At 71.0% G+C, this 42969-nt stretch carries 40 protein-coding genes and 1 pseudogene; 17 read left to right on the forward strand and 24 right to left on the reverse strand.

Annotated features, from left to right (window positions below; translation table 11 throughout):
- The 5 genes and pseudogenes from LHJ74_RS32870 to LHJ74_RS32890 form a co-directional block, all read left to right on the forward strand.
- Positions 1 to 178: pseudogene (locus LHJ74_RS32870) on the forward strand (flavodoxin-dependent (E)-4-hydroxy-3-methylbut-2-enyl-diphosphate synthase); the annotation flags it as partial.
- Positions 179 to 254: 76 nt separating this feature from the next.
- Positions 255 to 1211, forward strand: a complete 957-nt coding sequence (locus LHJ74_RS32875; protein ID WP_260221986.1) for an alpha/beta hydrolase — start codon at positions 255 to 257, stop codon at positions 1209 to 1211.
- Between the two features lie 17 nt (positions 1212 to 1228).
- Positions 1229 to 2638 (forward strand): NAD(P)/FAD-dependent oxidoreductase, encoded by a 1410-nt coding sequence (locus tag LHJ74_RS32880; protein WP_260221987.1) that lies wholly within the window; start codon positions 1229 to 1231, stop codon positions 2636 to 2638.
- A complete protein-coding gene (locus tag LHJ74_RS32885; protein WP_260221988.1) occupies positions 2635 to 3297 on the forward strand; it encodes a class I SAM-dependent methyltransferase in 663 nt (220 codons plus the stop codon). The genes LHJ74_RS32880 and LHJ74_RS32885 overlap by 4 nt, the downstream gene beginning before the upstream one ends.
- 1154 nt (positions 3298 to 4451) lie before the next feature.
- Entirely contained in the window at positions 4452 to 7046 is a 2595-nt protein-coding gene (locus LHJ74_RS32890) for a helix-turn-helix transcriptional regulator (protein WP_260221989.1), read from the forward strand.
- A gap of 104 nt (positions 7047 to 7150) precedes the next feature.
- Here the strand turns inward: LHJ74_RS32890 and LHJ74_RS32895 are convergent, their stop codons facing one another.
- The 8 genes from LHJ74_RS32895 to LHJ74_RS32930 form a co-directional block, all read right to left on the reverse strand.
- Positions 7151 to 8674, reverse strand: a complete 1524-nt coding sequence (locus tag LHJ74_RS32895) for an aldehyde dehydrogenase (NADP(+)) (protein WP_260221990.1) — start codon at positions 8672 to 8674, stop codon at positions 7151 to 7153.
- Between the two features lie 116 nt (positions 8675 to 8790).
- The gene (locus tag LHJ74_RS32900) at positions 8791 to 10239 is read right to left on the reverse strand and encodes an alanine/glycine:cation symporter family protein (protein WP_260221991.1); all 1449 of its coding nucleotides are present in this window, start codon (positions 10237 to 10239) and stop codon (positions 8791 to 8793) included.
- Positions 10240 to 10498: 259 nt separating this feature from the next.
- On the reverse strand, positions 10499 to 11518 hold the full coding sequence (locus LHJ74_RS32905; protein WP_260221992.1) for a proline racemase family protein: 1020 nt from the start codon (positions 11516 to 11518) through the stop codon (positions 10499 to 10501).
- Position 11519: 1 nt separating this feature from the next.
- Positions 11520 to 12443, reverse strand: a complete 924-nt coding sequence (locus tag LHJ74_RS32910; protein WP_260221993.1) for a dihydrodipicolinate synthase family protein — start codon at positions 12441 to 12443, stop codon at positions 11520 to 11522.
- The gene (locus LHJ74_RS32915; RefSeq protein WP_260221994.1) at positions 12440 to 13888 is read right to left on the reverse strand and encodes an NAD(P)/FAD-dependent oxidoreductase; all 1449 of its coding nucleotides are present in this window, start codon (positions 13886 to 13888) and stop codon (positions 12440 to 12442) included. Before LHJ74_RS32915 ends, LHJ74_RS32910 begins: the two co-directional genes overlap by 4 nt.
- Positions 13885 to 14142: a (2Fe-2S)-binding protein gene (locus tag LHJ74_RS32920; protein ID WP_260221995.1), complete on the reverse strand. Its 258-nt coding sequence runs from the start codon at positions 14140 to 14142 to the stop codon at positions 13885 to 13887. Before LHJ74_RS32920 ends, LHJ74_RS32915 begins: the two co-directional genes overlap by 4 nt.
- Positions 14143 to 14219: 77 nt before the next feature.
- On the reverse strand, positions 14220 to 15413 hold the full coding sequence (locus LHJ74_RS32925; RefSeq protein ID WP_260222024.1) for an NAD(P)/FAD-dependent oxidoreductase: 1194 nt from the start codon (positions 15411 to 15413) through the stop codon (positions 14220 to 14222).
- Between the two features lie 111 nt (positions 15414 to 15524).
- A complete protein-coding gene (locus tag LHJ74_RS32930; RefSeq protein ID WP_260221997.1) occupies positions 15525 to 16172 on the reverse strand; it encodes a helix-turn-helix domain-containing protein in 648 nt (215 codons plus the stop codon).
- A gap of 141 nt (positions 16173 to 16313) precedes the next feature.
- On the opposite strand from LHJ74_RS32930, the gene LHJ74_RS32935 reads away from it, so the two are divergent.
- A complete protein-coding gene (locus tag LHJ74_RS32935) occupies positions 16314 to 17117 on the forward strand; it encodes a cobalt-precorrin-6A reductase (RefSeq protein WP_260222025.1) in 804 nt (267 codons plus the stop codon).
- On the opposite strand, the gene cobF is transcribed toward LHJ74_RS32935, so the two are convergent.
- Positions 17038 to 17847: a precorrin-6A synthase (deacetylating) gene (gene cobF, locus LHJ74_RS32940; protein ID WP_260221998.1), complete on the reverse strand. Its 810-nt coding sequence runs from the start codon at positions 17845 to 17847 to the stop codon at positions 17038 to 17040. The genes LHJ74_RS32935 and cobF overlap by 80 nt on opposite strands.
- 207 nt (positions 17848 to 18054) lie before the next feature.
- On the opposite strand from cobF, the gene LHJ74_RS32945 reads away from it, so the two are divergent.
- Positions 18055 to 18477 (forward strand): ATP-binding protein, encoded by a 423-nt coding sequence (locus tag LHJ74_RS32945; protein WP_260221999.1) that lies wholly within the window; start codon positions 18055 to 18057, stop codon positions 18475 to 18477.
- Between the two features lie 105 nt (positions 18478 to 18582).
- Here LHJ74_RS32945 and LHJ74_RS32950 read toward each other — a convergent pair whose 3' ends face one another.
- Together LHJ74_RS32950 and LHJ74_RS32955 are read right to left on the reverse strand one after the other, a co-directional pair.
- Positions 18583 to 19095, reverse strand: a complete 513-nt coding sequence (locus tag LHJ74_RS32950) for an Asp23/Gls24 family envelope stress response protein (RefSeq protein ID WP_260222000.1) — start codon at positions 19093 to 19095, stop codon at positions 18583 to 18585.
- A gap of 205 nt (positions 19096 to 19300) precedes the next feature.
- Entirely contained in the window at positions 19301 to 21409 is a 2109-nt protein-coding gene (locus LHJ74_RS32955) for a PhoX family protein (protein ID WP_260222001.1), read from the reverse strand.
- Positions 21410 to 21650: 241 nt separating this feature from the next.
- On the opposite strand from LHJ74_RS32955, the gene LHJ74_RS32960 reads away from it, so the two are divergent.
- Positions 21651 to 22706 (forward strand): phosphotransferase, encoded by a 1056-nt coding sequence (locus tag LHJ74_RS32960; protein WP_260222002.1) that lies wholly within the window; start codon positions 21651 to 21653, stop codon positions 22704 to 22706.
- Between the two features lie 73 nt (positions 22707 to 22779).
- Here LHJ74_RS32960 and LHJ74_RS32965 read toward each other — a convergent pair whose 3' ends face one another.
- Complete coding sequence (locus LHJ74_RS32965) at positions 22780 to 23502, reverse strand: hypothetical protein (protein WP_260222003.1); 723 nt, start codon at positions 23500 to 23502, stop codon at positions 22780 to 22782.
- 162 nt (positions 23503 to 23664) lie between these two features.
- Positions 23665 to 24582, reverse strand: a complete 918-nt coding sequence (locus LHJ74_RS32970; protein WP_260222004.1) for an aminoglycoside phosphotransferase family protein — start codon at positions 24580 to 24582, stop codon at positions 23665 to 23667.
- Between the two features lie 103 nt (positions 24583 to 24685).
- On the opposite strand from LHJ74_RS32970, the gene LHJ74_RS32975 reads away from it, so the two are divergent.
- Entirely contained in the window at positions 24686 to 25255 is a 570-nt protein-coding gene (locus tag LHJ74_RS32975; RefSeq protein WP_260222005.1) for a GrpB family protein, read from the forward strand.
- Positions 25256 to 25304: 49 nt separating this feature from the next.
- On the opposite strand, the gene LHJ74_RS32980 is transcribed toward LHJ74_RS32975, so the two are convergent.
- The 3 genes from LHJ74_RS32980 to LHJ74_RS32990 all read right to left on the reverse strand — a co-directional run bounded on the left by LHJ74_RS32980 (position 25305) and on the right by LHJ74_RS32990 (position 27043).
- Positions 25305 to 25718: a PIN-like domain-containing protein gene (locus tag LHJ74_RS32980; RefSeq protein WP_311203377.1), complete on the reverse strand. Its 414-nt coding sequence runs from the start codon at positions 25716 to 25718 to the stop codon at positions 25305 to 25307.
- On the reverse strand, positions 25681 to 26337 hold the full coding sequence (locus LHJ74_RS32985; RefSeq protein ID WP_260222007.1) for a DUF433 domain-containing protein: 657 nt from the start codon (positions 26335 to 26337) through the stop codon (positions 25681 to 25683). Before LHJ74_RS32985 ends, LHJ74_RS32980 begins: the two co-directional genes overlap by 38 nt.
- A gap of 412 nt (positions 26338 to 26749) precedes the next feature.
- Positions 26750 to 27043: a hypothetical protein gene (locus tag LHJ74_RS32990; protein ID WP_260222008.1), complete on the reverse strand. Its 294-nt coding sequence runs from the start codon at positions 27041 to 27043 to the stop codon at positions 26750 to 26752.
- A 119-nt stretch (positions 27044 to 27162) separates the two neighbouring features.
- Between LHJ74_RS32990 and LHJ74_RS32995 the strand changes: the two genes are divergently transcribed.
- The gene (locus tag LHJ74_RS32995) at positions 27163 to 28017 is read left to right on the forward strand and encodes a helix-turn-helix domain-containing protein (RefSeq protein WP_260222009.1); all 855 of its coding nucleotides are present in this window, start codon (positions 27163 to 27165) and stop codon (positions 28015 to 28017) included.
- A complete protein-coding gene (locus LHJ74_RS33000; RefSeq protein ID WP_260222010.1) occupies positions 27990 to 28208 on the forward strand; it encodes a DUF397 domain-containing protein in 219 nt (72 codons plus the stop codon). Before LHJ74_RS32995 ends, LHJ74_RS33000 begins: the two co-directional genes overlap by 28 nt.
- 47 nt (positions 28209 to 28255) lie before the next feature.
- Here LHJ74_RS33000 and LHJ74_RS33005 read toward each other — a convergent pair whose 3' ends face one another.
- Positions 28256 to 28630: a MerR family transcriptional regulator gene (locus LHJ74_RS33005; RefSeq protein ID WP_260222011.1), complete on the reverse strand. Its 375-nt coding sequence runs from the start codon at positions 28628 to 28630 to the stop codon at positions 28256 to 28258.
- A 67-nt stretch (positions 28631 to 28697) separates the two neighbouring features.
- On the opposite strand from LHJ74_RS33005, the gene LHJ74_RS33010 reads away from it, so the two are divergent.
- The 3 genes from LHJ74_RS33010 (at position 28698) to LHJ74_RS33020 (ending at position 31430) form a co-directional block, all read left to right on the forward strand.
- On the forward strand, positions 28698 to 30005 hold the full coding sequence (locus LHJ74_RS33010) for an MFS transporter (RefSeq protein ID WP_260222012.1): 1308 nt from the start codon (positions 28698 to 28700) through the stop codon (positions 30003 to 30005).
- A gap of 53 nt (positions 30006 to 30058) precedes the next feature.
- On the forward strand, positions 30059 to 30871 hold the full coding sequence (locus tag LHJ74_RS33015; RefSeq protein ID WP_260222013.1) for an alpha/beta fold hydrolase: 813 nt from the start codon (positions 30059 to 30061) through the stop codon (positions 30869 to 30871).
- A gap of 85 nt (positions 30872 to 30956) precedes the next feature.
- The gene (locus tag LHJ74_RS33020; protein WP_260222014.1) at positions 30957 to 31430 is read left to right on the forward strand and encodes a YybH family protein; all 474 of its coding nucleotides are present in this window, start codon (positions 30957 to 30959) and stop codon (positions 31428 to 31430) included.
- On the opposite strand, the gene LHJ74_RS33025 is transcribed toward LHJ74_RS33020, so the two are convergent.
- Entirely contained in the window at positions 31399 to 32406 is a 1008-nt protein-coding gene (locus LHJ74_RS33025) for a LacI family DNA-binding transcriptional regulator (protein ID WP_375546890.1), read from the reverse strand. The two genes, LHJ74_RS33020 and LHJ74_RS33025, sit on opposite strands and share 32 nt — an antisense overlap.
- Before the next feature lie 156 nt (positions 32407 to 32562).
- The gene (locus LHJ74_RS33030; protein WP_260222016.1) at positions 32563 to 32985 is read right to left on the reverse strand and encodes a MerR family transcriptional regulator; all 423 of its coding nucleotides are present in this window, start codon (positions 32983 to 32985) and stop codon (positions 32563 to 32565) included.
- Between LHJ74_RS33030 and LHJ74_RS33035 the strand changes: the two genes are divergently transcribed.
- From LHJ74_RS33035 to LHJ74_RS33045, 3 genes are all read left to right on the forward strand, one after another.
- On the forward strand, positions 32984 to 33883 hold the full coding sequence (locus LHJ74_RS33035; RefSeq protein WP_260222017.1) for an NAD(P)H-binding protein: 900 nt from the start codon (positions 32984 to 32986) through the stop codon (positions 33881 to 33883). The two genes, LHJ74_RS33030 and LHJ74_RS33035, sit on opposite strands and share 2 nt — an antisense overlap.
- 53 nt (positions 33884 to 33936) lie before the next feature.
- On the forward strand, positions 33937 to 35163 hold the full coding sequence (locus LHJ74_RS33040) for an ROK family protein (RefSeq protein ID WP_260222018.1): 1227 nt from the start codon (positions 33937 to 33939) through the stop codon (positions 35161 to 35163).
- Positions 35164 to 35464: 301 nt separating this feature from the next.
- Positions 35465 to 36562 carry a MerR family transcriptional regulator gene (locus tag LHJ74_RS33045; RefSeq protein WP_260222027.1) on the forward strand — a complete coding sequence of 366 codons (1098 nt, stop codon included), beginning with the start codon at positions 35465 to 35467 and terminating at the stop codon, positions 36560 to 36562.
- A gap of 150 nt (positions 36563 to 36712) precedes the next feature.
- Here the strand turns inward: LHJ74_RS33045 and LHJ74_RS33050 are convergent, their stop codons facing one another.
- From LHJ74_RS33050 to xylA, 5 genes are all read right to left on the reverse strand, one after another.
- A complete protein-coding gene (locus LHJ74_RS33050; RefSeq protein WP_260222019.1) occupies positions 36713 to 38092 on the reverse strand; it encodes a GH1 family beta-glucosidase in 1380 nt (459 codons plus the stop codon).
- 8 nt (positions 38093 to 38100) lie between these two features.
- Positions 38101 to 38958 carry a carbohydrate ABC transporter permease gene (locus LHJ74_RS33055; RefSeq protein WP_260222020.1) on the reverse strand — a complete coding sequence of 286 codons (858 nt, stop codon included), beginning with the start codon at positions 38956 to 38958 and terminating at the stop codon, positions 38101 to 38103.
- Between the two features lie 5 nt (positions 38959 to 38963).
- Positions 38964 to 39941, reverse strand: a complete 978-nt coding sequence (locus LHJ74_RS33060; RefSeq protein ID WP_260222021.1) for a carbohydrate ABC transporter permease — start codon at positions 39939 to 39941, stop codon at positions 38964 to 38966.
- Positions 39942 to 39951: 10 nt separating this feature from the next.
- Positions 39952 to 41157 carry a sugar ABC transporter substrate-binding protein gene (locus tag LHJ74_RS33065; protein ID WP_260222028.1) on the reverse strand — a complete coding sequence of 402 codons (1206 nt, stop codon included), beginning with the start codon at positions 41155 to 41157 and terminating at the stop codon, positions 39952 to 39954.
- A 203-nt stretch (positions 41158 to 41360) separates the two neighbouring features.
- A complete protein-coding gene (gene xylA / locus LHJ74_RS33070; RefSeq protein WP_260222022.1) occupies positions 41361 to 42530 on the reverse strand; it encodes a xylose isomerase in 1170 nt (389 codons plus the stop codon).
- Between the last annotated feature and the right edge of the window lie 439 nt (positions 42531 to 42969).

Genomic DNA, 42969 nt, shown 5'->3' on the forward strand with positions numbered 1-42969 from the left:
TCTGGGTGTGGCCTCGGGTAATGGCAAGGGTCAGATCTTCGTGAAGGGTGAGGTGATCAAGACGGTGCCGGAGTCGAAGATCGTGGAGACCCTGATCGAGGAGGCCATGAAGATCGCCGAACAGATGACGGCCGACGGGGTCGAGTCGGGCGAACCGCAGGTGTCCACGGTCTCCTGACCGCCCCCTGGCAGGCCGCTGACCGCGCGCGCCAGCCGTATCGGCGCCAGCCGTATCGGAGGAAGTACTCATCGCCATGACCGCCGTAAGCCTGGAAGTCACCCCGCCCCATGCCCCCGGGACCATCTGGCGTCTCTCCGCCGATCTGTACCTCCCGCCGGGGGAACCGCCCCGCACCGTGCAGCTCCTGCTGCCCGGCCTCACCTACGACCGGCGCTACTGGACCGCCCCCGGTACGGCCGGCTACGTCCGCCACGCGGTCGCGGAAGGTTACGCGGTGCTGGCCCTGGACCGTCCCGGCACCGGGGCGAGCGAGCACCCCCCGGCCGACGAGTGCTCCGTGGAGGCGAACGTCGAAGCGGTGCACCAGGTGATCCGTACGCTGCGCACCGGCACCGCCGAGATCCCCGCCTTCTCGTACGTGGTGGCCGTCGGGCACTCGCTCGGCTCGGGCATAGCCCTCCTCGACGCCGCCCGCCACCACGACCTGGACGCGCTCGTCCTCACCTCGCTGGTGCACGCCTTCGGCCCGCTCTATCCGGAGGCGGCACCGGCGCTGCACCCGGCGTCCGGCGATCCGGTGCTCGGCCCCACGGCCTTCCCGGAGAACTACCTGACCACCAAACCCGGGCTGCGCAGCCGCCTCTACGAGCACGAGGGCGGTGTCGACCCCGAACTGTCCGCGTACCACGAGGAGACCAAGTCGACTGTGCCGCTGGGCGAGGGCCTCACCATGGACGCCATCTACCAGCCGGGCCCGGCCGCCGAGGTGGACGTGCCCGTCTTACTGGTGGCGGGCCAGTACGACCGCCTCTTCGGCGGGGGTGACCTCTCCACCGAACAGGCCGGGGAAGTCGTCGCCTACGAGGGCAAGTTCTACACCGCGGTGCCCGGCCTTGAGGCATACGTGCTGCCGGACGCCGCGCACTCGCTCAACGTGCACCGCACCGCCCCCCGTTGGTATGCGGCGGCGCACGAGTGGCTCGCCCGACGGCTGCCGCAGGCCGCTCCCCGTCGCGCCGTCGGCAACTGAGAGAAAGAGACCGGACGATGAGCCACGCCGTGGTACTCGGAGGCAGTCTCGCCGGACTCTGCGCGACCGCCGCGCTGGCCCCGCACTTCGACCGCGTGACGCTGGTGGAGCGGGACGGCTACCCGGACGAGCCCCTCTGGCGGCGCGGCGTGCCGCAGTCGCGGCACACCCACAACCTGATGGCAGCCGGGCATCGTGCCCTGGACCGGCTGTTCCCCGGTGTACTGCGGGAGTTGCGGGCGCTCGGCATGGTGCAGGTGCGGATGCCCCAGGACATGCGGCTGCTGATGGCCGGCGGCTGGGTCGACCGCTTCCCGGGCAACCATGTGGTGCTCTCCGGCTCGCGCGACGTCCTCGACTGGGCGGTGCGGCGCGAGTTGCTCAAGCTGCCCGGCGTCGAGGTCCGCCAGCAGACGGAGGCGGTCGGCCTCCTGGAGTCGCGCGGCGGTACGGCCGTAGGGGGCGTGCTGCTGAAGGACCGCGACGGCTCGGCCTGGGCAGGGTGGGGCGAACCGTACGAGTGGGAGGCGGACTTCGTCGTCGATGCCACCGGTCGCGGCTCCCAGGCGCCCGACTGGCTGCGCAGCCTGGGCCGCGACGCACCGGCGGAGTCCGTTGTCGACGCCCGTTGCGCCTATGCCACCTGCGTGCTCGCCCCGCCTCCCGGCCACACGGCCGACTGGAAGTGCCTCCTGATCCAGGCCACACCCGAGGTGCCGCGCTCCGGGATCATCAACCCGATCGAGAACGGGCGCTGGATGGTCTCCGTCTCCGGCATGGGCGGTGAACGCCCGGCGCTGACCCACCGTGCCTTCCTCGACTTCGCCAAGGGCCTGCGCAGCACCGAGCTGTACGAGGCCGTGCGGGACGCCGAACCGCTCGGGGAGGTGTACGGATCGGGGCGTACCGAGAACCGGCGCCGCCACTTTGAGCGTGTCAAGGACTGGCCCGACGGGTTCCTGGTCATCGGTGACGCCGCGGGCGCGTTCAACCCCGCCTACGGACAGGGCATCTCGGTCGCGGCGCTCGGCGCGCTCGAACTGCGCCAGGCGCTCGGCCGAGCGCGCGTACGGGACACCGGACGGCTGCCCGAGGGCTTCGCCCAAGCCATGCGCAAGCGGATCGCCCACTGGGTGAACGCCGCCTGGATGCTCTCCGGCAACGCGGACATGGCGTACGAGGGTGCCACCGAGGGACCGCTGCCGCTGCCCGCCCGGCTCGGGATGCGCTACACGAGCCGGCTGCTGGACGTGGCCACCCACGACCCGTTGGTGGCCAACGCGCTGTTCGACATGACCCATCTGATGGCGCCGCCACAGGCCGTGCTGCGGCCCAGGGTGCTCAACGCCGTGCTGCGCGGCCCCCGGCAGCCCGCCTCCGGCACCTCCTCCCACGGCAACTCCTCCCACGGAAGGGAGTACGCATGACCACGCCCGAGTCCCGGCGGATGGTGGAGGTGTACCGCAAACGCGCAAAGCGCTACGACCTCACCTCGAACCGGCTCTACCTCATCGGCCAGCGGACGATGGCGTACAAGCACCTGGCACTCGGACAGCTCGCGCTGCGCCCGGGCGACACCGTCGTCGACGCCGGGTGCGGCACCGGGCACAACCTGCCGCTGCTGGCCGAGGCGGTCGGACCTGCCGGGCGGGTGATCGGCGTGGACCTCACCGACTCCATGCTGGAGCGTGCCGAGGAGCGGGTCGGCCGCGCCGGGCTCCGGCAGGTGTCCCTGGTGCAGGCGGACCTGACCTCCTATGAGTATCCGGCCGAGGTCAACGGCATCATCGCCTGCTTCTCCCTCACCCTCATCAGCGACTACGCCCGCATCATCGAGCGCGGCTACCGTGCGCTCGGGCCGAAGGGGCGCTGGGTGGTGCTGGACTACCGGCTTCCGGGCTGGTGGCCGGAGCGTCTGATCCCGGCGCTGGCACCGGTGATCGCTCCGTTCGGCGGCGATCTGAGCATGGTCCACCGGCGCCCGTGGGAGGCCGTCGAGCGAGGGGCCGCACGCCACCGGGTGCTGACCCGATACGGCGGCTGGGTCTATGTCTCCACGGGTGAGGCGGCCGGAGACAGGCCCTGAAACGCGCAGCGGGAGATCGGTGGGGCGGTTTTTCCTGACTTGTAGCTTTCCGATGCCCGCCTCACCGGCGTCAGCATCTCGACGGCGGCACATTCCCCCCGTGAAACCGCCAGGACAACCGGAATCCAACCTACCGGTTCTTTACCTTTACTTGACATGCGACGCATCGGCGAGCATACAATCACTTCACACAATGAATGAGCGACAGTTGACGCACATGGCGGATTCACTGAGCTGAGCTAGAGTCTTGTTCTTCGCAAAATCGGGGGAATATCGGCATTTCACTGCCTGAGGGGTTTGACGGACTTTACCGCCCTTCTCAGGCACTGATATCGCTGCATGCTGCAAATCCCCCGCTCGGCGTGGAACGCGAACGGGGGCGCTTTGACGAGCACGGGGGAGCAGGCCACCAGCTGGGACTGGGAGGCACCGCCACGACTGGGGGTGCGGGCGCGGTACGGCCCTGTGCGGCACGCCCGCCCTGCGCAGCACGGCCCCGCGGCGACCTGGGGGCCACCCGGAGACCGCCTGTTACGCGCCGGAAAGACCCCCGCCCCAACACCTGCGCAAGACCGGGCGTACGCAGCCCGAAGACCAGGGTGCCGGGAAACCAAGAACCGGGAAACGCTCCGCCATTCATTACCGGATTTCCACCGCGGCGCATCGGAGCCACTCTCCCGCCGGGTTCGCTTAATTCTGCTCGAGAAGCGGTGCACTTCACGAACGGGAAGTGAAATGCCGGGCAAGCGGGTCCGGCAAAAGAACCCTCCGATGATTGAACAAGAAACCAAAATCGTCGCCCGGTGAGAGACGCATGACCCAGCCGCCGCCGTATCCGACGGTCCTTCTGTACCTACCTGGTAACAAATCCGGTCTCGCGGACCGTGCCCGACCGCCCTCCGCATATACGTGACGGACACAAACGGAATCATGTGTTCCGGGAACCGCTCCGGCCGTTCGGGCAGTCCTCCAGCTCGCCCCGGCTCTCACCCGGTGCAGGTGCTCCACGTCCGCTCAAGTCCGACGTCTCCCCTTGTCCATGCTTGTCTGTCCTTGTCAGTCTCTATCAGCCTTCCTGCCGACCCTTGTCAACTTCGACGTGCCGCGGCCACCCCTCAGCCGCGGACCTCCATAGCCACGAGATAGGTACGCGAATGTTCCAGAGCCCGCCTGAGCTGAGACATATAGGTACTGACGACGGTCACTGCGCCGGGACGCTGCGGCGCTACACACTCACGCCGCTGATCGGCCGCGACACCGAACTGGCGGAGCTGAAGACCACCCTGCTGTCCGGCGAGTCCCGCCTCCTCACGCTCACCGGCCATCTGGGCGTGGGCAAGAGCCGGCTGGCCGCCGCGCTCTTCGACGAGGTCGTCCCGCACCTCGCCGACGGCGGACACTACGTGGAGCTCGAAACGCTCACCGAGCACGCCCAGCACGCCGGTGACAACCCCGCAGCCGACCTCCGCGACACCCTCCGCGCCGCGCTCGACATCGACACCGACCTGATCACCGCGCTGCACGACCTCGAATTCCTGCTCGTCCTCGACTGCGGCAGCCTGCCGCCCCACGGCTACCGCACGCTGATCGGCCGCCTGGCCGACGCGGCGCCCCGGCTGCGTATCCTCACCGTGGCCACCCAGGTCCTGGGCGTCTACGGAGAGCGCCGGGTCCAGCTCGCCCCGCTCGCCGTGCCGGAACCCTCCGACACCCTGGAGCTTGCCCAGCTCGCCGAAGTCCCCGCCGTCGCACTCCTCGTGCATCGCTCCCGCGCCGTACGGCCCGGCTTCCGTCTCACCGAGGAGAACCGCGCCGCCGTCACCGAGCTGTGCGTACGGCTCGACGGGCTGCCGCTCGCCATCGAGCTGGCGGCTCCCCGGCTCAAGGCGTCCTCGCCCGCTGCCCTCCTGGAGGAGATCGACCGCGCCCCCGAGGTGCTGCGCGGCTCGACGGCCGACACCATGTCGCGGCATGTGAGCATGAGCGACGCGCTGGAGCACGGCTGGTCCCTGCTCGCCCCCGAACGCCGCCGCCTGCTGATCCGGCTTGCCGCCTTCTCCTCGGCCTTCGACGACGCCGAGGTCAGCGGCGTGTGCGGACTCTCGCCCCAGGAAGCGCGAGGCGCGCTCGAGGAGCTTGTCGACCACAGCCTGCTGCTCACCCGCGAGCAGGAGGACGGCAGCGTCCGCTTCCACATGCTGCGCCGCGCCCGCGCGCACGCCCTGGCACAGCTCACCCGCGAAGGCGGACTCACCCCTGCCCAGGCGGCGCACGCCGCCTACTTCCTGCGCCGGGCGAAGGAGACCCTGCCGCTCCTCCAGGGCCCGGAGCAGACCTGTGCCGTGCGTTTACTGGACCGCTGGCACCCGGAGATCCTCACCGCACTGGACGTCCTCGTCCAGGCCGGGGAGGGCGAGGAGGCAGCCGGCCTCGCGTCCGACGCGCTGCCGTACTGGCTCGTCCGCGGCGAGGTCCGGGAGGCCGTGCAGCGGCTCACCGCGGCCGAGGCCGCCGGGGAGTGCACCCCGAAGACGCGCGCGGTGACCGAGGCGGCACTCGGCACGGCACATCTGCTGGCCGGCGACCTCCGCGAGGCTGAGGAGCGGCTGCAGAGCGCACTGGCGATGTTCGAATCAATGGAGGACCGTCCCCGGGCCGCGCTGGTCATGACCGCGATGGCCCGGCTGGAGCGGGCGCGAGGCGACCTCGGGCGGGCCCGGATCCTGCTGGAGCGCGCCAGGGAAGAACTCCGCACCCTGGACGACGGGCACACCTGCGCACTGGCAGCCGGACTGCTGGCCGAGGTGTGCCGGGACGACACGGACGGCATCGGTCCCGCCGACACGTCCGGCAAGGCCCGGGACAGGAGCGAGGCCGCGGACGGGAGCACCGGCGAGAGCCAGGCCGACGGCACGGCCCACAGCAGGAGCGACGGCGACAGCGAAGGCAAGAGCGGCAGCGGCAGCGGCAGCAAGGGCGACGGCAAGGCCGGTCGGAGCGGCACCAAGGCCGGCAGCGGGACGCAGCAGGCGATACGGCTGGCCGAGGAGTCCGTGCGGCTCTACGAGGAGACGGGCGACGCCCGCGAGGCGGCGCTCTCCACCCTCACCCTGGCGGGCCTGCTGGCGGCCGACGGCGACACCGACCGCGCCGAGGAGCTCTCCTGCCAGGCGCTCCAGGTGCTGCACGACATCGGCGACCTGCCCGCACTCGTCTCCGCCCTGCGGGTGACCACGGCCGTCTTCGTACGCAGGAACCGGCGCGCGCAGGAGGCGTGGGAGCGGGCGGCCCGGCTGCTGGCCACGGCGGACTCCATCGAGAAGCGGACCGGCTGTGCACCGCCGCGCCAGTCGGCGGCGGAGCACCACGCCCTTGCCGCCCGCGCCCGCGAACGGCTCGGCAAGGCAGCGTTCGAGGAGCAGCAGGCGGCGGGCCGCGCCCTGTCCGTGGGTGAGGCCGTCACCCAGAGCGTGACGCCCTTCGCCCAGCCTCCGGTCAGTCCCCTGCCGCCCGGCACGGCGGACGTACTGACCCGGCGGGAGACGGAGGTGGCCAACCTGGTCGCGGAGGGGCTGAGCAACCGGCTGGTCGCCAGCAGGCTCGGCATCGCCGAGTGGACGGCGGTGAACACGCTGCGCAAGGTGATGCGGAAGCTCGACTGCACCTCGCGCGTCGAGGTCGCCAACCACGTGCTGCGCACCAGGGCGCAGACCGCCCAACGGGACAAGAACCGCTCCGTCGCCGTCTGACGCGCACCGACCGCCCGTCCGGGTCCACCCGGCCCCCCCACCGGACCCGGACGGGCTCTGGGGCGTGTTGCAGAAGTCCCGCCTGTCTCGCGGGGCGACCGGCGCTACTTCTCGAACACGCCCTGGAGCACCAGGCGGCCGTCGATCCGGCGGGGCAGCCGTGTCTTGTCCCACAGCTCGTACGGGAGCACCGACTGCGGGGCGTTCTGCCAGGTCACCGGGCGCAGGAAGCGGCGGAGCGCGGTCGCCCCCACCGAGGTGTGCAGGCTGTTGGTGGACGGCCACGGGCCCCCGTGCGTCTGCGCCCAGGAGACCAGCACGCCGGTGGGGAAGCCGTTGTGCACCACCCGGCCCGCCTTGGCGCGCAGCGACTCGAAGAGCTCCCGGGTGACCTGCTCCTCATCCGCCTCCGAATGCACCGTGCCGGTGAGCGAGGCGGGCAGCGCGTCGAGGGCTCGCCGCAGTTCGGCGTCGTCGCGGTAGCGGGCGAGGACGGTCAGCGGCCCGAAGCACTCCTCGGTCACCTCCGGGGTGATCTCCGCGGCGCGCACCGACAGCAGCCGGGGTGCCACCGCGTATCCCGCCTCAGGTACCGGGCCGCCCTCGGCCTCCACGGTGACCCCGGGCAGCGCGGCGAGATCGCCGGAGATCTCCCGGTACGCCGCGTGGATGCCCTCGGTCAGCGCCACGCCCGCCGCACTGCCCGCCACCAGCTCGCGGGCCGCCGCCACGAGCGCGTCGCCCGCCGCCTCTTCTGGCACGAACACCAGGCCGGGCTTGGTGCAGAGCTGGCCGGCGGCGACCGTGAAGGAGCGCACCAGCCCCTCGGCGATCTCCCTGCCGCGCTTCGCGGCGGCCGCCTCGGTGACGACGATCGGGTTGAGCCCGGACATCTCCCCGTAGAACGGGACGGGCTCCGGCCGGGCGGCGATGATGTCCAGCAGCGCCCGGCCGCCTCGCGGCGAACCGGTGAACGCGACGGCCTTGACGTGCGGATCGGCGACCAGCGCCGCACCGGCCTGCTGCCCGTACACCAGGCCGAGGGTGCCTTCGGGCGCACCGGCCGCGCGCGCCGCCTCCCGCAGGATGTGGAAGGTCAGCTGCGAGGTCGCCGGGTGGGCACCGTGCGCCTTGACGATCACGGGTGATCCGGCGGCCAGCGCGGAGACGGTGTCCCCGCCGGGCACCGAGAAGGCCAGCGGGAAGTTGCTCGCCCCGAAGACGGCGACCGGCCCGATGGGGACCAGCATCCGCCGCAGATCCGGGCCGGGACCCATGGAGGTGTCACCGGCGTGGTCGATGGTGGCTTCCAGATAGGAACCCTCGTCGAGCACGTCGGCGAACAGCCCGGCCTGGTAGACGGTGCGGGTGAGTTCACCGTGCAGCCGGGTGGCGCCGATCGCGGTCTCCCGGTCGGCCAGCGCGACGATCCCGGCCCGGCGCGCCTCCAGCGCGGTGCCCATCGCACGCAGCAGTCCGGCCCGGAAGGCGCGGCCGCGCGCCTCCAGTACGGGGGCCGCGGCGGCCGCCTCGGCGGCGATCCTGGCCACCTCGGCCGGGGCGGTCGGCGGGAAGGGGGCTCCGAAGGGGGCGGCGGTACGGGGGTCGGTGCTGGCCTCAGCGGTCACGGTGATCCTGCCTCTCACACACCGGGTGTGCGGTGTGGTGCTGCGCTGCGTGGTGCTGCCGCGGGGTGCTGTCCGCGTGCGGCTGTGTGCGTGCTGCGGTGTGCGTGCGGCGGTGCTCACTTGGCCGGACTGCTCTGCGAAGTGATCAGTCCCGCCCAGTAGTCGGCGTTCTTGATACCCAGTTTGTCCGGATCGAAGACCGGGTCGATGCCCAGCCGCATCTGTGCCTCGTAGTCGCGCAGCGCGATCAGCGCGGGCTTCGCCAGGAAGATCAGACAGAGCATGTTGACCCAGGCGAGCGAGGCGTAGCCGACGTCGCCGATCGCCCACACCATGTCCGCGGACTCCACCGCACCGTAGAAGACCATCCCGAGCATGGCCACCCGCAGGGCGTGGGCGAGCGCCGGGTTGCGGGCGCCCCCGGTGAGGTAGGTGAGGCTGGTGTCGGCTATGTAGTAGAAGGCGACGAGCGTGGTGAAGGCGAACAGCGCGAGCGCGATGGCAACGAAGTACGGCCCGGCTCCGGAGAACACCGAGTCGAACGCCTCCTGGGTGTAGGCGGGCCCCGCCTCGACCCCCGGCACATGCGTGACGATCTTCTCTCCGGCTTCCGTCGTCACGTTGTAGTTGCCGGTCACCAGGATCATGAAGCCGGTCGCCATGCAGATGAAGAGTGTGTCGATGTAGATGGAGAACGCCTGCACCAGGCCCTGCTTGGCCGGGTGCGAGACCTCGGCCGCCGCGGAACCGTAGGTGCCCTCGCCGACACCGGCGACGTTCGAGAAGAGCGCCCGGCGCACGCCCCAGGCGATCGCCGCGCCGACGATGCCGCCGAAGACCGAGTCCGATCCGAAGGCGCTGCCCATGACCAGGGAGAAGACCGCGGGCACCTCGGTGATGTTGACGGCCAGGACGAGCAGGGCGGCCAGGATGTAGCCGACCGCCATCACCGGTACGACGGTGTCGGCGACCGCCACGATGCGCTTGCGGCGGCCGAAGACGATGAAGCCGAGCAGCGCGACCACGACCGAGCCGGTGACCCACGGGCTGATGCCCATGGCGCTGTCGAAGCTCGCCGAGATGGCGTTGGACTGGACGCCGGGCGCCAGGAAGGCGTAGAGGCTCATCGCGGTGACGGCGGCGATGACCGCCAGCCACTTCTTCCGCAGCCCCTTCTCGATGTAGTAGGGGATGCCGCCCCAGAAGGTGCCGTCGGCCTTGCTTTTGTAGATCTGCGCGAGCGTCGACTCGACGAACGCGGTGGCTCCGCCGAGGAAGGCCATCACGGCCATCCAGAAGAGCGCGCCGGGGCCGCCGGCCGCGATGGCCGTGGCGACACCGGCGATGTTGCCGACGCCGATGCGGCTGGACAGGGTCAGCATCAGCGCCTGGAAGGAGGAGACTCCCGCCTCGGAGCGCTCCCCTCTGCGCAGCAGCCGGACCATGTCGGGGATGCGGCGGACCTGGACGGCGCGCGTGACCACGGTGAGCACCAGGCCGAAGCTCAGCGCGAACCAGACCAGCGGGTCCCACAGCCAGTCGTTGAGGGAGACGAGGAAATCCATTTTTCACCCCAAGGGGAGAGTGCTCGGGCAGGCTGATTTCGGGCAGGCCGCAGACACGCACGGCGAGGGGTGGGCGCACTCGTCCGGCCCGCCCGGCGCACGGAGGGGCCGGTGCGGGGGGGACGTGCGTGTGCTGTGCAGGTGAGCGGGCAGGGGCGCCGGATCACGGCGCCGGACCGTCAGAGGCCTGCGACAGGGGGCTGTGTCAGGGAGCTGTGTCAGGAAGCTGCGTCGGGGGCTGTGTCAAAGGAGCGGGCGTTCAGAGGGTGAAGCCCCGGGGGAAGGGGTCCGTGGGATCGAGCAGGTACTGCCCCATGCCCGTGATCCACGCGCTTCCGGTCACCGTGGGCACCACGGCGGGCAGCGTGCCGACGGTCGTCTCCTCCACGAGACGGCCGATGAAGCGGGTGCCGAGCAGCGACTCGTTGACGAAGTCCTCGTCCAGCCGCAGTTCGCCGCGTGCGTGCAGCTGTGCCATCCGCGCCGACGTACCGGTGCCGCAGGGTGAGCGGTCGAACCAGCCCGGATGGATGACCATCGCGTTACGGGCGTCGCTGCCGGGGGTGCCCGGTGTGCCCGGTGTGCCGGGGGCGACGAACTGCACGTGCTTGCAGCCGCCGATGCCCTCGGTCACAGGATGGACCGGCCGGTTCTGCTCGTTGATCGCGTCCATGATCGCCAGACCGGCGCCCATGATGCGGTCCTTCTCCCCCTTGTCGAAGGGGATGTCCAGATCCGCGAGCGGCAGGACGGCGTAGAAGTTGCCGCCGTACGCCATGTCGTAGCCGACCCGGCCGAGGCCGGGGACCTGCACCGAGGCATCCGACTCCAGTGCGAACGAGGGCACGTTCAAGATCGTGACGGCCTCGGCACGGCCGCCGCTGACCGCCACCTCCGCGACCACCAGCCCGGCCGGGGTGTCCAGCCGCACGCGGGTCACCGGTTCGGTCACCTCGACCATGCCGGTCTCCACCAGCACGGTCGCGACACCGATCGTGCCGTGCCCGCACATCGGCAGGCAGCCGGAGACCTCGATGTAGAGGACTCCCCAGTCGGCGTCGGGGCGGGTCGGCGGCTGGAGGATGGCGCCGCTCATCGCGGCATGGCCGCGCGGCTCGTTCACCAACAGCTCGCGGATGTGGTCGAGATGGGCCATGAAGTGCACGCGCCGGGCGGCCATCGTGTCGCCGGGGATCACCCCGACGCCGCCGGTGATGACCCGGGTCGGCATGCCCTCCGTGTGCGAGTCGACCGCGGAGAAGTACCTGCCGGCCCGCATGTCAGCTGCCCACCGGGTGGGCGTTCAGATAGTCGACGGCCTTGCGCATGTCGGCGTCCAGCAGAGCCAGTTGGTCGGCGGGGAGCGGCCCGCGCGGCGGACGGCAGGGGCCGCCGAACCGGCCGACGATCTCCATGCCGTGCTTGATCGCCTGCACGAACTCGACTCGCGAGTCCCAGCGGAAGGCGGCGACCAGCGGCTCGTAGAGGGCGCGGGCCTCCTCCAGCCTGCCCTGCTGCGCCAGTTCGAAGAGGTGTGCCGACTCGGCGGGGAAGACGTTCGGGAAGCCCGCGAACCAGCCGGTGGCGCCCATCAGCAGCGCCTCCAGTGCCACGTCGTCCGCACCGGCGACCACGGTCAGATCGGGGGCCAGCTCGCGGAGTTCGAGCACCCGGCGTACGTCACCGGAGAACTCCTTGATGGCGACCACGTTGTCGAGCTTCGCGATCTCGGCGACCACCTCGGGGGTCATGTCGACCTTGGTGTCGATCGGGTTGTTGTACGCCATCACCGGCAGGCCGACGCTCGCCACCTGCTCGAAGTGGTGCAGCACCTCGGAGGTGTTGGCGCGGTAGACGGTCGGCGGCAGGCACAGCAGGCCGTCCGCGCCGTCCTCGGCCGCCTTTTCGGCCCACTCGCGGGCCTGGTGCGCGCCGACGCCGTGCACGCCGACGACGACGATGCCCGCGTCACCGACCGCCTCTATCGCCGTACGGGAGACGGCGCGGCGCTCCTCGTCCGAGAGTGAGGAGTACTCGCCGAGGGAGCCGTTCGGGCCCACGCCTCGGCAGCCGTTCTCCACCAGCCAGCGGCAGTGCTCGGCGTAGCGGTCGAGGTCGACACGCAGCCCGGCGGGCGCGCTCGAGTCCTCGGCGTAGGGCAGCGCGGTGGCCACGATGACTCCGTCGAGCTTCTCCTGCGTCATTCTTGCTCCTCATGTGGTGCGGGTGGTGCGGGTGTGACATCTGTGGGTGGTGCGGGTGCGGCGGGTGGTTCCGGTGTGGCGGCGCCGGGCGGTGGCTCGGCCAGCTCGCTCAGCCGCAGGGGCGCGGCCAGCGGGCGACGGGCGAACGCCACGCCTGACTCCGGCAACCCGGTCAGCTCCGCGACGTTGCGTCCGCAGATCCGCCCCTGGCAGGGGCCGAGTCCGGCCCGGCTGACCAGCTTCATCGAGCGGACGCCCAGGGCGTCCCGTTCCTCGACCGCCCGGCGCAGCGCGCCATGGCAGACCTCTTCGCAGCGGCACACCAGGGTGTCCTCACGCAGCCACCCCTGCCAGCCCGGCCGCACCGGGTACGCGCGCCCCAGCGCGGCGGCGAACCGTCCGCCGGAGCGCACCCGGCGCAGTGCCCGCACGGGTGGCCCCGGCCGGGCGCCCGAGGCGCTGCGCGCGCCCGCCGTACGGGCGGCGGCGGTTCCGGCGACGGTGCCCTCGTCGGCCGAGAGCACCGCGCCGCCGATCCCGGTCAGCTCACCGGCGGCGAAGACGCCGGGCACCGAGGTGGCCTGGGCGGTGTTCACCGTGACGAAGCCGTCGCGGATCGCGCAGCGGGCGGAGACGGCGAGTTCCAGCTGCGGGGTGAAGCCGAAGCCGACGCACACCGCGTCCGCCTCGATGCGCCGTTCACTGCCCGGCACGATGTGCCAGTCCCGGTCGAGCCGGGCCCAGGTGACCGCCTCGACCCGGTCCGTGCCGTGCGCCTCGATGACGGTGCTGCGGCGGCGGTAGGGGATGCGGTGGCGGGCGAGCAGCGCGGCGTACCCGGCGAGTTCGCCCGTCTTGCCGCGCCCGGCCAGCAGTCCGGCGGGCTCGGTCAGCCACCCGGCTGCCGGGTCGTTCGCCTCCAGGACGCCCAGCACGCGGGAGCCGACGGCGGTCAGCGACTCGGCGACCGGCAGCAGAAAGGGGCCCGTACCGGCGAGCAGCACCCGCTCCCCGACCCGTACGCCCTGCCCCTTGGCCATCGCCTGCGCCGCGCCCGCCGTGGTGACGCCCGGCAGGTCCCAGCCGGGGAACGGCAGGGCGCGGTCGTAGGCGCCGGTGGCGAGGACGAGTGCGCGGGTGTCGATGCTGCGCCCGCGCCGTCCCGGCCCGTCGGCGGGGCCGGTGCGGACATGGACCCGGTGGCCGGCGGGCACCTTCTCCAGGGCCCAGACAACGGAGTCGGGCAGGTGCTCGACACCGTCCGGGAGAGTGAATCGTTCCTGCCGTGCGAGGGCGTTCTGCCGGTGGTACTGGCCGCCGAGGCCCGGCCCGGAGTCGATCAGCAGTACGGGCGCGCCTGCCTCGGCCGCGGCCCGTGCGGCGGCCATCCCGGCCGGACCGGCCCCCACCACGACCACCCGCGCGTCCCCGACGCCGCCGCTCATGAGGGCAGCTCCGCCCCGTGCTGCACCCGGATGTCGTCGCCCTCGGCCACCGTCCGCTGGCAGGCCCGTACGTCCGGCACACCGTTGACGACCACCAGGCAGTCGTAACAGACGCCGATGCCGCAGAAGATGCCGCGCGGCCTGCCCTCACCGCGGGTGGTGCGCCATGACGCACGGCCCTGCTCCAGCAGCAGCCCCGCCACGGTCTGGCCGGGCACCGCCGGTACGTCCGCACCGTCCACGCGCACCTTCATTCGGCCTGTGCCCCTCACGCCGCTCCGATCGCTCACGCCACTCGGGTCGCTCACGCCACTCGGGTCGCTCGTACGGCTCATGCCGCTGCCCTGCCTTCCTCGGTGACGGCGGGGCGGTCCACCCGGAAGGGTGCCGGGTCCACCACCGGCTGCCTGCCGGTCCACAGTTCGGTGAGCAGCTGCCCGGTGGCAGCCGCCAGGCCGATACCGGCGCCTTCGTGCCCGGTCGCGTGCCACATGCCGGGCAGCCTCGGGTCCTCGCCGATGATCGGCAGATGGTCCGGCGCGTACGCGCGGAAGCCGCCGTACGCCCGCATGACCGGCACCTGTGCCAGCACCGGGAACAGTCCGAGCGCCTTGCGCGCCAGCTCCCGCAGGACGTCGACGCGCACGGAGTCGTCGAAGCCGACCCGCTCCCGGCTGGAGCCGATGAGCACGGTGCCCGCCCGCGTCGACTCGACGACGGTCGAGGTCTGCAGGTCGGCGTCGCCGCTGGCGACCGCGCCGACGTAATCCGCGTCGTACACCTTGTGCCGCACGGTGCCGTCCGGCAGCGGGCCGGTTACCAGCACCATGCCGCGCCGGGGCAGTACGGCCAGCGGTACGCCCGCCGAGGCCGCGAAGTGCCCGGCCCAGGGCCCGCAGGCGTTCACCACGGCGCCGCAGGGGATGATCCCGCCGCTCGTACGGATGCCGCTGACGGCGCCCGACGCGTGGGTGGTCACCCCCAGGGCGGTCACACCCGAACGCACCTCGCCGCCCCGTGCGCGGACGGCGGCGAGCAGTGTGGTCGCGGCCAGTACCGGCTGGAGCTGGGCGTCCTCCGGATAGTGGACGGCGGCGGTGAGTCCCTTGGTGAGCTGCGGTTCCAGCTCGGCTGCCCGGTCGGCGCCGATCTCGTCCGCCCGGACTCCGGCGCCGCGCTGCGCTGCCGCGAAGGCGGTCAGCGGGGTGACGGCCTCCTCGGTGGTGGCGACGACCAGGCCGCCCTTCGCGTCCCATTCCGCTTCGGCTCCCGCCGGGCCCAGTTCCTCGCGCAGCGAGGCGAGCAGCTCCGGCCAGCGGCGGCGTGAGGCCTGGGCAAGTGCCAGTTCGGGGCCGGGGCCCTTGTCGGAGACCAGCACGTTGCCCTCACCGGACGCCGTGGTTCCGCTGGCGGGCGCGCCGCGGTCCAGCACGCACACCCGCAGGCCCGCCGCGCTCAGCGCCTCGGCACAGGCCGCGCCGATCACACCGGCACCGGCCACCACGACATCAGGGGCGGGGGTCATGCGGTCGGACGCGTGCGGGGCAGGCGTCGGGGAAGAAGTCGGAGTCACCATTGATCTCACCTCCGTTCATTTAAATGAACGCTGCGAGACTATGGACCACCCCGGGCAGCGTCAACCCCCCAGTTTCCTCCCGGACTCACCTTTCGCCGCCGTGTTCGCCACCGCGTTGGGCACGGCACAGCTTCCGGCGGGCGCCTCCGGGCCCGCGTCGGCGGGGTATTCGAGCATCAGCACGGAGGCCACGGGCCCCTCGACGGTCTCGTAGATATGCGGCTTCTGCGCCGCGAAGCAGACGTAGTCGCCCGGCTCCAACTCGTACGGAGCCTCCGGCGGACCCACTCTGAGCAGCCCGGATATGACCACCACATGCTCCCGGCCCGGATGCCCCTCAGAATGCTGGGTCTCCCCCGGACGCACCCGCTGGTCGTACAGCTCCAGCACCCGGTCGGTCACGTCCATCCGGCGCAGCATCCGCAGATCGACCGCGTTGCTGCTGAGCACCTCCAGCCCGCTGGAGCGCACCAGCAGCACGTCCGGGTCGGACTGCTCGGTGAGGAGCGAAGACACCGGGACCCCCAGTGCGTTCGACAGACTGAACACTGTCTCGATAGTTGGGTTCCCGGGCCGCGACTCCAGCTGGGAGAGCGTGCCCTTGGCGATACCGGACCGGCGCGCCAGTTCCGACAGCGTGATCCCGGCCCGCTCCCGCAGCATCCGCAGGTTCGTCGCCAGGATCCGACCGGCCTTTTCCTGAGCCACCAGGCCCCCTCTCTTCCGTGGGGAGGCTACCCGGACGCGGTTGTGCACGGACGAACGCGCAGCTCGGAGGCTTTCGAGGGGCGGGTGCGACCATGAGGGCGGCGCGTGAGCCGACCACCGAAGAGAGGGGCACCGTCCACCATGCGGCATCTGCTGGTGCTCGGCGGCACCACCGAGGGACGGCGCCTCGCCGCACTGCTCGCCGAGGAGCCCGGCGTGCGCGTCACCAGCTCAGTCGCGGGCCGGGTGGCCCGCCCCGGCCCCGTCACGGGCACCGTACGCAGCGGCGGCTTCGGCGGGCCCGAAGGGCTCGCCCGCTGGCTGACCGCGCACCGGGTGACGGCCGTCATCGACGCCACCCACCCCTTCGCCGCAGCCATCACCCGCAACGCCGCACAGGCCTGCGCCGCCACCGGGACCCCGCTGCTCGTCATACGCCGACCTGGCTGGACGGCGGGGCCCGGCGACCGCTGGCTGACCGCCGCCTCGCTCCCGGAGGCGGCCGGACTGCTGCACGGGCTGGGGCGGCGGGTGCTGCTGACCACCGGGCGTCAGGGGGTGGCCGCGTTCGCCGGGCTGGACCAACTCTGGTTCCTGATCCGCTCGGTGGACCCTCCCGAGCCGCCGCTCCCGCCGCACGCCCGGCTGCTGGCGGACCGCGGCCCGTACCACCTCGACGGCGAACGGGCCCTGCTGCGCGAGCACTCCATCGACATCGTGGTCACCAAGGACAGCGGCGGCACGGCAACTGCCGCGAAACTGACGGCGGCACGGGAGGCGGGTTTGCCGGTGGTCATCGTCGTCAGGCCGCCGCTGCCGGAGGGCGTCGCCGCGGTGCCGGGGGTGGCGAGCGCGGGGGAACGGCTCAGAGAACTCGGTCTGCTGGGGGCGCGCCGTCTTCACGGCGGTCACGGCGGTCACGGCGCAGCAGATACGTGTCCATGATCCACCCCTTCTCCGCCCGCGCCCGCGCACGCACCTCCGCGATCCGGGCCGCGAGCGCGTCGTCCAGCGGTCCGGAGAGCAGGATCTCGTCCGGCGTCCCGATGTACGCACCCCAGTAGATCCACAGGCCGGTGCCGGTGTAGGCGGCGAAGGCCTGGTGCGCGTCCAGCATCACCACCACGTCGTCCACCCCCTCGGGCCACCCCTCGGACAGCCGCCGCCCGGTGGTGATCTGGACCGGGCGCCCGACCTGGTTGAGCCCCGTACGGTGCCCGGCCGCCAGCGCGGAGACGCTGCTGATGCCCGGGATCACCTCGCAGTCGAACTCCACCCCGCCCCGCTCGCGTACCTCCTCCAGCGCGGCGAGCGTGCTGTCGTACAGCGTGGGATCGCCCCAGACCAGGAACGCCCCGCAGCCGTCCGGCGCCAACTCCTCGCGCATCGCCGTCTCGTACAGGTCGGCGCGGCGGCGGCGCCAGTCGTCGACCGCACCGGCGTACGCCGCCGGGGCCGCACCGCGGTCGCGCTCCGGGTCGCGCACCTCCACCTGCCGGTACGGCTGCTCCGCGTGCCGCTCCAGGATGAGCTGGCGCAGCCCTGCCAGATCCTGCTTCCGCTGCCCCTTGTCCACCAAAAAGAAGACGTCGGCCCGGGCGAGAGCCTTGACCGCCTGCAGAGTCAGCTGCTCCGGATCGCCCGCGCCGATGCCGATGAGGAGGATGTGTCGCATCCCGCGAGTGTGCCGCACCAGCAGGGGCGGTGGTCGGGAGGGGTGTCCGGCCCCGCCACCTCCGGTGGTGACCGCACCCGGCATCGCCGCAGGTCCGGCGGCCCGGCTTGACACTCCCGCCGGATCCGATTCGACCTTGCCGTACGGGGAATGACCTGAGGAGTACGGGTCCGAGTACGGGGCACCCGTCGCTCACGAGGGGGAGTGGTGAGTGTGCAGACGAACAACCGCGTCATCCGACGCACCGCACGCGTCGAGTACGCGCTGCCGCAGCAGGATGTTTCCGCCCGCTGGGCCCGCCGGCTGACAGCCGGTTTCCTGGGAGGCTCCCGGACGTCCCCGGAGGCCGCGCTCCACATGGACGACGCGGCGCTCGTCGTCTCCGAGCTCGTCACCAACGCCACCGTGCACGGCGACGGCAGATGCCGCCTCCGGCTCAGCAGCGAGGCGGGCTCCCTCACCATCGAGGTCCACGACCACGGCCCCGGCACGCCCGTCGTGCGCGCCGTGACGGCCGAGGCGGAGGGCGGCCGGGGCATCGCCATGGTGCGCTGCCTCGCCCAGCGACTGGACATCACCCCGCACGCAGCGGGCGGCAAGACCATAAGGGCCGTACTCGCCACGGCCTGAGGGGGCGCCACCCGGCGTGCCCCGGAGCCCCGTTGGCGCCGTGACCGCGACAGGAGGCGGGCTCCCGGCGCCCTGATCCGCCCCCTGTCGCGGGGGGGGAGGTCGCTACTCCACGCGCGGCTCGCGGTCGTCCTCGTCATCGGGCAGGTGCACGTCGCCGATCGCCACGTTCACCTCGACGACCTCCAGCCCCGTCATCCGCTCCACCGCCGCGATGACGTTCTCCCGCACATCCCGCGCCACGTCCGTGATGGGCACCCCGTACTCCACGACCAAGTCGAGGTCCAGCGCCGTCTGCCGCTCGCCGACCTCGACCTTCACCCCCCGGCCGACGTTCGGGCGCCCGCCGGGCACCCGCTCCCGTACCGCACCCAGCGTGCGGGAGAGGCCGCCGCCCATGTCGTACACACCGGGCACCTCGCGGGCCGCCATGCCCGCGATCTTGACCACCACGACGTCCGCGATGGAGGTCCTGCCGCGCGTGGCCGCGGGCTCCTCCGGCCCGGTCCCCCCGACCCGCAGAGTCGTACCGGCGTTCTCCTGCACCCCGGCCTCCTTCCCCGGCACCTTCGGGCTCGCGGCCCCGGGGGAGGCCGGAGAAGCTGTACCTGTCGCCATGGGGAGTCTCCTCAGTGATCTCGTGAGTCCGTGAGTGATCTCTTCGGCTTCTCAGCACTGCCCGACACGGGCGTCCTGTCATTGGACACCGTGGCGCGGGCTCCGTCACCCGGAATCCCAAGATCTCCACTCCGCACGTCCGTGCCCATGACGCGCGTGCGGGCGGCACATCCGCCGACATGCCGCCCGCCCCGTCACCGACAGGTCAGTCGCCGATCCGGCGCCCGTCCTTCGGCCACACCGTGACGACCGCCGGACGCACCGCCTTGCCCGGCCCGTCGGGCCACTGCGACAGCGGGTTGTCCGCGCTGGCACCGTCGATCTCGCCCGGGTGCTGGACGGCGATCAGTACGCGCTCGTCGTCGATCACCGGACCGCACACCTCGGCACCCTTCGGCACCGTGAGGAACTGCTTGACCTCACCCTCGCGCCGCCCGCGCACCGCGACGCCGAACAGCCCGTCGTTGCTCCCCAGCGCGTTGCCGTCCGTGGAGATCCACAGGTTGCCGTGCGCGTCGAACGCCAGGTTGTCCGGGCAGGAGATGGGGCTGACCTTGTCCTTGGGGAATCCCGCGAAGTAGGTCGCCGGGTCCTCCGGGTCACCGCAGACCAGGAACAGCCGCCAACCGAAGCGCGTGGAGGCCGGGTTGTTCCAGTGCTCCGTCAACTCCAGCACCTGGCCGTGCTTGTTCTGGTTGCGCGGGTTGGCCTCGTCGGCCGGTGCCGCGCCGTCCGTGCCGCGCTTGGTGTTGTTCGTCAGCGCGACATAGACCTTGCCGCTGCGGGGGCTGGGCTCGACGTCCTCGGGCCGGTCCATCTTGGTGGCGCCCACCTTGTCACCGGCCTGCCGGGTGAAGATGTACACCTCCTCGGCGGTCATGCCCTCGACGTGACTGCGGTCGCCGCTGGCCAGCTTGACCCACTCGCCGCGTCCGTCGAACTCGCCGTCCGAGGGCAGCGCGCCCTCGCCGTCGATCTGGCCTGCCGGGCTGTCACCGCTGAACTTCGCGACGTACAGGGTGCCTTCGTCCAGCAGCCTGGCGTTGTGCTCGCGCACCCAGCGGCCGTGGCCGCGCCGCATGCGCTCCTTGGAGATGAACTTGTAGAGGTAGTCGAAACGCTCGTCGTCGCCCATGTAGACGACGGCGCGGCCGTCCCGCGTCAGCCGTACGTTGGCTCCCTCGTGCTTGAAGCGGCCCAGCGCGGTGCGCTTGCGCGGCGTCGACTCCGGGTCGTTCGGGTCTATCTCGACGATCCAGCCGAAACGATTTACCTCGTTCGGCTCCTTCGTCACGTCGAAGCGCTCGTCGTACCGCTCCCACTTGCGCTCGGACGCCCCGCCCGACAGGCCGTAGCGGGCGAGTCGCTCCTTGGTGGCCGGGTCGGTGACGGCGTCGGTGTGGGCGAAGTACTGGTTGAAGTTCTCCTCGCCGGAGAGCACCGTGCCCCACGGCGTGGTACCGCCGGCGCAGTTGTTGAGCGTGCCCAGGACCGTACGGCCCTCGGGGTCGGCGCTCGTCCGCAGCAGTTCGGCACCCGCTGCCGGGCCCGTCAGCTCGAAGGGCGTCGTCGCGGTGATCCGGCGGTTGAGCCGGTGGCGCGGCACGGTCGTCAGCTTCCCGCCCCGGCGGTGCTCCTCGGTGGCGAGCACCGTGAAGCCGTGCGCCGCCCAGGCGATCTCGACCTGCTCACGGCTGGGGTTCTCCGAGTCGTAACCGGAGAACATCATCTCCTCGGACGTGTACTCGTGGTTGGCCACCAGCAGCTTGCCGTGGCGGTCGCCCGGGATGTCGAGCAGCGCGACATAGTCGTTGTTGTAACCGAACTGGAGGGCCTGCGCCTTCGCCGACTGCTTGTCCGCGTCGAAGACGGGTGCCCCGGCGAGGACGGGGTCGCCCCAGCGGACCAGCACGTCCTGCGTGTAGCCCTCGGGGACCACCACGCGGTCCTCGGTGTTCGGCTCGACGGGCTCGAACCGCAGCCCGCGCGCGGCACCGTGCCCGTGGCTGTGGCCGTTTCCGTGCCCATGCCCGTTGCCGTGCCCGTTGCCGCGCCCTCCCCCGAGCCCCCGTGCGGCGGCGGGCGTGGCGCCCGGCCCGATCACGGTCGCCCCGGTCGCCGCGACGACGGTCGCCACCGCACCGGCGGCCAGCGCAGAACGGCGCGACAGTGCCCCCGAGATCACATCGCCGACATACTCGTTGTCGCTCTTGTTCGGTACCTCGTGGAAGCAGGCGTCACCACACCGGTAACGGCAGGTGAGGGCGGATCTACCGCCGGGGTGTGAGCCGATGAGCGGCAGGAGTTTACGCATGGGTCCCTCCGGATGTTCGAGCTACGCCGAGCGTGACGCTATGGGCGTAGCGCCGCCGGGGGGCGACGTCGGAATGAAGTCCGGGTGAACCGAGGCCCGATCTTCATCGGTCGACGCTTCCGCCACGAAAGAGGGGCGGAACCGTCATTTCCGTCGACTGATCGCATGGCCGGGCGCGGCTGGGCCGGGCGGGGCGGGAATCCGAGGTGCGCAGCCCCGCCCTCGGGGGTAGCGTCGGCCCATGAAGGATCGGCCGCCGGATCTTGACGAGCACGAGCTGCGGCGTGAGCTGCGCGTATGGGAGATCGAGCCGGTCACCTTGACGTACGTACCGGTCGGCTTCGGTGACCACCACTGGCGGGCGATGGACGCCCTGGGGCGGGAATGGTTCCTCACCGTCGCGGATCTGGCGCACAAGGAGTACTGCGGAGACACCCCCGAGTCCGCCCTCCAGGGCCTGCGCCATGCCATGGACACCGCTGCGGCCCTGCGGGAGGAGGCGTTCGGGCGCCCCGGACTGGATTTCGTGGTGGCACCCCTGCGCACCGTGGACGGCGAGACCGTCCGCCCGCTCGGCCCCGGAGCACGGTACGGCCTGAGCGTCTTCCCCTATGTGGAGGCCACACCCGGCTCCTTCGACGACCAGCTGGCCCCGGAGGAGCGCGCCCCGCTGATCGACCTGCTGGCCACCCTGCACACGACGGCCCCACCGGCGTCGGCCCCGGTCCTCTCCCCCGAGCTGACCTCACGGCTGATGCTGGAGGAGGCCCTGCGCGAGTGGGAGGAGCAGCCCGGCGGGCCCGGGGCTCGGGGCGAAGCGAAGGCTGTGGCGGAGAGCCCGGCGCAGGGCGGCGACGAGGGCCCGTACGCCGAGCCCGCCCGCGCGCTGGTGGCGAAGCACGCCGCCGGGCTGCGGCAGCGGCTGGACGAGTTCGACCGGCTGGTCACCGAGCTGAGCCGCAGCGGCGCGGAGCTGGTCGTCACCCACGGTGAGCCCCACCCGGGCAACCTGCTGTGGCGCGGCGACCGGTGCCTGCTGGCCGACTGGGACACCGCGGGCCTGGCAGCGCCCGAACGGGACCTGTGGCATATCGCCCCGCTGTCGGAGGACCTCGCCCGCTACCAGGCCGCGACCGGCCGTACGCCCGACCCGTCCGCGCTGGCGCTCTACCGGCTCCGCTGGGACCTGGAGGACCTGACCGTCTATCTCGGCTGGTTCCGCGCACCCCACGTACCCACGCAGGACATGGCCCAGGGCTGGGCGGGCCTCACCGAGATCATGTCCCGCCTGGCGTAGTGCCGCGGCAGGCAAGGTGGACGGCTGGGGCCTGCCGTTTGGATCATGCTGGGCAAGCTCCAAGCGAGAGGCCCTAGGTACCGAGCGACAGGCCGTGCTCGTCCGCGAACGCCCGTCGGCACAGGCCATGGCAGAAGCCGTAGAGCGTCCCCTGATGGATCAGGGTCAGCGTGGAGTCGTCCAAGTCCACGCCCATGCCGCAGATGGGGTCGACCAGCCTGCCCCGCGCTCCTTCACTGGCCCCCTCCTTCGGCTCGCCCTGCGGCTCGTCCTGCGGCTCGCCCTGCGCCGGGTCCTGCGCCGGGTCCGGTGCCGGGTGGTCGGCGGCGGCACCGTCGCGGTACGGCCGGGAGATGAGCTCCGTGAGGTCCATGCTGCTCATGGCCCGGCCATGGATTCCCACGCCGCCCTCAGAGATGCCGTCCACCAGAACCACCGCGTGCGGTTCGCGCCGCACCCGCTCGGGGTCACGGCCCGCGAGCCGCTCGGTCTCGGCCAGAACGTCGGTCACGATCTCCACGACGTGGCCGCTCATGTCCTTACGCCAGGACGCCGGGACAGTCACCCGCACCAGATAGCGCGGCGGCTGTGCGGGGTCGGCCGACGGCCGCTGCCCGAGGACCCAGGTGGCGGGCTCGTGCACGAGCACCTGGGTGAGCAGGCGCTGGGCGTCGAGGATCTCCATGGCGTGGCTGTCGTCCTCGACCATGAGGGTGTCGATGAGCCTCCGGCCCAGTGCCTGCTGCCCCGCGGCGCTCAAAGCGCCCTTGGGCAAGAAGACCTCGATCAGCAGCATCTCGTACTCCTGTGCGTTGCGTCCGGCTGTTGACGTAAGGCCCACTATGCCCCTGAGGGGTATAGGAGATAATCCGTCTGAGGGACGACCGGACCCCTACCGCAGGGGGAGTAACCGCTACGCGTCCGGCGTGCTCACCGTCGACCAGCCCGGTCGCCCCGGCTACAGGTCCGCGATGAGCGCGTCGAGGTGGCCCAGGGCGGCGGCCACCCGTCCCGGGGCGCCCTGGAAGAACGGGTCGTGCGGAGAGGGCAGCGATCCGGCCAGTGCCCAGCCCCGCCCCCGCGCCCAGGTCGCGTCGTCGACGCCGACCGCCTCGCGGAAGACGCCCCGCGCCTCGTCGGGCAGGAACTTCCACGCGGGCAGCAGATCGACGGCCGGGTCACCCACGGCCAGCGTTCCGAAGTCGATGACGGCGCTCAGCCTGCCGTCGACGGCCAGCAGGTTGCCGGTCGCCAGGTCCCCGTGGACCCACACCGGCTGGTCCTCCCAGGCGGGCGCCGCGAGCGCCGCCTCCCACACGGCCGTCACCGCGTCGGTGTCGACCATCCCCTCAAGCTCCGCGATCTTGGGGCGTACCCGCGCTTCGGTGGCCAGGGAGTCGCGCGGGTCGCCCATGGGCACGCCCCGATACGCGTTGCTCCACTCCGGGCCGGGCCCGCCCGTGGGATCGATCCTCTGCAGGGCGGCCACGAACCCGGCCAGCTCCGTCGCCGTGCGTACGGGGTCGGCAAGGCCGTCGGCGGACACCGCCTCGCCCTCCAGCCACCGGTAGACCGACCAGGGGAACGGATAGCCCTCGCCGGGCTCGCCCCTCCCGAGCGGCTCCGAGACGGGGAGCGGCAACTGCGGCGCGAGCCACGGCAGCCATCGGTGCTCCCGCGCCACCTGCCCGACCCACCGCGGGAAGCGGGGCAGCCGGACGGACATCTCCTCGCCCAGCCGGAACGTCGCGTTGTCCATCCCGGACAACCGGACCTCGTTCAGAGGCAGTTCGGCCCACTGCGGAAACTGCGCGGCCAACAGCCGCCGCACCAGCCCCGCGTCGATCGCCAGCTCATCCGAACCACCGGTTGACACGCGTTTCTCCCCACTGCGGACGACGACGCCCCATCCCACCGCCCCGACCTCCTGCTGTCCACCGGATTTCGCACCGGCGCCCCGGCCGGTAGCGTGCGGCGGCATGCCGTTCCCCGATGAAGTGAGCCCGGTGACCGTCGTCGAGTACCGGCCGCAGTGGCCGCTGGAGTTCGAGCGACTGGCGGAGCAACTGCGCGAGGCGCTGGGCGATCACGCTCTCGGGATCGACCATGTGGGCTCCACCTCGGTGCCGGGCATGCCCGCCAAGGACTGCCTCGACGTACAGGTGCGGGTGCGTTCCGTCGACGAGGGGCGTGCGGTGCCGCTGCTCGGCGCGATCGGCTTCCGGTGCAGGCCCGAGCCGTGGAACCGGACCGAGGTCTCCTCCGGGCAGAAGTGCCGCAAGCTGGTCTTCGCCCCGCCGGTCGGCGACCGCCGGTGCAACGTCCACCTCCGCGAGGACACCAGCCCCAACGCGCGCTACGCCCTGCTCTTCCGCGACTACCTCCGCGCCGACGAGACGGCCCGCCTGGCCTGGGGCACCTTCAAGTTACGCCTGGCCCGCAGCGTCCCGGACCTCCTGGACAACGGCCAGATCAAGGCCCCCGCGACCGACGTCCTGATGACCGCCGCCGAACGCTGGGCCACCGCCACCGGCTGGCCGTACGCCTGACCTGCCCCTTCGGTGGAGCGGCCAGGACCGCTCTCTCGATGGCCGGGTCTCACGGCCACGTGCGGTCGATCCGGTCGGCCCGTACGGCGTATGCAGCAGGGCCACCGCGTGCAATGGCCTGGTGGATCAAGGTACGGCAGCGGTGGAGGCGCTCGACCATCTCCATGGTCGGCAACTGCTGATTGTCCAGGTAGAAGAGCGTTGCCCCTCGGTCCCGCACAGGCTGGATCTCGTGGTCACGCGATTTGATCCGGCTGTCCTTCGACAGCGGGACCCAGCCCTGGTCGAGGCCGTGGATGATCCACTCCTCGTCGGGAATGGCCTGCGCGTCAGACGGAAACACCTCGCCAATTCGGTGGACTGTCCACTCACGTGCCCTCAACTCTTCGGCGACATGGCGCCCGAGGTTCCTGTCGAGAAAGAACTCATACGGCAAGGCGCACCACGGCCTGGCACAGCGCAACCACCTGATCAGTGCCCATGTCGTACTCGTACGCGATGTCCTCGACCGTCTCCCCCGCCTCCCAGAGGTCGGCGACAGCCTTCACCGGCACCCGGTTTGAAGCCACAACGGGCAGGCCATGCCCGAACCTCGGGTCGATCACGACGGGGACTTCATCCGGGTACTGCCTCAGTTGGAGGCTGGAGGGGAAGTCGTCGCCCGCGTCCCACGACAGATAGCGGAGGTAATCCGCAACGACCTCATGGATCGGTGCCTGCCCGTCCCGGGCCCTCCGGAGGTCGCCGAAACCATGCTCGACGAAGATGTCCACACCGTCGGTCGCGATCCGCTTGGAGACCAGACCATAGGGAGTCTCGAAGGCGTCCCGCACCGCTGCTGCCGCTTCGCGGATCTCGCTCATGCGCAGGCCAATACTCCGAAGCGAGCGCAGGACGTACGCCTCGGCCACCGCGACGAACGGCACCGAGGGTTGCCCCCACCGCAACGGCTCGACCCAGTGCACGAGTGGTGCACCAGCAGCCTGTCCCTTCAGCCACGTGTGCAGCGTGGAGTCGGGGATTTGCAGATAGGAGGAAGTTTCCGCTGGCGTGAGGAGTCCATCCGAAAATCTGTCGATCATGGTGGACTCCTCCCGTTTCGACCGCGACGAGCAACATCCTTCCATACCCATCCTGGCACCTCACCCTGGAGCGACGCATCGTTCGAAGAGGCAGCGGGTCAGCTGTCGGCCGGATGGGTGGAGCCCCGTCAGGCCAGGATTCTGGCTGGTGATGAGCAGGGTCAGTGGGGCGCGGCGGGGGCGGGGGTGGCGGTGTTCGTGGGCGAGGAGGTAGGGGCGGATGAGGGGGAGGTGGTCCACGTCGAGAGGCGGGGGCGGGTGGGCCGCCCCGTGTGCGTACGGGCTGCGGTGCGCGGGGAGCGGTGGCAGGCGGCGGGGCGTTGGCTCGGGCGCGGACGGTGTGCCGGTGTGGCGGTGCGTGCCCCGTCCCGGGAGCAGCCATCGCAGGAACGCCGTCCAGGCGCACCGCATGTCAGCCTCGCCGCCCGTACTGGTCGCCGGTGGACTGCTCGTTCTTGCAGCGAACCTTGGCGAGCAGGGCCTCCGTCGGCGGGAGCACGCTGACCGCCTCCAGCTCGGTCGTCCACTCGCACCCGCCTGCGGGCGGCCGGATGTACGCGAGCGGCGGCGGGCTGGCGGCATCCGCGGGTACCTGCGGGCTGCGGAACGCCCCGACCGCCATCAGCACGCCGACACACTTCCGCGCCTCGTCCCATACGAGGGCGCCCACGTGCGGGCGCAGCCTCTCGTACGCCTTGTTGTCCATCCGGCATCTCCTTGCGGCAGTTCTTCCGTCCTGCCACAGAGGATTCACGCGTAGTCGTACGCTTACCAGCGGTGACACCTTTAACTCTCGGAATTGAAGAAGAGCAGTGAGGGCTACGCATGGGCCGTTCGAAGTCACTTGATCCCCGCGCCTCCCTGGCTGCCGCGCTCGGATCGAAGATCCGCAAGCTGCGGGAGGCGCGGGGATGGACGCAGCAGGGCCTCGCCGACCAGATGTACGTGTCGGCCAGCCGCATCGCCCAGATCGAACTGGCCACGGACCCTCCGAACGAGGCCCTGGCCGAGGACCTGGACCGCGTACTGGGCGCGGACGACGAGATCAACGTGGCTTGGCACCACATGCATCGGGTGGGCTATCCGGCCTGGGTACGGCCGTACATTGACTTGGAGAAGCGAGCGAGTCGCATGCGGCACTTCGCGCCGCAGTTGGTTCCTGGACTCCTCCAGACGCCTGCGTACGCACGTACCTTGTTCCTCTCCGGACAACCAGGCATCTCGGAATCCGAACTGAACCGTCAGGTCGAGGCGAGAACCAGCCGACACAAGCTGCTGGAGGGACCAGACCCGCTCTACTTCTGGGCGGTGCTGGACGTTTCGATTCTGCTGCGCCCATTTGGCGACGAGCCAGCAATCATGGGTGAGCAGCTCGCTCACTTGCTCGCGATGACCGAGCGTCCTCACATCCAGCTTCAAGTGCTCCCCCTTGAAGCTGGCCATCACGGGCTCCTGGACGGTGCACTGGCCCTGCTGGACTTCGCTGATGGACCAGGAGTCGCGTACCTGATGGGGTTGGGCACCGGTGAGATTGTGGAGTCCGCCGAGGACGTGAAAAGGTTCTCAATGATTTACGACCAGCTGATGGTCAAATCCCTTCCTCCCGAGCCCAGTCGGGATCTGATCAAGACGACGATGAAGGAGCGCTACGGATGTCATCCGCCTCCGAACCCCGACTGAGTGGCGCCACATGGCGCAAGTCCAGCTACAGCGACAGCCAAGGCGGCAACTGCCTGGAGGTCGCCGACGGAGTCACCGGCCTCGTGCCCGTGCGGGACAGCAAGCGAGTGGACGGCCCCGCCCTCGTGTTCCGCGCCCCCGCCTGGTCAGCCTTCGTCACCGCGCTGCGCGGCGACCGCGCCGTGGACTGAGTCCGTGGCGGATTACGGCCATCTGGTGGCCGTAATCCGCCACGGACTCAGGCGAGGGCCTGAGCCAGCTCCGGGGGTGCCGCGTCGATGACGGTGTCCAGCATGCCGCGTGAGGTCTGGAGTTCGCTGATCGAGGTGCTGATCCGCTCGCGTTCCTGCCGGAGCTGGGCCAGCAGGTCCGGGCAGGTGGGCACGAGCTGCGGGCCGTCCTCCCGTATGCACGGCAGCACCTGCGCGATCGTGGCCGTCGACAGACCGGCGGCGAGCAGGCTGCGGATGCGGCGTACGACGGCGACGTCCGCGTCCTCGTACGTGCGGTAGCCGCTGGGCTGACGGGTGGGGTGCAGCAGGCCCTGCTGCTCGTAGTAGCGCAGCAGCCGCTCGTTCACTCCGGTCCGCCGGACCATCTCTCCCATGCGCATGCGCCCCGCACCTCGCTTGCTCGGCTCACTTGACTCTGACACTGATGTCAGACTCTAGCGTCCCGGTATGACATCGGAACGGGGCGCGGACCGGGGCAGGGAACGCAGTCAGGGCCTGGCACTGGCAACGCTCACCACCTGCGTGTTTCTGGTGGGCACCGCGGAATGGGTGATGGTCGGGCTGCTGCCGGACCTGTCGGCGGATCTGGACCTGCCGCTGCCCGCCGTGGGCTCGCTGGTCACCTGGTATGCGCTGACCGTGACCGTCGCGGGTCCGCTGGTCACCGTGCTGCTGCTGCGGTTCGACCGCAAGCGGGCGCTGCTCGGCCTGGTCGCACTGTTCGTCGCGGGCAACGCCACGGCGGCGCTGGCGGGCGGCTTCGGGATGCTCGTCGCCGCCCGTATGGTCACCGCGCTGACTCACAGCACCGCGTTCGCGGTGGCGCTGGTGATCGCCGTCTCGATGTCGCCGGCCGCGTATCGGGGCCGGGCTATCTCCGTCGTCGCGGCGGGCTGGAATCTGGCCACCGTCTTCGGCGCCCCGCTGGGCACCTGGATCGGCGGACAGTACGGCTGGCGCGCGACGTTCTGGAGCATCGCGGGGCTGAGCGCGCTGGCGCTGGCGGCCGTGGCGGTGCTCGTACGGGCGCCCGCCGCGAAGACGGTGCCGCGCGCGGGTGCGGAGGTGCGTGCGCTGCTCGACCGGCGGGTGGCCACGGTGCTCGTGATCGTGATCGCGGCGCAGGCCGGTCTGTTCACCGTCTACACCTATGTCGTGCCGCTGCTGAGGGAGGTGAGCGGCTTCGGTCCGACGGCGGCCACCGTGCTGCTCGCCGTCTTCGGTTTCGGCGCGCTGAGCGGCAACGTGCTCGGCGGACGGCTGGCCGACCGCGCGCCCTGGGGCGCGCTGTGCGTACTGCTGGCCGGACTGGCTTCGGTGCTCGGGCTGTTCACCTTCACGAGCCGCGCGCAGGTGACGGCAGCCGTGACCGTGCTGGTGCTCGGGATGATCGCGGGTGCACTGATACCGCTGCTCCAGGAACGGGCGCTGGCGGCGGCACCCGGCGCGCCGACGCTGGTCACGGCGGTCGTCGCGTCGGCGTTCAACCTGGGAATCGCGGGCGGTTCCGGGCTCGGCGGCGAGGCGCTCGGCGGCGGATTCGGGCTGGGCGACGGGCCGGGTGGCGGGCTGGGCCTGGGCCAGCTGCCCTGGATCGGTGGGCTGGTGGCGCTGCTCGCGTTGCCGCCCGCCGCACGGGCCGCCCTACGCCACCGGCACCACCACCGGCACCGCCACCGGGCGGGTCCGCACGACCGCGCCGACGACCCGCAACGCGCACGAAGGGCCCCTGAGCCCGCGCGACTGAGCCGCTGACGCACCCGATGCGTCGGTATCCACTGGAAAACCCCTCTGAAGGAGACCTCACCATGTCCACCACCGCACTCCCCCCGTCCACGCTCCCCTCCTCCGCGCTCGGCCGCGTCGTGCGCGGGTCCGGCGGTCCGGGGCTGCTGCTCGCGCACGGCGGGGGCGGCGGAATCGACGCCAACTTCGGCCCGATCCTCGACGGCCTCAGCGCGGGCCGCACCGTCGTCGGCCCCGACTACCCGGGCGCGGGCCGTACGCCGCGACGCGACGAGCCGCTGACCCTGGACGGGCTGGCGGACGAACTGGTCGCCACCGCCGTCGAGGAGGGGCTGGAGACCTTCGCGGTGGCCGGGTACTCGATGGGCGGCCCGCTGGCCGTACGCGCCGCCCTCCGGCATCCGGAACGTGTCACCGCGCTCATCCTCACGGCGAGCTTCGCTTCGCCGAACGCCCGAATGCGGCTCGCGGTGAAGATGTGGCGCGACTACCTGGAGGCTGAGGACTTCGAGGGCCTGGCGGAATTCGTCACCCTGATCGGCGCGGGCGCACCCTCGCTGGAGGAGATCGGGCAGGCCGAGCTGGACGCGTCGCTGAAGGCGGTGGCGGCGACGGTGCCGCCGGGCACCCTGGACCACCTCGCGCTGATCGACGGCGTCGACATCCGCGACGGCCTGTCCAGCGTCGCCGTACCGACCCTGGTCATCTCCACCCTCCACGACAACCTGGCCACGCCCTTCCACCACCGCCGGCTCGCCGACGGCATCCCCGGCGCCCGCTGGGCCGAACTGGCCTCGGGTCACCTGCCGTTCGTAGAGCAGCCGGAGCAGTGGCTGTCCCTGATGACGGACTTCCTGGACGACGTCGGCCAGTGACGCAGGCGGCCTCACACTGCCGGGGGCTGTGTCGTCGTACTGCTGGGACGACGCCACGGAGACGACACCACGAGGGAGTACACCGATGAGTGACCTTCCGTCCATTGCCGACCGCTTCGAAATCGAGGCGCTGCGCGGTGAGTTCACCGATGCGGGCATGATGCGCGACTACGACCGCTTCGCGTCGCTGTTCGCACAGGACGGCATATGGCGGATCCCCGACGCCAGCGTCAAGTTCGTCGGCCGGGAGGAGATCCGCGCAGGGATCGAGCGGTTGCAGGGGGTCTGGGAGTATTTCGTGCAGACCGTGCACCCGGGCACGATCCAGCTTGGGGGCGCCACCGCGGTGGGTCGCGCATACGTCTCGGAGTTCGGCCGCATGCGCGACGGCAGCTCGCACCTGAACTACTCCGTCTACCACGACCGCTACCAGCGCACCCCGGACGGCTGGAAGTTCGCGGAGCGTGCCTACGAGGTCAGATACCTCGACACGACTCCGCTGGCGGGCTCGGTGCCGCGACCCCCGGTCAGGCCGACCTCCGCATCACCAGACGCGTAGGGGTGACCACGGACGACAGCGTGTGGGTGCCGCCTCCGGGGGGCGGTCTGTCCGACGTCCGGTCGAACAGCAACCGCGCCATCAGCCTTCCCATCCCCTCGATGTCCTGGTGCACCGTCGTGAGCGGCGGCTCAGTTGACTCGGCGATCGTCGCCAGGTCGTCGAAGCCGACGACGGCCACATCCTCCGGTACGCGGCGCCCCCGCTTCCGCAGCACCCGCAGGGCACCGGACGCCATGAGGTCCGAGGCGACGAACACCGCGTCCAGATCGGGACACCGGTCCAGGAGCACGGCCATGGCCCCGGCCCCGCCCTGCAGCGTGAAGTCACCCTCGGCGGTCAACTGGGGTGAAGTGCCCGGGAGCACGTCGCGGTAGCCGTCGAGGCGGTCCATCGCGGAAACCTGGCTGAGCGGCCCGGTGATCGTCGCGATGTGTCCACGTCCCAGCGACACGAGATGGCGAACGGCTTCCCTCGCACCACCGCGGTTGTCGGCGGTGACGTAGGTGGAGACATCGCTGCGGTGTCCGGCGCCCAGGGCTGGGCGACCGCCGAAGACGGCGGGCATCTCCATCTGGTCGACCATGCCCGGCAACGGGTCGTCGGCGCGCAGTGAGAACAGCAGCGCGCCGTCGACGTGGCCGCCGGCCAGGAAGTTGCCCACGCGTGGATAGTCGTCCGGCTCCTCGATGAAAAGGAGCACCGGCTGCGCTCCCTGCTGGACGAGTTCTTGCCGGATGCCGCGGAGATGGCAGTTGAAGTAGGGGTCCACGAAGAGCCGGTTCTGCGGTTCGGTGACCACAACCGCGACTGCGTTGTTGCGGCGGGTGACCAGTCTTCGGGCCGCCTGGTTCGGTACGTAGCCGAGCTCCGCCACCGCTTCTCGGATCCGTTCGGCAACCGCCGCGCGCACCTTCGGCTCACCGTTGATCACACGGGAGACGGTGGACTTCGACACCCCTGCCCTGCGGGCCACGTCCTCGAGCGTGGGGCGTTGCCTGTTCGGTCCTTCAGCCAACGCGGCCTCCCCATGGGTGCAGTTCCTCGGATGTGGCTGGACACGCTAGCCGTCCGTCAGCGGCACTGGCGCTTCAATTACGCCGGGCCGCAGAGCTGTGCGGCCGGGGGATGGTCATGGCTCGCGGGCGAACGCCGCGCAGTCAGGGCAGTCGTCGAGAAAGCGGTGACGGCACTCGACGGTGTGCTGCAGGAAGGTGATGGCGTGCTGGGTGCGGGCCATCTCGCGTTCGAGGCCCGCGATCTTTGCCCGCACCACCGCCTGCGCCGCCGCCTTCGTCGGCGCCATGGCCGCCGTGACCTCCGGCAAGGAGAGGCCCACTCGCCGCAGTTTCAGGACGGTGCGGGCTCGTTCCAGCGTCTCGTCGTCGTAGACGCGGTAGCCCTTGCCGTCACGACGCACCATGAGCGCCCCGACCTGCTCCCAGTGACGCAGCACGTGAGCCTCGACTCCCAGCTCGGCGGCCACTTCTCCGATCATCCTCACTCGCTCGCCCCTTGCCTTCATGCCGACCTGAACCCCTAGCTTCCCCAGCATGACCGAGACTCCTCGCGCCACGGGCGCGCCCCGGACCCCGTCGACACTTGTGACCGGTGCGGCCGGCAACCTCGGGCGGGAGATCGTCGACGCCCTCCACGCGCGCGGTGTGCGGGTGCGGTGCCTCGACCGCAATCCAGCGGGTGCGCGCCCCGGCGTGGAGTCGGTGGTCGGCGACCTCACCGACCCCGGTGTCCTCCGCTCGGCGCTCGCGGGGATCGACGCGGTCCTTCTCATGTGGCCGATGCTCACTGCCGCCCCGGCTCATGCCATGCTCGCGCAGCTCAGCGCTGAGAGCCCCACAGGCTCTGAGGCGCCGCGTGTCGTCTATCTGTCCTCCTCAGCCGTCGATGACGGACGCGATCGCCAGACGGACCCGATCGTGCAGGTGCACGCGGACATGGAGGCCCTGCTCAGCGATGCCGGGCTGCGGCCGGTGGTGCTCCGGAGCGAGACGCTGGCATCCAACGTCCGCGGGTGGGCCGAGCAGCTGCGGGCGGGCGATGTGGTGGCGGGCCCCGACATCGCGCGGACGGCGGTGGTGGACGAGCGGGATGTCGCCGATGCGGCGGTGACCGCCCTGCTCTCGGACGGCGCCCAAGTCGGTCGCGGACCGCACGTGCTGACCGGACCCGAGGTGCTCGGCCGCGCCGATCAGGTCGCTCAGCTCGGCACGGCGCTGGGGCGGCGCTTGCGCTTCGAGGCGGTCCCCGCCGAACGGGCGCGGGCGCGCATGCTCGCGGACGGCCGCCCCGAGGCTCTGGTAGCGGCGCTGATCGCGGCCTCGCTGCACCGTCCGGAGTCAGGCCGCGTCACCGACTGCGTGGAGCGGCTCGTCGGCCGAGCGGCCCGCACCTTCGCGCAGTGGGCGGCAGACCACGCTGCGGAGTTCGACTGACCGGCGCATGCTGCGGCGGCGGCCGGAACCGGGTCACATAGGCTCGGCACACGATGAGGAACAACCTGACCCCACTCGGACTCAAGGCCGACAAGACAGGTGTGCGACGGCACAACCTGAGCCTCGTGCTGCGGGCCGTGCATGACGCGGGCGAGGTCACCCGGGCCGGGGTCGCCGCCCAGGTGGGGCTGACCAGGGCTGCCGTGTCCTCGCTGGCCGAACAGCTGCTGGAGTCCGGGTTTCTCACCGAGTGGGGCAAGACCTTCAGCGGGCAGGCCGGGCGGCCCGGCACGGTGCTCAAGGTGGCCCGGACCGGAGCCGCCGGGCTCGGGGTCGAGATCAATGTCGACTATGTGGCGGTCTGCGTGCTCGACCTGGCGGGCACCGACCGGGTTCGGCTGGTGGAGCGCCGGGACAACCGGGGGCTGCCCCCCGCCGAGGTGCTGGCGCACGCGGCACAGATCGCCGCCCGTGCGCTGGCCTCGGCCGAGGAGCAGGACCTGCGTCCGGTCGGAGCGGAGCTGGCGGTTCCCGCGCTGGTCTCGGGCGGCACCGTGCGGCAGGCTCCCAACCTGGGCTGGAAGCGGGTGGCGGTCGAGGGGTTGTTCGCGCAGGCCCTGTCCGTCCTGCGGCCCGAACACCGTGCGCTGCCGGTCAGCTCCGACAACGAGGCGAATGTCGCCGCGCTGGCCGAACTGTGGTTCGGCGACGGCGCGGGCGGCGTACGCAGCTTCCTCTACCTGACGGGGGAGATCGGCGTCGGCGGCGCGCTGGTGCTCGACGGCGAACTGCTGCGCGGTGCGCATGGCTTCGCCGGGGAGATCGGACACATGCCGCTGGACCAGGACGGCCCGCGCTGCCGCTGCGGCTCGCGCGGCTGCCTTGAGCAGTACGCGGGCCAGTCCGCACTGCTCAGGGCGGCGGGGCTGGACGACGGATCCGGACTGACGGGTGTTGCCGAACTGGAGCGCCGGGCCAGGCAGGGCGAGGAACGGGCCACGGCCGCGATCGAGCAGGCCGGGCAGAAGCTGGGGCTGGCGGTGGCCGGGGCGGTGAACCTCTTCGATCCCGACGCGGTGATGCTCGGCGGCATCTACCGGGACCTCATGCCGTGGCTGGCGCCCTCCGTCGACCGGGAACTCACGGAGCGGGTGGTCTCCGGGCTGTGGCAGCCGGGCAGCGGACGGCTGCGCGCCTCCTCCCCGTCGGTCGACGCCGCACGCGGCGCGGCGGGCCTGATGATCCGCGAGGTCCTGGCGGACCCGGCGGCCTACGCCTAGCGCCTACGCGCGGTACGCGTACGCGCGGCGCGTTGACCCAGCCGTGGCGCAGCGCGCCACAGCGGTCAGCCGCTGACCTGCACGCCGCACGACTTCCGCAGGATGTTCGCCACAGAGGCCGTCACCGCCGGGCTGACCGACCGCGGGACGAGTACCGCGAGCCCACCGGGCAGGAGTGGCACGACGTGCAGGAGTCGCCTCGGACCGCTGCTTCGCGTTCGGCTCTTGTGCCGTGAGTGAGGCTCTTGACCCTCACGTGGCGTCAGGCTGCATAGTCGGTGCCGTGGAGGATCACTGGACCGTGGGACGCGTGGCCGAGCTGGCCGGCGTGAGCGTCCGCACGCTGCATCACTATGACGAGATCAGCCTCGTTCGGCCGTCGGCGCGGACCGCGGCCGGGTACCGGTCCTATTCGGCGGACGACGTGGAGCGGCTGCGGGAGGTGCTGGCCTATCGGCGGCTGGGCTTCGGTCTGCGGGAGGTTGCGGAACTGGTCGGCGACGCGTCCACCGACGCGGTCGCGCACCTGCGCCGGCTGCGCGGCCTGCTGCTGGAGCGGCGTGATCGCGCTGACGCCATGGTGGCGGCCATCGACAGGGAACTTGAGGCACGAGCGAAGGGACTGAAGGTGACACCGGAAGAGCAACTGGAGATGCTCGGTGCACGGCTGTACGACGCGATCGGCGGCGCCTACACCGCGACACGGCGTACCGAGCCGCGGATAGCCGCGCAGATCTGGGACGCGCTCGGGGACGCGCAGACGGTGCTGAACGTCGGTGCCGGCACCGGCTCCTACGAGCCTGCTGATCGCGACGTGACCGCGGTGGAGCCATCGGCGGTCATGCGGGGGGAGCGGCCTGCCGGCTCGGCGCCGTGCGTGGCAGCCGCCGCGGAGAGCCTGCCGTTCGAGGACCACTCCTTCGACGTCGCGATGGCCGTCTCCACCGTTCACCACTGGGGGGACCCGATAGCGGGGCTGCGAGAGATGCGGCGCGTGGCCCGCCGCGTGGTGGTGCTCACGTTCGACACCGACGAGCCCGGATGGCAGGACCGGTTCTGGCTTACCCGCGACTACCTGCCCGAGTTCGCCGCCGTCCTCGAAGAATTTCCCTCGCTTGCCGGGATGGCCGACGCGGTCGGCGCCCGCGCTGAGCCGGTGCCCATCCCGTGGGACTGCGCTGACGGCCTGTTCGAGGCGTACTGGCGCCGACCGGGGGCGTATCTGGAGGATCACGTGCGCCGTGCGATGTCGGTGTGGACGAGGGTCGGGCTGGAGGCCGAGCAGCGGGCGGTACGAAGCCTCAGCGACGACCTCGACTCCGGCCGGTGGGCCGAGCGCAACAGCGACCTCACCGACCTCGACGCGGCAGATCTCGGCCTCCGCCTGCTCATAGCTTGAATCGCGTGGCAGCGTCAGTGTCATGGCGGCTCCTGGACGGCCCGCCGTTCATGTGCGGCGCTGAGCCGGCATGGCGCTGTGGACAGGACGCACCCCGCGCGTCGGGGGTGCGGGCCCGCGCCGGGGGGGGGTGCGGGCCCGCGCCGGGGGTCAGCTGGGGTGGGAGGCGATCAGGTGGCGGTACCAGTGGTAGCTGTCCTTCGGGGTGCGGGTCAGCGTGTCGTAGTCGACGCGGACGATGCCGAAGCGCTTGCTGTAGCCCAGCGCCCATTCGAAGTTGTCCAGCAGGGACCACACGTAGTAGCCGCGGACGTCGACGCCCTCCTCCATCGCCGCGCGCAGCGCGCTCAGATGGTCGTGCAGGTAGGTGACCCGGTCGGTGTCGTGCACGGAGCCGTCCTCGGCGACCGTGTCGGCCTCGGCCGAGCCGTTCTCGGTGATGTACACCGGCGGCAGCGCCGTCCCGTACTGCCGCTTGAGCGCGACCAGCAGCGCCGTGAAGGACTCGGGGACGACCGGCCAGCCCATCTCGGTGTGCCGTACGCCGGGGTGGTTGACCTCCTCGTACCGGTTGTCGGTGGCGACCCTGCGGGCCGGGTCGGGCTCGCGGTGCGGTGCGTCGGCCACCACGATGGGGCGGTAGAAGTTGACGCCGAGGAAGTCCAGCGGCTGGGAGATGAGTTCCAGGTCGCCGTCCTGGCGGAAGTCCTGGCCGGTGATCAGCTCCCCCCAGGTCTCCTCCTCCGTTGCCGGGTAGCGGCCGAACAGCAGCGGGTCGGTCCATACCAGGTTGTGCTGGGTGTCGGCGCGTACGGCCGCGGCCAGGTCCGCCGCCGAGTCGGTGGCGGGCAGGTTCCGGTCGAGGTTGAGGGTGATGCCCGCCTCCCTTACCCCGGCCGCGCGCAGCGACCGCATGGCCAGTCCGTGGCCGACGAGCAGGTGGTGCGCGGCGGCCAGCGCTCCGGTGCCCTCCTGTGCGCCGGGGGCGTGGCGGCCGATCGAGTAGCCGAGGAAGGAGCTGCACCAGGGTTCGTTGAGGGTGATCCAGCGCGGCACGCGGTCGCCGAGGTGTTCGGCGACGATCGCCGCGTATTCGCCGAACCGCTCGGCGGTCTCCCGTACGCGCCAGCCGCCTCGGTCCTCCAGTGCCTGGGGGAGGTCCCAGTGGTAGAGGGTGGCGGCGGGCTCGATGCCTTGTTCCAGGAGGGTGTCGACGAGGCGCGAGTAGAAGTCGAGGCCCTTGGCGTTGGCGGCGCCGGAGCCGGTCGGCTGGATGCGGGGCCAGGCGATCGAGAAGCGGTACGAGCTGACGCCGAGGTCGCGCAGCAGCGCCACGTCTTCGGGGTAGCGGTGGTAGTGGTCGCAGGCCACGTCACCGGTCTCGCCGGCCACCACCTTGCCGGGGGTGTGGCTGTAGGTGTCCCAGATGGAGGGGCCACGGCCGTCCTCGGTGGCGGCGCCCTCCACCTGGTAGGAGGCGGTGGCGGCGCCGAAGACGAAGCCCTGCGGGAATTTCGGGAAGTCACTCATGAGGAGCCTTACTTGACGGATCCACCGGTGATCCCGGCGGCGATGTACTTCTGGGCGAGGACGAGCAGGATCGCCGCCGGGATGGCGGACAGCACGGAGGCGGCCATGACCGCTCCCCAGTCGCCGACATGTGCGCCGATGTACTGGTAGATGCCGAGGGTGACCGGCTTGACGTCGTCGGTGGTGTTCAGGGTGAGGGCGAACATGAAGTCGCTCCACGCGAACAGGAAGGCGAAGAGCCCTGAGGTGATGAGTGCGTTGCGGCTCATCGGCAGGACCACCTGGACGAAGGTGCGGAGGCGGCCCGCGCCGTCGACCTGCGCCGCCTCGATGACCTCGCTGGGGATGGAGGTCATGAAGGCCCGCATCAGGACGATGGCGAAGGGGATGCCGAGGGAGGCGTCCGCGAGCATCAGCCCGAAGTAGGAGTTGACGAGGCCGAGATCGACGTACGCGCTGTAGAGGGCGTTGGCGATGACGATGCCGGGGACCATCTGCGTGATCAGGGTGCCGAAGAGGATGTACTTGGCAGCCCGCAGCTTGAACTGCGCGAGTCCGTAGGCGCAGGGGGCCGCGATGGCAAGGCAGATGGTGACGGCGCCCAGGGCGACGGCGAGCGAGGTCAGCAGGTTGCCGCCCTGGTCGGTGAACGCCTTCCGGAAGCCGGAGAAGTCCACGCTCTCGGGTACGGGAGAGACCTCGAGGAGCCCGCTGTCCGGCTGCAGTGCGGTGTTCAGCATCCAGTAGAGCGGGAAGAGCATCACGCCCAGGATGAGGACACCGGCCACGGCGGCGCCCCAGCGGGGGCGGGGCCGGTTGTGCTGTGGGCTCTTCCGCAGAGGAACGGCCGTTGTGTGGGTGGCCATGGACGTCACTTCCCCTCGGGGCGGTTGGCCCGCAGGTAGAACACCGCGAAGACGGCGGAGATCAGGATCAGGATGTTGCCGACGACGGCACCGGCGCCGAAGTCCAGTTCGACGAAGGACTGCTGGTAGGTGAGCGTGCCCAGCGTCTGGGTGGCGTCGGCCGGCCCTCCGTCGGTGAGGGCGAGGATCAGATCGAGGATCTTCACGGTGGACATGAAGCCGAGTACGAGCACGACGGTGATCACTGGCCGGAGCATCGGCAGGGTGATCGAGCGGAAGGTCCGCCAGGCCGACGCGCCGTCCAGCGAGGCCGCCTCGTACAGCTCCCTGGGTATCTCCTGGAGGCCGCCGTACAGGATGACCATGTTGAAGGGGATGCCGATCCAGATGTTCACCATGATCACGGAGAACAGCGCCATGGACGGGCTGGTGAGCCAGGGCGAGGAGCCGTCGCCCAGGCCGATCGTGTGCAGGAAGCTGTTGAGCACCCCGGTGTCCTGGTCGAGGATGCGGCGCCACACGACGCCGGAGACGACCATCGGGACGAGCCAGGGCAGCAGGATCAGCGAGCGCAGCACGCCGTTGAGCGGGAACTTCCGGCTGAAGAAGACCGCGAGGGCGAGACCGATGCAGAACTGGCCCAGCAGCGATCCCGCGGTGAAGACGAGGGTGTGCCACAGGGCTTGGCCGAACAGTCCGTCCTCGAAGACGGCGCGCCAGTTGTCGAGACCGTTGAAGGGCGCCTCGCCGTTGAAGAAGGTGGACGGCGAGTAGTCCTGGAAGCTCATCACGATGTTGCGGACGAGCGGGTAGCCGAAGAAGAGCAGCATGAAGGCGACGGCGGGGGCGATGAACCCCCACTGTCCGAGCCTGCGGTTGCGGCGATTGCGGCTGTTGCGTCTGCGCAGCTCATCGGAGTGCGGCTGCGCGGCCTTCGGGTCCGCGGGGCGGGCGGCGGAGGCGGATGCCGTGGTGGTGGACATGGTGGTTACCTCAGTTCCCGCTCGTGGCCCGCTCCTGGGCCTGCTCAAGAGCCGCCCGGGTGCTGGTCTTGCCGGTCAGGGCGGACTGGAAGGCGCTCTGCAGAGCGAGGGAGACGGTGGGCCACCTGTCGCCGATCTTGGCGGTCCGGGAGCGCCCCTCGGCGACCTGGTTGGCGAGCGAGGACAGCTCGGGAACCTGTCTGCGCCACTCGGCGGCGGCCTGCTCGTTCGCGGGCACCATGGAGCTCTTCAGCGCGTAGTCGGTCTGCTCGCTGCGGCTGGTGAGGCAGTTGATCACGCGCCCGGCCTTCTTCTCCCGTGCGCTGTCGCCCGTGTTGGAGGCGGTGAGGACGGCGCCGCCCAGCGGGGCCACCGAGTCGTCCCCGGCCTCTGGCACGGGGATGGTGGCGATGCCGTAGTCGAGGTTCTTCTGCGCGTCGAGGGTCTCCAGCTGCCAGGGCCCGTTGATCATCATGGCCGCGTTGCCCGCCATGAACTGGTCGTTGACGTCGGCCTGCGTCCAGTTGACCGTGGACTTCGACAGCGAACGGTCCTTGATGAGGGACTTCCAGAAGTTGAGCGCCTCAGCCGCCTCCGGGCTGTCCAGATCGGTCTCGTCACCGCCGTTGGACCACATGAACGGCATGAACTGGAAGACCCCGTCCTCCGCGCCACCGGCGCTCAGGGCGACGCCGTACTGCTTGCCGCGGGTCAGGTCCTTGGCCGTGGTGCGAAGTTCGTCCCAGGTGGTGGGCACCTCGACTCCGGCCTTGTCGAGGATCTTCTTGTTGTAGAAGAGGGCCAGGGTGTTCACCGAACGGGCGGCACCGTAGTACGTGCCGTCGTAGGAACCGAACTTGACGATGCCCTCGGGTATCCCGCTGTCGGAGACGCCGACCTCTTCGAGCGGGACCAGGCCCCCGGCCGCCGCGAAGGACGGCACCTGCGACGCGTCCAGCTGGAGCACGTCCGGCAGCGACTTGGACGACGCCATTCGCAGTGCCTTGGTGAGGAGTTGGGCGGCGGGGACACTCTGCTGCTCGATGGTGATGCCGAGCTTCTTGCTGCAGCGCGCCATCGCTTCGGCGTCCCAGCGGTGGAAGGATTCGTCGGTCGAGGAGTTCAGCACGGTGTACACGTCGGGGTCGCGCTCCTGGGAGCAGCCGGCAAGCCCGGCGGTGGCGACGATGGTGAGGGTGACGGAAAGGGGTATCAGCCTCCGCCGGACGGTGCGCCCGGCGGAGCGTCGACGCCTGCGCGGAGCGGCATCCGAGGAGTCAGCTGTCACGGTGTGGGCCCTTGCGTGCGGTGGGGTGCCGGTGCCTCCGCGGAACCACTGTGTGCCGCGGAGGACGAGGGGCGGAATCACGGGCACCGGCGGGCCCGTGAGCGCAGGGAGGGGTCAGCGCGCGCCGAGGATCAGCGCACGCCGAGAAGGTGGTCCATGGCGAGCTGGTCGAGGCGCTCGAAGGCCATGGAGCGCCCGGCGGCCTCGGCCACGTCGAAGTCCTCGAAGGAGGCGCGGTCGGCGAGCAGCGCGGAGAGGCCGTCCGCGGCGGTGGGCTGGGCCAGCTGGTCCAGCCGCGAGGCCCGCAGTGCTTCCTGGACTTCGGAGTCGGCGCGGAAGGCGGCCGAACGCTCTTGGAGGATCAGGTAGTTGCGCATGCAGTTCTTCGCCGACTCCCACACCCCGTCGAAGCCGTCGGTGCGCGCGGGCTTGAAGTCGAAGTGCCTCGACCCTGCGTATCCGGCCGATTCCAGCAGGTCGACGAGCCAGAAAGCCTGTCGCAGGTCGCCCGCGCCGAAGCGCATGTCCTGGTCGTACTTGATGCCGGACTGGCCGTTGAGGTCCAGGTGGAAGAGCTTGCCCGACCACAGCGCCTGGGCGATGCCGTGCGGGAAGTTCAGCCCGGCCATCTGCTCGTGCCCGGTCTCCGGGTTGACGCCGAACATGTCCGGACGCTCCAGGCGCTCGATGAAGGCGAGGGCGTGTCCGATCGTCGGCAGCAGGATGTCGCCACGCGGCTCGTTGGGCTTCGGCTCGATGGCGAAGCGCAGGTCGTAGCCCTGTTCGGTGACGTAGTCGCCGAGGAGGTCGAACGCCTCCTTCATGCGGTCCAGGGCGTCCCGTACGTCCTTCGCGCCGCCGGACTCGGCACCCTCGCGGCCGCCCCAGGCGACATAGGTCTTGGCCCCCAGCTCCACGGCCAGATCGATGTTGCGGATCGTCTTGCGCAGCGCGTAGCGGCGCACGTCGCGGTCGTTGGCGGTGAAGCCGCCGTCCTTGAAGACGGGGTGGGTGAAGAGGTTGGTGGTGGCCATCGGCACCTTCATGCCGGTGGCGTCGAGAGCGGCGCGGAAGCGCTTGACGATCGCGGCACGCTCGGTCTCGGTGCTCCCGAAGGGGATCAGGTCGTCGTCGTGGAAGGTCACGCCGTGTGCACCCAGCGCGGCGAGCCGCTCGACGGACTCGACCGGGTCGAGGGCGGGACGGGTGGCTTCGCCGAAGGGGTCGTTGCCCCGCCAGCCAACGGTCCACAGCCCGAAGGTGAACCTGTCCTCCGGGGTGGGGGTGAAGCGTTCCGACATGATGCGGCCCCTTGCTGCCGAGGTGCCCGATACGAACCGGGATTGATTTGTTTACAGTGATGACTAATACGCCATCGCAGCGATGAACACCAGGGGTCTGACCACTTCAATCTGCGCCCGAATGGGTATAGACAGGTGAAGACAGACTGGGGCACGTGGGAGGTCAGGCGCGCTCGCCACTCCTCGCTCCGATATTTGTTTTGCACACGATCAAACTCGCCCGGCCACTGGCCCTCGTACCGCCGAGACCGGCGGCAGGCAGTGCCCCGTCCCCCCAAGGAAGATCATGAAGTTCACTGACGGCTTCTGGCTGATGCGTGAGGGTGTTGAGGCCTCTTACGCGGCGCAGGCCCGTGAGGTCACCACCGGTGAGGGTGCCTTCACCGCGCATGCGGCGGTGCGGCGGGTGGAGCGGCGTGGTGACACGTTGAACGCGCCG

Origin of the sequence: Streptomyces gossypii, assembly GCF_025165795.1 — a bacterium.
GTDB classification, from domain to species: domain Bacteria; phylum Actinomycetota; class Actinomycetes; order Streptomycetales; family Streptomycetaceae; genus Streptomyces; species Streptomyces gossypii.

Excerpts from the sequence above, each read along its gene's own strand:
- LHJ74_RS32875 (WP_260221986.1), top strand. The coding sequence starts at position 255 with ATGACCGCCGTAAGCCTGGAAGTCACCCCGCCCCATGCCCCCGGGACC.
- LHJ74_RS32880 (WP_260221987.1), top strand. The coding sequence starts at position 1,229 with ATGAGCCACGCCGTGGTACTCGGAGGCAGTCTCGCCGGACTCTGCGCG.
- LHJ74_RS32885 (WP_260221988.1), top strand. The coding sequence starts at position 2,635 with ATGACCACGCCCGAGTCCCGGCGGATGGTGGAGGTGTACCGCAAACGC.
- LHJ74_RS32890 (WP_260221989.1), top strand. The coding sequence starts at position 4,452 with ATGTTCCAGAGCCCGCCTGAGCTGAGACATATAGGTACTGACGACGGT.
- LHJ74_RS32900 (WP_260221991.1), bottom strand. The coding sequence starts at position 10,239 with ATGGATTTCCTCGTCTCCCTCAACGACTGGCTGTGGGACCCGCTGGTC.
- LHJ74_RS32905 (WP_260221992.1), bottom strand. The coding sequence starts at position 11,518 with ATGCGGGCCGGCAGGTACTTCTCCGCGGTCGACTCGCACACGGAGGGC.
- LHJ74_RS32910 (WP_260221993.1), bottom strand. The coding sequence starts at position 12,443 with ATGACGCAGGAGAAGCTCGACGGAGTCATCGTGGCCACCGCGCTGCCC.
- LHJ74_RS32915 (WP_260221994.1), bottom strand. The coding sequence starts at position 13,888 with ATGAGCGGCGGCGTCGGGGACGCGCGGGTGGTCGTGGTGGGGGCCGGT.
- LHJ74_RS32920 (WP_260221995.1), bottom strand. The coding sequence starts at position 14,142 with ATGAAGGTGCGCGTGGACGGTGCGGACGTACCGGCGGTGCCCGGCCAG.
- LHJ74_RS32925 (WP_260222024.1), bottom strand. The coding sequence starts at position 15,413 with ATGACCCCCGCCCCTGATGTCGTGGTGGCCGGTGCCGGTGTGATCGGC.
- LHJ74_RS32935 (WP_260222025.1), top strand. The coding sequence starts at position 16,314 with ATGCGGCATCTGCTGGTGCTCGGCGGCACCACCGAGGGACGGCGCCTC.
- cobF (WP_260221998.1), bottom strand. The coding sequence starts at position 17,847 with ATGCGACACATCCTCCTCATCGGCATCGGCGCGGGCGATCCGGAGCAG.
- LHJ74_RS32950 (WP_260222000.1), bottom strand. The coding sequence starts at position 19,095 with ATGGCGACAGGTACAGCTTCTCCGGCCTCCCCCGGGGCCGCGAGCCCG.
- LHJ74_RS32955 (WP_260222001.1), bottom strand. The coding sequence starts at position 21,409 with ATGCGTAAACTCCTGCCGCTCATCGGCTCACACCCCGGCGGTAGATCC.
- LHJ74_RS32960 (WP_260222002.1), top strand. The coding sequence starts at position 21,651 with ATGAAGGATCGGCCGCCGGATCTTGACGAGCACGAGCTGCGGCGTGAG.
- LHJ74_RS32965 (WP_260222003.1), bottom strand. The coding sequence starts at position 23,502 with ATGCTGCTGATCGAGGTCTTCTTGCCCAAGGGCGCTTTGAGCGCCGCG.
- LHJ74_RS32975 (WP_260222005.1), top strand. The coding sequence starts at position 24,686 with ATGCCGTTCCCCGATGAAGTGAGCCCGGTGACCGTCGTCGAGTACCGG.
- LHJ74_RS32985 (WP_260222007.1), bottom strand. The coding sequence starts at position 26,337 with ATGATCGACAGATTTTCGGATGGACTCCTCACGCCAGCGGAAACTTCC.
- LHJ74_RS32990 (WP_260222008.1), bottom strand. The coding sequence starts at position 27,043 with ATGGACAACAAGGCGTACGAGAGGCTGCGCCCGCACGTGGGCGCCCTC.
- LHJ74_RS32995 (WP_260222009.1), top strand. The coding sequence starts at position 27,163 with ATGGGCCGTTCGAAGTCACTTGATCCCCGCGCCTCCCTGGCTGCCGCG.
- LHJ74_RS33000 (WP_260222010.1), top strand. The coding sequence starts at position 27,990 with ATGTCATCCGCCTCCGAACCCCGACTGAGTGGCGCCACATGGCGCAAG.
- LHJ74_RS33005 (WP_260222011.1), bottom strand. The coding sequence starts at position 28,630 with ATGCGCATGGGAGAGATGGTCCGGCGGACCGGAGTGAACGAGCGGCTG.
- LHJ74_RS33010 (WP_260222012.1), top strand. The coding sequence starts at position 28,698 with ATGACATCGGAACGGGGCGCGGACCGGGGCAGGGAACGCAGTCAGGGC.
- LHJ74_RS33015 (WP_260222013.1), top strand. The coding sequence starts at position 30,059 with ATGTCCACCACCGCACTCCCCCCGTCCACGCTCCCCTCCTCCGCGCTC.
- LHJ74_RS33020 (WP_260222014.1), top strand. The coding sequence starts at position 30,957 with ATGAGTGACCTTCCGTCCATTGCCGACCGCTTCGAAATCGAGGCGCTG.
- LHJ74_RS33035 (WP_260222017.1), top strand. The coding sequence starts at position 32,984 with ATGACCGAGACTCCTCGCGCCACGGGCGCGCCCCGGACCCCGTCGACA.
- LHJ74_RS33030 (WP_260222016.1), bottom strand. The coding sequence starts at position 32,985 with ATGCTGGGGAAGCTAGGGGTTCAGGTCGGCATGAAGGCAAGGGGCGAG.
- LHJ74_RS33040 (WP_260222018.1), top strand. The coding sequence starts at position 33,937 with ATGAGGAACAACCTGACCCCACTCGGACTCAAGGCCGACAAGACAGGT.
- LHJ74_RS33050 (WP_260222019.1), bottom strand. The coding sequence starts at position 38,092 with ATGAGTGACTTCCCGAAATTCCCGCAGGGCTTCGTCTTCGGCGCCGCC.
- LHJ74_RS33055 (WP_260222020.1), bottom strand. The coding sequence starts at position 38,958 with ATGGCCACCCACACAACGGCCGTTCCTCTGCGGAAGAGCCCACAGCAC.
- LHJ74_RS33060 (WP_260222021.1), bottom strand. The coding sequence starts at position 39,941 with ATGTCCACCACCACGGCATCCGCCTCCGCCGCCCGCCCCGCGGACCCG.
- xylA (WP_260222022.1), bottom strand. The coding sequence starts at position 42,530 with ATGTCGGAACGCTTCACCCCCACCCCGGAGGACAGGTTCACCTTCGGG.